The sequence below is a fragment of the Cupriavidus lacunae genome (genome assembly GCF_003353055.1).
Taxonomy (GTDB): domain Bacteria; phylum Pseudomonadota; class Gammaproteobacteria; order Burkholderiales; family Burkholderiaceae; genus Cupriavidus; species Cupriavidus lacunae.
This window is the reverse complement of sequence record NZ_QKWJ01000017.1, coordinates 57,672-114,411: the sequence shown is the minus strand read 5'-3', so window position 1 is coordinate 114,411 and position 56,740 is coordinate 57,672. Positions and strand designations below refer to the sequence as shown.

Below are 56,740 nucleotides of genomic sequence, written 5' to 3'. Positions count from 1 at the left end.
GCAGGAAGGCGTCCGCCACGATGGCGAGCAGGCTGACCAGGACCGCGCCCACGGCCAGCTTGCTCATGTTGCTCTGGCTGATCGCCTGCAGGATCAGCACCCCAAGGCCACCCGCGCCGATGATGGCGGCAATGGTGGCAACCCCGATATTCATCACCACGGCGGTACGCACCCCGCCAAGGATCACCGGCACCGCCAGCGGCAGGTCCACCAACCGCATGCGTTGCCAGGTGGTCATGCCGATGCCGCGCCCCGCTTCCTGGATGCCGGGATCGACATTGGCCAGCGCGGTGTAGGTGTTGCGCATGATCGGCAGCAGCGAGTACAGGAACACCGCCGTCACCGCGGGCACGTAGCCCAGCGCATGGTCGAAGCGCGCGAACACCGGGATCATCAGCCCGAACAGCGCGATCGACGGCAGCGTCAGCACGATCGTCGCCAGCGCCAGCAGCGGCGTGGCCAGCGCGCGGAAGCGCGTGATCACGATGCCCAGCGGCACCCCGATCAGGATCGCCAGCCCCACCGCCGAGCCCACCAGCGCCAGGTGCTGGCCGGTCATCTTCAGCAGCGTGGGCCAGCTGTGTTGCAGGTATGAGAACAAGTCCATGCAGCCCTCCTCAGATCAGTCCGTGGCCGCGCAGGAAATCCTCCGCCACCTTGTCCACCGGCTGCTGGCCGATGTCCACCTTGTAGTTCATCTCGGTCATGCTCTCGTTGTCGAGCGTGGCCGCGAGTGCGTTGAGCAGCTGCGCGAGTTCCGGATGCTGGTCCAGCGCCGCCTTGCGCACCACCGGCACCGCGTTGTACGGAGGGAAGAAGTGCTGGTCGTCTTCCAGCAGCACCAGGTCGAAGCCCTTGACGCGGCCGTCGGTCGCGTAGACCAGGCCCAGTTCCACCTGGTTGTTCTTCAGCGCCGTGTAGACCAGGCCCGGATCGAGCTGGATCACGTCGCGGCGCGTGAATGGCAGCTTGTACAGCGCCTTGAGCGGCTCCAGGCCATCCGGGCGCGCCGCGAATTCCATGTCGACGGCGAACGGGTGGCCGACGTCGGGGCCGGCTTTGCGCATCTGCTCGGCAAAGGCCGACAGCGTGGTCGCGCCGCTAGCCGCCGCGCGCTCCCTGGGCATGGCCAGCGCGTAGGTGTTGTTGATGCCCGAGGCATCCAGCCACACCAGCCCGCGCGCGCCGTCCATCTGCCTGACGCGCTCGTAGCTCTCTTTGGCGCCGAGTTTCTCCTCGACCTTGTTGAACACGATCAGCGCGGTGCCGGTGTAGTCCCACACCACGTCGAGCTGGTTGCTCTCCATCGCCTGGCGCATCAGCGTGCTGCCCAGGCCGGCGGTGAGCTCGGTGGTGAAGCCCTTGGCGCGCAGGTACTTCGAAGTCATCGACGACAGCAGCAGCTGCTCGGTGAAATTCTTGCCGCCCACGCGGATCGGCGTGTCCTCGGCATGTGCGTCAGGTGCAGTGGCCAGCGCCAGGCCCGCCGCAAAGGCGGTGACGGCCGCCACCACGATGGCGACGCGCCGGGCGCGGCGGCGGATGAATTGCATCGGGTCTTTCATATTGGCCCCCAGGGTCAGCGCGCCAGGCCGCGGCGGCGCAGGTACAGCTGGCCGGCGGCGGCAAAAAGCGCGTCCAGTGCCAGCGCCAGTAGTGCCGTGGCGGCAGCGCCCAGTAGCAGCAGCGGCTGGTTGTTCAGGTAGATGCCCGGGAAAATCAGCTCGCCCAGGCTGTTGGCGCCGATCAGGAACGACAGCGGCACCGTGCCCACATTGATCACCAGCGCGATGCGGATGCCGGCCAGCATCACCGGCAGCGCGTTGGGCAGTTCCACGCGCACCAGGCGCTGCACCGGCGTCATGCCGATGCCGCGCGCCGCTTCCAGCAGCGTGGGCGAGACATTGCGCAGGCCTTCATAGGTGTTGCGCACGATTGGCAGCAGCGAGGCCAGCCACAGCGCCAGGATGGCCGGCCGCTCGCCGATGCCGAGCACCGCCAGGGCCAGCGCCAGCACCGCCAGCGACGGCACGGTATTGCCCACGTTGAAGACCTGCATCAGGCGGTCGGCCCAGCGGCGCATGCACGGGCGGCTCAGCGCGATGCCGGCGGGAATGCCAGTGGCCAGCGCCAGCGCCATGGACAGCACCACCAGGCGCAGGTGGTCGGCCATGTCGTAGAGCAAACGCTCCTGGTACTGGCGAATCACATCGACGCCGATCCACGCCACCAGTGCGGCCAGCGCGGCAAGCGTCAGTCCTGCCCAGGCGAAGGCCCGTGCCGATTGCTTTGACATACTCTCCCCTTTTCCAAACCGAAAAGCGCGCAGCACGCCACTTTCCGACGATGGAAAACAATATGGGCTGGTACGTGCGGAGATGGAGACGCCACCAGGCCCGATTCAGATTGCATTGCCGCCATGACCGGCACGATTGCCGGCGGACGGTCTGTGGATTCCTCCACCGTGGGCGGGAAATCCGATTGACGGGATGCCGGGTTGGACGGCAGTCCCTGAAGCGGCGCAACCGGCAGCGCAAGCATGGTTGCGATCGGTTGGCCAGTGGCAGCGCAAGTATTGAAGTTTTCCGACGCGCCGCCGGTCTATCGGCCGTTGACTGACAAGGGCTGGCGAGGTTTTTCCCACGCCACATCTCGCATCAACGGATGGCAAAGAGAGCGCTATTATAGCGATCTTCATCGATCTTGTCATCTTCGCCATTTCTGGCGCCGATCTTGCGTGAATTCGGGGACATCTGACGGCATGTTCCCCAGGCACGAATCGCCATCCGAAACCAGCCGCGATCGTTCCGAAATCGCCATCATCAATACACAACTCGGTACGCCAGCGGAACAATCTGTTGCCCTGGGACCCTCTACTCTTTCCGCGCCAAACCACTAAATTGACGAGGTAGCTGAAACGACGGGAACCGCCCCGGCCATCGCCGCGCCGGACCCGCCTCACAGGAGAAAGACATGGACACCCGTACCACCCTCGCCACCGTTCCCGCCGCCGCCACTGAGACCGTGCAGCGGTCGCGCACCGTGGACCGCGTCGTGCGGGGCATCGCCACCTCGGACGGCGCCGGCGTCAAGCTGACCCGCGTGCTGACGCAGAGCCTGCAGCGCCGGCTGGACCCGTTCCTGATGCTCGATGCCTTCGGCACCGACAGCAAGGACGACTACATCGGCGGCTTCCCCGATCACCCGCACCGCGGCTTCGAGACCATCACCTACATGCTGGCCGGGCGCATGCGCCATCGCGACAGCGCCGGCAACGAGGGCCTGCTGCAGAACGGCGGCGCGCAGTGGATGGTGGCGGGCGCCGGCGTGATCCACTCGGAAATGCCCGAGCAGGAAGACGGCCGCATGGAAGGTTTCCAACTGTGGCTGAACCTGCCGGCCGCGGACAAGATGACCGCGCCGTGGTACCGCGACCTGCCTGCCGCCGAGATCCCGACGGTGGCGCTTGAAAACGGCGGCGCGGTGCGCGTGCTGGCGGGCGCCACGCACGGCGTAGCCGGCACGATCACGCGCCCGGTGACCGAGCCGGTCTACCTGGACGTGCACCTGCCGGCCGGCCAGACCTTTGCGCAGGCGCTGCCGGCCGGGCACAACGCGTTCATCTACGTGTACCGGGGCGAAGTCTCGGTCGGGAGCGGCGGCGACCGCGCCGTGGTCGAGGCCCAGCGCATGGGCGTGCTGGACAACGCCGGCCAGTCTGACGGCGTCATCGTCAAGGCCGAGGCCGACGCGCGCTTCCTGCTGATCGCCGGCCAGCCGCTGAACGAGCCGATCGCGCAGTACGGCCCGTTCGTGATGAACACGCAGGATCAGATCTACCAGACGCTGGCGGACTTCCGCGAGGGGCGCTTTGCCACCAGCGCCGCGGCCACCGGCGCCTGACCCCTGGCCGCTCGCTGCCGCAGTGCCAGTACCAGCCGCTGGCTCCATAAGGAGCCGGCGGCTTTTTTTTTCGTGCTGTGGTCGGCACGCGACTTGCAACCACCCCCAGACCGTTGCAGGGACTGGAAAGTCGCCGGATTCGGCCCGTCCGGCCCCCTGTCACTTATATAATTCATCACAAATATCGGGCATCACCAGACCATGATGAATGCTGCAATGCGTCGCGGCGATGCTGCGCCACGCACTGCCGCGCATCTGACTCATCCCACGTTGCTGCCACCACAACAACCCGAGCCGCCTCAGTGACATCACAACTCCCCCCCAGGCTGGCGCTGGCCCATATCAGCAAGCGCTACCCGGGCGTCGTCGCCAATGACGACGTCAGCCTCAGCGTCGCACCCGGCGAGATCCATGCCGTGCTGGGTGAAAACGGCGCAGGCAAGTCCACCCTGATGAAGATTATCTTTGGCGCGGTCCGTCCGGATGCCGGCGAGATGCACTTCAACGGGGCGCCGGTAACCATCAACAGCCCGCACGATGCCCGCAACCTGGGCATCGCCATGGTGTTCCAGCATTTCTCGCTGTTCGACACGCTGACCGTGACCGAGAACATCGCACTCGGCCTGCCCGCCGCACAGCAAGGCAACATGAAGCAGCTGGCCGAACGCATCCGCTCCACCGCCGAACGCTACGGCCTGCCGCTGGAGCCCAACCGTCATGTGCATACGCTCTCGGTCGGCGAGCGCCAGCGCGTGGAGATCGTGCGCGCGCTGCTGGCCGATCCGCAACTGCTGATCCTGGACGAGCCCACCTCGGTGCTGACACCGCAGGCGGTAGAAACACTCTTCGTCACGCTGCGCCAGCTGGCCGCCGAAGGCACCAGCATCCTCTACATCAGCCACAAGCTCGACGAGATCCGCGCGCTGTGCCATCACGCCACCGTGATGCGCATGGGCAAGGTCACCGGCGTGTGCGATCCGCGCCAGGAAACCGCGGCGTCGCTGTCGCGGCTGATGATCGGCGGCGAACCGCCGCGCGAAACACGCGTGGCAGCGGAACGCGGCCCGGTGCGGCTCAGCGTGCAGGACCTGTCGCTGCCGCGCGCGCATGCGTTCGCCACCGAGCTGAGCCGGATCTCGCTGGATGTCCACGCCGGCGAGATCGTCGGCATTGCCGGCGTATCCGGCAACGGGCAGCAGGAAATGCTGGCCGCGCTCTCGGGCGAGGACACGCGCGCGGACCATATGTCCGTGCAGCTGGGCGGCAAACCGGTCGGCCGCGCCGATGCGCGCCAGCGCCGCCGCGCGGGCCTGGCCTTCGTGCCGGAAGAACGCCTGGGCCGCGGCGCGGTGCCTGGCATGAGCCTGGCCACCAACGTTCTGTTATCGCATCAGACGCCGCCCTATGTGCGGCAAGGCATGATCTCGCCCAAGGCCGCCACCGGCCTGGCCGCGGCGGTGATCAACCGTTTCCGCGTCAAGGCCAGCGGGCCGGACGCGCTGGCGCGCAGCCTGTCGGGCGGCAACCTGCAGAAATTCATTGTCGGCCGCGAGATCGAGAGCGGCCCGAAGGTACTGATCGTGGCACAACCGACCTGGGGCGTGGACGTGGGCGCCGCGGCGCAGATCCACAACGAGATCCTGGCGCTGAAGGCCACCGGCTGCGCCATCCTGGTGGTGTCGGAAGAGCTCGACGAGCTGTTCGCGATCTGCGACCGGCTGCACGTGATCGCCAAGGGCCGGCTGTCGCCCTCGGTGCCGACCGAGACCGCCACGCGCGAGCAGGTCGGCCTGTGGATGAGCGGACTATGGGAAGGCGGACCTGCCCAGGCGCATGCCGGCGCGGAGGTGGCAAGCCATGGCTGAGTTGCGACACCTGCTGCCCCGCTCCCCCCTCTCCCTGGCGCCGCGCGGCCTGCCCTCGCGCGCCATGGCCTATGCCTCGCCGGTGATCGCGCTGGCGCTGACGCTCTTGTTCGGCGCGCTGCTGTTCCTGGTGCTCGGCAAGGACCCCGTGGCCGCGCTCAAGGTCTTCCTGGCCGATCCGCTGCGCGACAAGCGCGCCATTGGCGAGGTGCTGCTCAAGACCGTGCCGCTGGCGCTGTGCGCGCTCGGCCTGTCGGTTTGCTATCGCGCCAACGTGTGGAACATTGGCGCCGACGGACAGCTGATTGCCGGCGGCATCTTCGCGGGCGCCACTGTGCTGGTTTTCGATGTGCCGGGCCAGGCCGTGAACGGCACCGTGGTGCTGGTGCTGGCCTCGCTGGCCGGCATGATCGGCGGCATGCTGTGGGCCTCGCTCACGGCGGTGCTCAAGGACAGGTTCAACGCCAACGAGATCCTGGTCTCGCTGATGCTCACCTATATCGCGCAGCAGCTGCTGCTGTGGGTGGTCAACGGGCCGCTGAAGGATCCCAACGGCATGAACTTCCCGCAATCGAAGGTATTCTCGTCCGAGTACCTGCTGCCCAACCTGATGTCGGGCTCGCGCCTGCATGCCGGCTTTGTGGTGATGCTGGTGCTGGTGGCGGTGATGACCGTGTTCGTGTTCCGCAGCTTTGCCGGCTACCGCCTGCAGGTCGGCGGCACCGCGCCGGCGGCGGCGCGCTACGCCGGCTTCTCGGCGCGCAGCGCGCTGTGGAACGCGCTGCTGATCTCGGGCGCCACCGCGGGCCTGGCGGGCGCGTTCGAAGTCACCGGCCCGATCGGCCAGCTGCTGCCGTCGATCTCGCCGGGCTATGGCTTCACCGCCATCATCGTCGCCTTCGTGGGGCGCCTGCATCCGGTCGGCACCGTCTTCGGCGGCATCATGATGTCGCTGTTCTATATCGGCGGCGAGATGGCGCAGTCGCGGCTGGGCCTGCCGTCAGCCATTGGCTGGGTGTTCCAGGGCATGCTGCTGTTTTTCCTGCTGGCCTGCGACACCCTGATCGAAAACCGCCTGCGCTGGCGTGCCACGGCAGCCTGAGCGGAGCAAAAGAACAATATGGAACAACTTGCTCCCCTCATTGCCACTGCCATCAATGCCGGCACGCCGCTGCTGCTGGCCGCGCTGGGCCTGCTGATCAACGAGCGCTCCGGCGTGCTCAACCTGGGCGCCGAAGGCATGATGCTGGTCGCCGCGGTGGCCGGCTTCATGGTCGGCTACCAGACCCAGTCGCCGCTGCTCGGCTTTGCCGCCGGCGCGCTCGCCGGCATGCTGATGGCCACGCTGTTCTCGTGGCTGGCGCTGGTGCTGGCCACCAACCAGGTCGCCACCGGCCTGGCGCTGTCGATCTTCGGCACCGGCCTGTCGGCCTTCATGGGCCAGCGCTTTGTCGGCTTTGCCATGCCGGCGCAGGCCAAGGCCGTGCCCGGCCTGGCCGACCTGCCCTTCGTCGGCCCGGCCTTCTTCCAGCATCACTGGATGGTGTATTTCAGCCTGCTGCTGTGCTTTGCCATCATGTGGTTCCTGTTCCGCACGCGCGCGGGGCTGACGCTGCGCGCGATTGGTGAATCGCCGGAGTCGGCGCACGCGCTGGGCTACCCGGTGCGCACCATCCGCTTTGCCGCGCTGCTGTTCGGCGGCGCTTGCTGCGGGCTGGCGGGCGCCTACCTGTCGCTGGTGTACACGCCGATGTGGGTCGAGAACCTGGTCGCCGGGCGCGGCTGGATTGCGCTGGCGCTGACCACCTTTGCCACCTGGCGTCCGGGCCGCGTGCTGGTGGGCGCGTGGCTGTTCGGCGGCGTGACCATCCTGCAGTTCTACCTGCAGGGCATTGGCGTATCGGTGCCGTCGCAGTTCCTGTCGATGCTGCCTTACGCGGCCACCATCGTGGTGCTGGCGCTGATCTCGCGCAACCCGGCCTGGATTCGCCTGAACATGCCGGCATCGCTGGGCAAGCCGTTCCGCCCGGGCAATGCCTGATCGTTTTTCTGACGGAAATCCCTGAGCTACCAACAATTCACACAAGGAGAAATCATGATCGTCACGCGCAGGAAGACCCTGGCGGCACTCGCCGCCACCGCCGTGCTGGCCCTGGCCGGCTGCGGCAAGAAGGAAGCCGAGAAGCCTGCCGAGACGGCGGCCCCGGCCGCCGCGCCCGCTGCCGAGCAGAAGGCCGAACCGCTCAAGGTCGCCTTCGTCTACATCGGGCCGGTGGGCGACGCCGGCTGGACCTACGCGCACGATGCCGGCCGCAAGGCCGTGGAAGCGAAGTTCGGCGACAAGGTCAAGACCACCTTCGTCGAGAACGTGCCCGAATCCGCCGCCGATGCCGAGCGCGTGTTCCGCGACCTGGCCAGCCAGGGCAACAAGCTGATCTTCGGCACCACCTTCGGCTACATGGAGTCGATGCTCAAGGTCGCCAAGGAATTCCCGGACGTGAAGTTCGAGCACGCCACCGGCTTCAAGACCGCCGAGAACCTGGCCCAGTACGACGTGCGCACCTATGAAGGCGCGTACCTGGCTGGCGTGGTGGCGGGCAAGATGAGCAAGACCGGCAAGATGGGCGTGGTGGCATCGGTGCCCATTCCCGAGGTGATCCGCAATATCGACTCGTTCACGCTGGGCGCGCGCAGCGTCAACCCCAAGGCCACCGTGAAGGTGGTGTGGGTCAACAAGTGGTTCGATCCGGGCAAGGAGCGTGAAGCCGCCACCACCCTGATCGGCCAGGGCGTGGACATGCTGATGCAGAACACCGACTCCGCCGCCGTGGTGCAGACCGCGCAGGAGAAGGGTGTGTACGCCTTCGGCTGGGACAGCAATATGAGCAAGTTCGGCGAGAAGGCCCACCTGGCCGCCTCGGAAATCTCGTGGGGCGTCTACTACAACAAGGTGGTCGAAGACGTGCTGAACAAGCAGTGGAAGAACAACACCACGTGGTGGGGCCTGAAGGAAGGCATGATCGACCTGAAGGACTTCAACCCCGTCGTGCCTGAAGACGCGAAGAAGCTGGTCGAAGAGCGCCGCAAGGGCGTGATCGACGGCACCGCGCCGATCTGGAAGGGTCCGATCAAGGACAACACCGGCAAGGAACAGCTCGCCAAGGACCAGGTTGCCGACGATGGCTTCCTGCATGGCATCAAGTTCTACGTCGAAGGCGTGGAAGGGAAGATCCCGGGCTGATCGCCACGCAGCCAGCCGCGCGCCATGGCCGGTGCGCGGCGCCCGTCCCCGCCACGCGCGGGGGCGGAATCGCCACAATCCCCCGCCCTGCCGCCCGTTCCGGGCACCCTCCCCGCACCGCATCCACCTTGCGGAACTTGAAGCCGCCGATAACTGCCCAACCTATCTGTGCATGCGCCAGTCACCGGCGCCCGCAATGTGAAGGAGGCCTCTCATGTGGAAGCGATTTTCGGCCCTGTTGACGCTGGTGCGCCGCGACGGCGGCCTGTTCTGGTACGCCCTGCGCCATCCGGATGCGCCGCCGTGGCTGAAGCCGGCCGCCCTCGGGCTGCTGCTCTATGCGATTTCGCCGATCGACCTGATTCCCGACTTCATCGCCGGCCTTGGCATCGTGGATGACGTCGTCCTGATTCCGCTGGTCGTGCACCTGATCCTCAAGCGCCTGCCGCCCCATATCCTGCGCCAGGCCGAAGCGCGGGCCACGGCCACCACGGTCAGGCCGCACTGATCCCGCCGGTTAGAAAACACAAAGCCCCCGTGGCAGCCACGCTGCCCCGGGGGCTTTGCATTGCAGCGCAGCGCTAGCCGCGTCAGTCCGGCAGCAGGACGGTCGAGCCGGTGGTCTTGCGCGACTCCAGGTCGCGGTGCGCCTGCGCCACCTCCGACAGCGCATAGCGCTGGCGGATGTCGATCTTCACCTTGCCGGTGGCCACGGCGTCGAACAGGTCGGCCACCATCGGCTCCAGCAGTTCGCGGTGCACCACGTAGGTCATCAGCGTCGGCCGCGTCAGGCGCAGCGACCCCTTGCTGCCCAGCACCGACAGATCGAACGGCGGCACCGGGCCCGAAGCATTGCCGAAGCTGACCATGGTGCCGCGCGGCGCCAGGCAGTCGAGCGAGCCCTCGAAAGTGTCCTTGCCGATCGAGTCATAGACCGCCGCCACACCCTTGCCGTTGGTGATTTCCTTGACGCGGTCAAGGAACGACTCACGCGTGTAGACGATGGTGTGGGCGCAGCCGTTGGCGCGCGCCAGCTCGGCCTTCTCGTCGCTGCCGACAGTGCCGATCACAGTCACGCCCAGCGCCTTGAGCCACTGGCTGGCAATCAGGCCAACGCCGCCCGCGGCCGCATGCAGCAGCACCGTGTCGCCCGGCTGCGCCTTGTAGCTGTCGCGGATCAGGTACTGCGCGGTCAGGCCCTGCAGCATCATCGCCGCAGCGGTGTCGAACGGGATCGCGTCGGGCAGGCGCACCACGATATCGGCCGGCATCACCCGCACCTGCGCATAGGCGCCGTTGGGGCGGCCGGCGTAGGCGACGCGGTCCCCCACGGCGACGTGGCGCACGCCCTCGCCCACCGCTTCGACCACGCCCGCGCCTTCCATGCCCAGCCCGCCCGGCAGCGGCTGCTTGTACAGCCCGGTGCGGAAATAGACATCGATGTAGTTCAGGCCCACCGCCTCATGGCGCACGCGCACTTCGCCGGGGCCGGGATCACCCACTTCGACATCGACCCACTGCATGACTTCGGGACCGCCGGTCTGCTCGATCCGGATGGCTTTGCTCATTTGTGTCGCTCCTCGTTATGGTGCTGCATCGATGGGAATTCAGTTGCCGGCGTCAGCCTCGCGTGTCAGCCCGGCAATCAACAGCTCGGCGGTGGCCACGTTGGTGGCGCACGGCACGTTGTGCACGTCACAGGCGCGCACCAGCGCGTTGATATCGGGTTCGTGCGGCTGCGGCGTCATCGGGTCGCGCAGGAACACCACGGCGCGCACCTCGCCTACGGCCAGCTGCGCGCCGATCTGCAGGTCGCCGCCCCACGGCCCCGACAGCATCCGCGTCACCTCCAGCCCGACCTCGTCGATCAGGCGCCCGCCGGTGGTGCCGGTGGCCAGCAGCTCGCACTGCGAAAGGAAGGCGCGGTGGCGCGTGGCGAAGGCGACGATATCGTCCTTCTTGTGGTCGTGGGCGATCAGCGCGATGCGGGGGCGAGTCATCAGGGGTTCCTTGTTGCGGGGTCGGTGAACGTCAGGAAACAAGAGCAGGCAGCAGGATCAGAAGGTGCCCGGATAGGCGCCGCCGTCGAGCAGGATGTTCTGCCCGGTGATGTAGCCGGCATGGCGGCTGCACAGGAAGGCGCAGGTGGCGCCGAACTCGGCCGGCTCGCCGAAACGGCGCGACGGGTTCGCCGCGGCGCGGCGCTGGGCCACCTCATCCACGGTCAGGCCGGCCTTCTTGGCGCCGCCTTCCATGGTCTTGAGCAGGCGGTCGGTGTTGAACGGGCCCGGCAGCAGGTTGTTGACGGTCACGCCGTGCTGCGCCACTTCGCGCGCCACGCCCGCGACAAAGCCGGTCAGGCCCGAGCGCGCGCCATTGGACAGGCCCAGCACGTCGATCGGCGCCTTGACCGCGCCGCTGGTGATATTGATGATGCGGCCCCACTTGCGCGCGATCATGCCGTCGACGGTGGCCTTGATCAGCTCGATCGGGGTCAGCATATTGGCGTCCAGCGCGGCCAGCCAGTCGCTGCGCTCCCAGTCGCGGAAGTTGCCCGGCGGCGGGCCGCCGGCGTTGTTGACCAGGATGTCGAGGTCGCCCAGCTTGGCCACGGCGTCGAGCGCCGCCTTGCGGCCTTCCGGCGTGGTGATGTCGGTCGCCACCGCGATCACGCGGCGGCCATGGCGCGCGCGCAGGCCGGCGGCGGCCTTCTCCAGCGCCTCGGCGCCGCGCGCCACGATCACTACGTCAACGCCCTCGGCCGCCAGCGCGTCGGCGCAGGCAAAGCCCAGGCCCTTGCTGGCGCCGCATACCAGCGCATGCTTGCCGCGCAGTCCCAGATCCATGTCCTTCTCCTTTGTCTGTTGTCTTTGGCGGGCCGCGTCCGTTGTCTTTCGCAGGGCCGGCCCGGAATCACGTTTTTCTTGCCGACAGCAAATACATGCCGCCCATCACCAGCGCACTGCCGGCCAGCTGCACGCCGCTGATGGGCTCGCCCAGCAGCCAGAAGCCCAGCAACAGCGTCGACACCGGGCCGACCATGCCGGCCTGCGACGCCATCGGCGCGCCGATGCGCGACACCGCCACCATCGTCATCGACACCGGCAGCACGGTGCAAAACACCGCATTGATGAGTGACAACCACATCACCGGCGCCGGCTGCGCCAGTTCCGCCACCGGCCGGCCCAGCGCCAGGTACTGGATCACGCAGCAGGCGGTCGAGACGCACATCGCATACGCCACCAGCCGCAGCGAGCCGATGCGCCGCACCAGCTCGCCGCTCAGGATCAGGTAGATACCATAAGTCATGGCACTGGCCAGCACCAGCGCGCCGCCCAGCCACACCTGGCTGCCGCTGACATCCAGGTCGTGCGCGAACACCAGCACGATGCCAGCATAGGCCAGCAGCAGCGACACCCACTGGCGTTTGGCGATGGGCCGGCGGAACACCAGCGCGGTGGTCAGCAGCACGAACGACGGCGTCAGGAACAGGATCAGCCGCTCCAGCCCGGCGGTGATGTATTGCAGGCCGATGAAATCGAGGAAGCTGGACAGGTAGTAGCCGATAAAGCCGAGAAACACCACGCGGCCGCGGTCCGCCCACGACAGCGGCGCCAGCCGGCGCGACTGCCACCAGCCAATCGCCATGAACAGCGGCACCGCGAACAGCATGCGCAGCGTGATCACCATCACGGCATCGACGTTGTAGCGGTACATCAGCTTGGCGACGATCGCCTTGGCGGAGAACAGCATCGCGCCGACGGCGGCGATGACAAGCCCCGAGCGCTGCGGCGACGGCAGCGCGGCAGGTACGGCGAGAGACTTCTGGGAGGCAGGCACGGGGAATACAGGGGAAAGCGGGCGGGCACGGCGGCCCCGCGAAACGACCCGACGATTGTATTCGAAAAGACGCAAGGGCATCGGCCGTCGCCCCGGCGGCCCAAGGCCACCTTACAGCCACCTCCAGCCACCTTCCTCGGTATACTCTGAGTCACCTTACCCACTGCACCAGGTTCGTGCCCCAGCCCTCCGACACGCCTTCCGGCAAGACCGCCGCCGACTACGATTTCACCGAGCAGGTGGGCCACCTGCTGCGGCGCGCCTACCAGCGCCACGTGGCGATCTTCCAGCAGACCATCCCGGATTCGCAGCTGACCGCGGCGCAGTTCGTGGTGCTGTGCGCGGTCAGGGACCGCCAGCCTTGTTCGATGAACGAGGTGGTGCGTGCCACCGCGATCGACCAGGCCACGGTGCGGGGCATTATCGACCGGCTGAAGTCGCGCAAGCTGATTGCGGTGTCGCACGATCCCAATGACCGGCGCAAGGTGGTGGTGACGGTCACGCCCGACGGGCTGGCCTTGATCGATGAGACCGTGCCGTTCGCGAAGGATATCTCGGAGCAGACCTTCGGCAGCCTGAACCCGGCCGAGCGCGTGGCAGTGACTTATCTGCTGCGCAAGATGAGTGAGATTGACGAGGGGAATGGGGGGTAGTGCGCGCGGAAACGACTAGCGCCCCTGGACGCTCGCGGTTTTGTTCTCCGACTCACATTAAATCGCAGAAACACATGCTGCGACCCGTTCTCGGGCGCGGCGAACTTGATACCATCGCTCCGTGCGCGACGCCTGGCGGATAGGGAGCCAGGAAGGCTTATCGGGTTCCTGGCTCACCATTCATACTACGTGCGTCTCTTGGCTTGTGGCCGGAGTTCGCTCAGGCAATTTCGCCTCCCCCGACTTGCCGTTCACCACCACAATATGGGTCGCAGTCCTTCGGCCGGGCTACTGCAAGCAACTCCGGGGATGCTTCGACCACCCGCTCAGTGCCCACCGATACGTGGTTACTACCATCAGTAAACGGGTCGCGCGGCCCCGTAGGGACAGCGTAGGCTGCACCAGCGCAAAGTGCAGCACCTGCCACGGTGAGCAGTAAGGCCTTCTTCAGCATGTTCCACCTCCTCTTCAGGTGGTTGTTCTTCCCCGGCTTGAAACGGACTATAGGATGGCTCGTCCGGCTTTTGCAGTCGAGAAAACTTATACATTTCTCATAACGCTCATGACTGGCGGAAATAAGCGCTATCTCAAATATATAAATTGATGCAGGGGCACCTTTGCGTGCCAGTGTTTGCAGCCTTGACTTTGGCCGCCCCTCACCCCAACCCTGCCCCGCAAGCGGGAGAGGGAGCACACTGTCAGCCCTTCATCGCCTTCATCGTCGCCAGCACCGTCTCAGGCACGAATGGCGGCCGGCGCAGCCGCACCCCCAACGCATCGAACAAGGCATTGGCAATCGCCGGCGCGCCCGGCAGCGAAGCCGATTCGCCCGCGCCCAGCGGCGGCTCGGACTGGCGCGGCATCAGCACCACTTCTATCGGCGGGATTTCCGGGAAGGTCAGCAGCGGATAGCTGCCCCATTCGCGGCTGGCGACACCGTCGGCATCGAAGCGCACCTGCTCTTTCAGCACGCGGCTGAGCGTCTGCACCACGTTGCCGTGGATCTGGTGGCGCACGCCGTCGGGATTGACCATCATGCCGGTGTCCTGCCCCACCACCACCTTTTCGATGGCGATGCGGCCAGTGGCGGCGTCCACCGCCAGGTCCACCACCCATGCGGCCCAGGCCGCGCCGAAGCCCGGGAAGCGGCTGTGGATATAGCGGGCGTAGGCCACGCCCCGGCCGCGCAGCCGGCCGTCGGCATCCGCCGTGCCGCGCGATCCGGCCACGCCCCACTGCCAGCCGGCCGCTTCGGCCACGGCACGCAGCAGCGCCGCGGCACGCTCATCCGGCAAATGCCGCAGCCGGAAATCCACGGGATCGGCACCCGCCTGTGCCGCCAGCTCATCGATCACGCACTCATGCGCGAACGCATTGGGCAACGCCGATACGCCACGCAGCCACGAAGCGCGCACGATTGCGGGCGTGTCGTCGCATCCAATGCGGCGCGCGCCATAGGCGTACGGCGGCACGGCGGTGCGGTCTCCCATCTCCAGCGTGCGCGGCGCATTGGGCACGGCACCGGTCAGCACCAGCGCCAGCGTGGGCGCATCGTTGGAGGGATAGCGGCTGGTGAAGTCGTAGCCAAGCAGCGCGCCGTCCGGCCCCAGCGTGGCACTGACGTCCATCAACTGGGCCGCGCCTTTGGGCTCCCACAGGTGCTCCTGCTCGCGCGAAAGCTGCACGCGCACGGGCTGCCCGACGGTTCGCGACAGCAGTGCCGCATCGGCGCACACATCGTCGGCGCAGTTGCGCCCGTAGCAGCCGGCGGCTTCCATGCGCACGATCTCGATGCGGTCCTCGCCGAGCCCGCACAGTTTTGCCAGGTCGATGCGCAGCACATGCGGGTTCTGCGTGCCGGACCAGACCGTCAGGCCGTCGTCATGCCAGTCGACCACGGCGCATGACGGGCCGATGGAGCCGTGCATCTGGTACGGCCAGACGAAGCGCCGTTGCAAGACCGTGCCGGCGCCGTTTGCCGGCAGCTCGCCTTCGGCCAGCAGTTCGCGCCGCTTGGCCGGGTTGGCGCGCAGCGCAGGCTCGGGATCGTCCAGCGCGGGCAGCGGCGGCACCGGCTTCCAGCGCACGCGCAGCCGGCGCGCGGCCAGCACCGCGTACTCCTCGCGCTCGGCCACCACGCCGACAAAGTCGCCCTGCACCACCACATCGACCAGTCCCGGCACGTCCCGCACGGAGTCGCGGTCGACTTCCAGCAGGCTGTTGCCGACAAAGTCGCCGCTGTCGCGCCCCGCATACGGCGGGCGCACCACGCGGCCGTGCAGCATGCCGGGCACGCGCACGTCGTGGACAAAGGTCAGCGCGCCACGCGCCTTGTCGGGGATATCGACACGGCCCGCCGCGCGGCCGACGATGCGGTAGGACTCGACCGGCTTGGTCGCTATGTCGTCGGCCAGTGGCAGCTCCACGTGCTCGCCGACAATCAGCGCGCCATAGCCGATGCCGGCCTGCGTGCCGGGAACGCGAAAGACACCGTCCTCTGCCTCCAGCCCGCCGGCCTCGACGCCCAGTTGCTGCGCGGCACGGGCCTGCAGCCACGCACGCGCCTGGGCGGCGGCGCGGCGCAATGGCAGCGCCGAGATCTGGATCGATGCGCTGGCGATAGTGGGACCCTGGTTAGGCGTCGCCTCTGTATGGCCCAGCACCATGCGCACGTGCCCGAGCGGCACATCGAGTTCTTCGGCCACGATCTGCGCCAGCGCCGTGCGGATGCCCGTGCCCAGGTCGACGTGCCCATTGAAGGCCAGCACCTCGCCGGTGTCGCGCACGGCGACGAAGATATCGGGCAGCGCCGGCACGTAGTCGGACGCCGCGCCGGGCTGGCCGGGCGCCGGCCGCGCCGCCGCCTGCGGGGCGCGCGTCACCAGCAGCACGCCGGTGGCCTGCAGCAGCGCCAGCCGCAGCGTGCGCGGCGTGGCGGCGTCGGCCTGTGCCGCGGGTTGCAGGTTGGTTGCCGTCATCGTTCTTACATCTCCCTTCACCGGCTGCGGCCCGGGGCGCCGTTATACTGCAAGCCAACAGTGGAACAGCCCAAGCATCGACCATGACGATCAAGACCGCGCCCAAGCCTGCGCTGAAGCCAACCGCGAAGCGGGCGGCTGCCGGGACCCGGGCCAGGCAAGCCCAGGACAGCCGCGACCGCATCCTGAAGGCTGCGATCAAGGTCTTCGCCCAGCGCGGCTACGACGGCGGCCGCGTCGAGCGCATCTCGTCGCTGGCCAAGACCTATGACCGGATGATCTATTACTACTTCGGCAGCAAGGAAAAGCTGTTTGTCGAAGTGCTCGAGACCATCTACCTGCAGCTCAATGAAGCCGAGCAGAAGCTGGAACATGAGCTCGACGCCGCCGACCCCGTGCGCGCGCTGTCGCAGCTGATCGACTTCGTCTGGCAGTACTACCTGGACCATCCGGAGTTCGTCGCCATCCTGACCAGCGAGAACATGAGCCAGGGCAAGCACGCGAAGAAGTCGGAGCGACTGCGCGAGATCTCCAGCTACGCGCTGTCGGTGCTCGACGGCATCCTCGCGCGCGGCAAGGCCGCGGGACTGTTCCGGCCAGATGCGGGTGCGCGCGACGTCTATATCGTGATCGCTTCGCTTGGCTACTTCTACAACTCCAACCATCATACGCTCAGCGCCTTCCTGGGCGAACCCATGATGAGCCCGCCCGCGGTGGCGCACTGGCGCGATGTGATGCAGCAGACGGTGCTGCGCGCGGTGGCCGTGCCCGGCGCGGTGCCGGATGCGGACGTGGCGCCGCCGGCCGCGCCGCGCAAGGCGGCACGCGGCCGGCGCGCGGCGGCAGGCTGACGCCAGGCCCGGCCGCATCGCCAGGCCTCAGGCTGCGGCGCGCACGCCGGCAACCTGCGCCAGCGCCTCGTCACGCGTCAGCACCGTCGCGTACTTTTGCGCCATGTCGAACAGGTTGGCGTCGTGCGGACCGAGCGCGCGGTCGCCCACGCAATCCGACACCACCAGCGGGCGGAAGCCCAGCGACATCGCGTCGACCACGCTGGCGCGCACGCAGCCGCTGGTGACGCAACCGGCCACCAGCAGCGTCTGCACGCCACGCTGCGTCAGCCACGCCGCCAGCGAAGTGCCGAAGAACGCCGACGGCACCGTCTTGCGCACCACCAGCTCGCCCGGCGCGGGCGCCAGTTCCGGCACGATCTGGCTGTTGTGGCCGTCTTCCTTCAGCGTCAGCATGCCCGGCACCTTCAGCGTGAAGATGTTGTGGTCGCTGTCGTCATCGGCAAACACGATGCGGCTGTGCGCCACCGGCCAGCCCTGCTCGCGCGCGGCGCGCAGCAGCGGCTGCGTATTGCGGATCGCCTCGGGGATATTGCCGCCGCCGAACACCGCCGGATCGGCAAAGCCGTTGACGAAGTCGATGATCAGCAGGCCGTACGGCGCACGCAGCTCCATGGCTGCGCCGAAGCCCTGGCGCTGGTAAGTCTGCACGGCGTCATCCATGGCGCGCGTCCTTGTAGAGAGAAGCGGCCGGCGCGTGGTGGCCGTCCATCACCTTGCCGCGCGCGACCACGGGCTCGCCGTCCAGGCTGACGGTGCAGTGGCGCACCGGGATATCGATATGGCAGGCGGTGGTGCGGCTGCCGCCCGCTTCGTTGTTGGGGCCGAGCGAGCACAGGAAGTTGCCCTCGTAGGCGCGCGCGTCCATGCCGATGGTGGCCTCGCGGTCGTACATCGCCAGCGCCGACCAGCTGGCGCGCGGCTGCAGGCCCCAGCCGATATGCGACATGGCATAGGCCTCGGGGTCATTGAACGACGCCATGTAGTCGGCCAGCAGCTCGGCATCGAGGCCGCCTTCGATGCGGCGCACGTAGCCGGCCTCGACCGTGATCCGGATCGGCGCCTGGATATAGGACTTCATCGGCAGCAGGATGTCGCCGCGGTCCAGCACGATGGTGCCGTTGGTGCCGCCCTCGTCCGGCCAGGTCAGCACGAAGCCGCTCGGCCAGTGGTCCCAGCGGCCGGGCTCGTCGACAAAGCCGTACTCGCTGATCGCCGGGAACTCGCCCAGGCGGCAGCGCAGGTCCATGCCAGCGTCGGACACGATATGCATCTCGCGCGCCTTGCCCAGCCGCGCGGTCGCGTCCTTGACGCGGGCACGGTCGGCCTCGGTCGGCACCAGTCGTGCCAGCACTTCGGGCGGCTCCACTGCCAGCAGAATCCTGGTGCCTTGCGCCAGGATCTCGTGCTGCTCGGGCGAGAACAGCAGCGTCATCAGGTCAAGCACCAGGTCGCTCGCCTTGAGCGCGGCAATGGCGGCCGGGTTGCCGGTCAGCGGCGTCGTCCCGAGATAGGCCAGCGCGTCGCGGCTCAGCGCCTTCTCGCCATTGACCGGCGGCAGGTCGAGCCGGTTGACGATGGCGCCCATCGATGCCGCCGCCACCATCGCGGTGCGCAAGGTCTGCGGGTGCGTGGCGGCGCCGGTCAGCACGGTGACGGTCTGCCCCGGCTCAAGCTTGGACAGCGTCAGCACCTGCTTCCACGCCGCGGTCAGGTCGTAATCGCTTACGGGCATGTTCGCTCCTTGATCAATTCAGCGCTGCACCCAGGAAGTCGCCGAAGGCGCGATAGAAGCCGGCCTCGTCGTCCCACGGGATCATGTGGCCGGCGTTGGCGACATGTGCAAGCAGCAATGCGGGCAGCAGCTTGCGCATCTCTTGCACGTCTTCCTCCCGGATCACGTCGCCACGGCCCGCGGTCATCAGCAGGGTCGGCACGGCGACATGCGGCAGGTCGGCGTGGATATCGTCCTCATGGAAGCCATTGAAGCTGGCCAGGATCGCGCGCTCGTCGCAGGTATGCAGCCATTGCGCGCGCAGGCGCAGCTGGTCCTCGGTCCAGGTCGGGCAGAAGCGGCGCATGCCTTCCACGTCGATGCCCTGCTGCGCCAGCCGGATCGAATCGATGTACCACGGCAGCTGCGACGGATACGGGCGGCGGCCCGGGCCCGACACGGGCGGATCGACCAGCACCAAGCGCGTCAGGCCGGCAGGCTGGCTGCGCGCGGCGCGGATGCCGATGCGCGCGCCCATCGAATGGCCGACGATGGCATAGCGCTGCAGCCCTAGGGCCTGCGCAAACGCAACCACGTCGGCGGCCTGCGCATCGAGGCTGTAGTCCAGTTCCGCGCCGGCCTGCGACAGGCCGCGGCCGCGCACGTCGAGCACATAGGTATCGAACTGCCGGCCGAACTGCTCGCCGACAAAGCCCCAGGTCACCGCCGGGCTGGTGATGCCCGGCACGATGATGACGGCATCGCGCTGCGCACGCGCGCCGCCCTGCCCGCCATAGCGCAGGTAGTGCTGGCGGATGCCGTTGGCGTGGACGTTGGCGCCGTAGAGGAAGGTGCTGTCTGCCATGGCCGCCCCCTTCAGTAAGCGCCCGACAGCAGCGCGCCGGCGCCCGGCACCACCGGCTCCAGCCCGAGCCGCTTGAGCAGAGCGTAGGTGGTGGCGACGGCGGCGGTGACCACCGGCTTGCCGGTCATCGCCTCGACCTTGGCCACGGCCGGCAGCGACGGCATCTGCACGCACGCCGACAGCACGATGACATCGGCATCGGCCGTATTCATCTGCGCGACGATCTCCGGCAGGCGTGCCGGGTCGTGGCGGCCGACTTCGAGGTTGTCGGGGATCTCCAGCGCGCGGTAGTCGACCACCTCATAGCCCTCGTTGCGGATGTAGTCGACCACCAGCTCGGTCAGCGGCTTCATATAGGGCGCCACCACGGCGATGCGCTTCGCGCCCATCACCTTGAGTGCATCGACCAGCGCGCCGGCGCTGGTGATCACCGGCGCATCACCGCCGTTCTCGGCGGTGTGCGCCTGCAGGCGCTGCTCGGACACGCGGTGGTAGCCGTGGCCCATCGCCATGATGGCCACCAGGCAGGCATAGCCAAGCACGTCGACGCGGGCGTCGCTCAGTTCCACCGCGCAGCGGTCGGATTCGGCGTCCATGGCCGCCAGCTCTTCCTTGACCACCTTCTTCATCCGCATCCGGCTTGAGTGGAAGGTGAAGCGTTCCGGGCGCACCAGCTGGCGCGCGGCCAGCATCGCCGGGATCTCAGTTTCCATGGTGGTGTTGGAGCTCGGCACGATCTGGCCGATTCGGAAAACTTTCTGCACTGTCGACTCCGTATCTGTTTGTCTGTCTACCCGCCTGCCTCGGCCTGGCGGCCCTGCATGCTGCGATTGATTGTAGTGTACACACTTTATCTAGGCAAACAGAATCTCCGCGCCACGCGATTCACTCGTTCAGTGCATACTGAATTAATCAATCCCTGTTTTAGCGCATAATTTCACTGCTATAGCGCGATGTGCGAGCGTCATCACGTAATCACTAGGGTTTTCCATAGGTTCGTCATTTTCTTCTTTTACTTTAGCAATTTGAGTGTGTACACTCGTTTTGAACGGTCGGCCGAGTAGCCGCCCCAGCCCCCATCGACCTTGTGTCATTGCCAGGAGAAATAACGTGCAAGGCAAACCGCGAATCGCAGTTGTCGGCGCCGGACTCGGAGGGACGGCCGCGGCCGCCCTGCTGCAGCGTGCCGGCTTCCAAGTCAGGCTGTATGAGCAGGCACCGGCGTTCTCGCGCCTGGGTGCGGGTATCCACGTTGGCCCCAACGTGATGAAGATCATGCGGCGCATCGGCATCGAGGACGCGCTCAACGACATGGGCTGCCACCCCGACTACTGGTACAGCCGCGACGGCCTGACCGGCGAGGTGATCGCGCAGATCCCGCTGGGCGACTACGCGGAGCGCCACTACGGCGCCAGCTACCTCACCGTGCACCGCGGCGACTTCCACAAGCTGCTGACCGACGCCGTGGCGCCCGACACGCTGTTCTTCAACAAGAAGCTGGAAAGCGTCACCGACCAGGGCGACGTGGTGCAGCTGCGCTTCACCGACGGCACGGCCGAAGAGGCCGATATCGTGATCGGCGCGGACGGCGTCAACTCGCGCATCCGCGAGACGCTGCTGGGCGCCGAGCCGCCCAAGTACACGGGCTATGTGGCGCACCGCGCGGTGTTCCCGATCTCGCGCGTCAAGGGCTTCACGCACGAGCGCTGCACCAAGTGGTGGACCGACGACCGCCACATGATGGTCTACTTCGATACCAGCAAGCTCGACGAGATCTACTACGTCACCGGCGTGCCCGAGCCCGACTGGGACATGAGCAAGAGCTGGGTGCCGAGCAGCATCGAGGAAATGCGCGCCGCGTTCGACGGCTGGCACGAGGGCGTGCAGTCGCTGATCGAAGGCACCGTGGAAGTGACCAAGTGGCCGCTGCTGGAGCGCGACCCGCTGCCGCTGTGGAGCCGGGGCCGCCTGGTGCTGCTGGGCGATGCCTGCCACCCGATGAAGCCGCACATGGCACAAGGCGCCGCGATGGCGATCGAGGACGCCGCCATGCTGACGCGCTGCTTCACCGAAACCGGCGCGCAGGACTTCGCCTCGGCATTCGCGCTGTATGAGGCGAACCGCAACGAGCGCGCCAGCAAGGTCCAGCTGGTCTCGCACAACAACACCTGGCTGCGCAGCAACGAGAACCCCGACTGGTGTTTCGGCTACGATGTCTTCAACGTGCCGCTGGTGTCGGCCGGGAGCGCGCCGCTGTCCGCAGCGGCCTGATCGCCTTACCGAACCTGCCCGCCGCAGCCCCTCATCGAAGGGGCGCGGCGCCGCGATGCGTGATGTTCAAACCGCCCCCAGCCCCCGATGAACACGCCCCGCCCACTGACATTGCAAGTCAACCACGCCGAGCACACGCTGTGCGTGGCCCCTGACACGCCGCTGCTCTACATCCTGCGCAACGACCTGTGCTGCAATGGCCCAAAGTATGGCTGCGGCCTGGGGCAATGCGGCGCCTGCACGGTGCTGGTGGACGGCATGCCGGCACGCGCGTGCGTGCTGCCGGTCAGGGCCGCGGTCGGGCACGCCGTCACCACGCTCGAAGGGTTGGGCACCGCGACTCAGCCTGACCCGGTACAGCAAGCATTTATCGACGAGCAGGCCGCGCAATGCGGCTATTGCCTGAACGGCATGATCATGACCGCCAAGGCGCTGCTCGCGCAGAACCCCGATCCCGACGAGGCTCAGATCCGCGAGGCGCTGCGCTTCAACCTGTGCCGCTGCGGCACCCACGTGGAAATCGTGCGCGCGGTGCAGCGTGCCGCGGTGCTGCAACGGCAGGCCGCCGAGGGGGCGGCATCGTGAACGAAGGCATCGTCCCACAGGCCGCACCTGCCACCGCTGTCGCAGCAAGCATGCCGCCGTCCGCCGCCGATTGCCTGGTGGCCCAGGCCCTGACGCCCCCCGGCCTGCGCTGGATCGACGGCCAGCCGCTGGCGGCACGCCTGCTGGGCGCCGACCGGGCGGCCGCGCTGGCGCTGCCGGGCATCCGCGCAGCCCTCATCCGCAACAACTTTGCCGGCGTGGCGGCGGATTCGGCCGCGCACGCCGCCAGCGCAAGCCGCGCACTGCAGGCACGCTGGTCTGCCCCGCCCCGCGCGGACGACGCGCCGGTAACCCGCCACGCGCTGGCTCAGCGCGGCAACGCCAATGAGGTGCTGGCCAGCGCCGACGCGCGTCACAGGCAGCACTACCAATGGCCACTGGCCGGCACCCGTGGCGAGGCCTATTGCACTGCCGTCGCGGACTGGCGTGACGGCAAGCTGACTGTTTGGCTGCCGAGCACGCGCCCTGGCGCGCTGCGCGCCGAGCTTGCCGCGCTGCTGGATATCGCACCGCAACAGGTCGTGCTGGTCTGCTGGCAGGCGCCCGACGACAGCGCGGACCCCACGCTGCTCGCGCCGCATGCCGCCGCCGATGCGGCGCTGATGGCCCATGCCACCGGACTGCCCGTGATGCGTCAGCTGTGCGCTGCCGACGTGGGCCTTGCCGATGTCACGATCGATGTACGCGTCGATACCGCGCTGGCTGGCACTGCCGTCGAAGCCTACGCCGCGACGCTGGCGGGCTCGGCTGCCCCGGCCGTGCCGCTGGCGCTGTGGCTGACGCATACGGCATCGCCGGTGGCGGACAGCATTGATGCCGGCCACGCAGGCGATGCCGCCATGCCGCCCTATCGCATCCCGCATATCGACATCGCTGCGATGGGCAATGCCGCTGCGTTCAACGCTGCACCGCTGGCGACCGCCCGGGCGCAGGTGTTCGCGCGGGAATCTCACCTCGACGAGCTTGCCGCAGCCTCCGGCTCCGACCCGATCACGCTGCGGCTGGCGCATCTCGACAATGCACGCGGCACAGCACTGGTGCGGCAGGTGGCCGAGCGCGCCGGCTGGACGCCGACCGCGCCGCGCAGCACCGCTACCGCCGGCAACGTCCAGCGCGGCCGCGGCTTTGCCTATGCCCACACCGTCGACCACCACGCCGGCCAGAGCTGGTCGGCATGGGTGGCCGAGGTCGAGGTCGACGGCACCACCGGCGAGCTGGCGGTCACGCGCGTGACCGTGGGGCATGACAGTGAATCGCTGCCACGCCAGCAAGCCGCCGCACCAGCCGCGCGCTCGCTGGAGCAGGCTGTCGCCGATGCCGCCCTGCAGTTCACGTCGGCCACGCCGGCCTTCGACACCTGGCCGTCCCAGGCACCGCCCGCCAGCCAGACGCTGCCCGTTGTGGCGGGCAGCGCCCTGCCAGAGATCCGCCTGGCCGGCACGCTGGCCACCCATGACACGCTGGCAGCGGGGCCGACCGACACCCTGCCCGCCGCCGCTGCCGTGGCCAATGCGATCTACGACGCTACCGGCGTGCGCCTGCGCACGCCGCCCTTCAGCGCCGAACGCATCCGCCTGGCGCTGGACCAGGCGAAGCCCGGCAACCAGCGCAAGAAGCGCGGCTGGATCGCCGCGGCCGCAGCTGCCGCGGCAGGCGTGTGCGCCACGCTCCTGCCCTGGCGCGCACCGATCGCGCCGGTGGCGCCGCCCGAGGCCGGCTTCTATTCCGCCGCCACGCTCGAACGCGGCCGGCTGGTGGCCGCCGCGGGAGACTGCGCGGTGTGCCATACCGCGCCAGACGGAGTGAAGAACGCCGGCGGCCTGGCGCTGGAGACACCCTTCGGCACGGTCTATAGCACCAACATCACGCCCGACGTGCAGACCGGCATCGGCAACTGGTCCTTCGCCGCATTCGAGCGCGCCATGCGCGAGGGCATCCACCGCGACGGGCGGCACCTGTATCCGGCGTTCCCGTACACCGCATTCGCGAAGATCAGCGATGGCGACATGCAGGCGCTGTATGGTTACCTGATGTCGGCAGAGCCGGTGAAATCCGAAGTCCCGCAGACGCAGCTCGCGTTCCCCTTCAGCATGCGCCCGCTGCTGGCCGGCTGGAACCTGCTGTTCCATCGCAACGAGCGCTTCACGCCAGACCCGTCGCGCTCCGCGCAATGGAATCGCGGCGCGTATCTGGCCGAAGGGCTGGGCCACTGCAGCGCCTGCCATTCGCCGCGCAACGCGCTCGGTGGCGAGCAAGGCGGCCACCAGTACCTGACCGGCGGCAGCGCCGAAGGCTGGGAGGCGCCGGCGCTGACCGCGCTGTCGCATGCACCGGTGCCCTGGACCGAAGCAGCATTGTTCACCTACCTGCGCGGCGGCTATGCGCCGCACCATGGCGCCGCGGCCGGGCCGATGGCACCGGTGGTCGAAGAGCTGGCGCAACTGCCTGAAGCCGACGTACGCGCGATCGCGCACTACGTCGCCTCGTTCGGCACGCCACCGCACGCACCGACAGTACTGGCCGCACAGGCAGCGCAGATCGAGCAACGCAGCGCACAAGCCGCGCGCACGCTGGGCGGCCCCGGCGAACGCCTGTACCAGAGCGCATGCGCGGTCTGCCACCAGTCCGACCAGGGCATCGCCCAGTTCGGCGTCAAGCCTTCGCTCGCGCTCAATACGAACCTGCACAGCAAGCTGCCGGACAACGTGATCCAGGTATTGCTGCAAGGCATGCCGGCACCGCCCAACAGCGAACTGGGCGCGATGCCGGCCTATGCCGACACGCTCGACGACCAGCAGATCGCGCAGCTGGCGCAATACCTGCGCGCGCGCTTTGCACCCGACAAACCCGCATGGCAGGACCTGGAGAAGACCGTCGCGCGTCTGCGCGCGATGCCTGCCCACTAGGATCAACCGCCGGGGCCGGCTCGCCGCGCCCCGGCACCCGCGCTGACCGCATCTCCGCCGTGCCTGGCAAGGCGCTTCGCCACCGGGCAGGGAGACGTGCACCCCCACGCCGGCGCGATGCGCGCCACGCGCGGGAAAACCCCAAGGAGGGAAACCGCAATTCGGCCTTGCCCGCCAGTTTCATGTAGCTTACGCTGAACGATCATGTAGTACGCACTACATGAGTGCCGCGTGGCTCGCAGCGGTGCCTCCCCGCACAAGGACGGCGCGCCGCAAGCGGCGGACGAGACAACAAAACTAAAAGATTGGCCCTTTACATCACCGGAAGCGCTGGCCCGGGGCTTGCATAGTCCACCGCTAGGCCAACCGGGAGGCCGGGCCTGGACCAACCAAGGGTAGACAACAAGGAGTGACTATGTCGTATCAGAACCAAGCAGGTGTCGCGAGCGTGCTACCGGGTTAGTTCCAGCCTCGCCCATTGGAGTAGTCACCACGTTTCGTCGCAAATCGGTGCGATGGCCTCGGTGTGCGGCATCGCGCATTAGTCAGTACCGTCTGGCCCTGCTTCGATAAACGTGTGCTTCCAAGTTCAAGAACCAGCCTATAAAGACAGGTAGACAAAATGTCGTCATCAATTTCATCCATGGCAACAACGACCATCCCGGAATCAACCGTGAGCTCGGCCGCACAGCCAAGCGCGAGGGGAGCGTCGTCTCAAACCATCACGATCGAGCAAGGCATCCGTGCGGCCGGAGTCGGTCGCTTCCAGTATCGGCTCTTTGTCATTTTCGGCCTGGTGTGGCTGGCTGACGCGATGCAGGTTCTGTCGATCGGCTTCACCGCGCCGTCGATTGCGTCGACATTTGGCATCCCCGTGCCGACGGCCTTGCAGACCGGGACCATGTTCTTTGTCGGCATGCTGATCGGCGCTTTCGTGTTCGGCCGGCTTGCAGACCGGATCGGCCGCCGGCCGGTGCTGATGATCGCGGTGGTCATCGACGCCATCTGTGGTGTCGCTTCCGCCTTCGCACCGGACTTCCAGTGGCTGCTGTTGCTACGCTTCCTGACCGGCATCGGCGTCGGCGGCACCTTGCCCGTCGACTACACCATGATGGCCGAGTTTCTGCCGTCCGACCGGCGCGGCCGCTGGCTGGTCCTGCTGGAGTCGTTCTGGGCCGTCGGCACGATCCTGCTCGCCATTCTTGCGCTGATCGCCGTGTCGCGAGGCGATGGTGCCTGGCGGCTGATCTTCCTCGTCACGGGCATCCCCGCCCTGGTCGGCGTGGTCTTCCGGTTCTTTGTTCCCGAGTCTCCGCTCTACCTGAATAAATCGGGACGCTCGGCCGAGGCGCGCGCGGTGCTTCAGCGTGTCGCCGCCGCCAATCGCGTTTCCGTGGAAATTGGCAACCTGGAGCCGCAGCCGATGGAACGCAAGTCGGTCTTTGCGCTGTTCGCGGCCGGATGCCGGCGCCGCACCATCTGCCTGCTTGCCGCCTGGGCGCTGATCTCGATCGCCTACTACGGCGTCTTCGTTTATCTGCCGGTGAAGCTGGCTGGCCAGGGCTTTGGCTTCATGCGTGGCCAGGTCTTCCTGATCGTGCTGGCGCTGGTCCAGCTTCCCGGCTTTGCGCTCGCCGCGCACGGCGTCGAGCGCTGGGGCCGCAAGCCGACCCTGATCGGCTTCCTGCTGCTCAGCGCGGCAGGCTGCATGCTCTATAGCCTGGGGCAGTCCCCTGCGCTCGTGGTCGGCTCGACCCTGCTGATGAGCTTCTCGCTCCTCGGTACCTGGGGCGCGCTCTACGCCTTCACGCCCGAGGTGTATCCGACGGATCTGCGGGCCAGCGGCATGGGCACTGCCGGTGCGATGGCACGCTTTGGCGGCCTCTTCGCGCCTTCCATCATTGCGCCGATCATGGCCAGCCAGTTCACCCTTGCCCTTGCGCTGCTTTCGTCATTTCTTGCCGTGGCGGCGGTCGCCATCTTCATGGTGGATATCGAGTCGAAGGACCGCGCGCTGGACTAGAGCAAAGCGCCATCGAGTCCATCGGCGGTCCCGCAGTCGGGGGCGCCCGCCGGTGGCGCTGGCCTGGCGGGTCTCGCAATGCTCCACAGGCAGGGCGGCCGGCTTCCATTACAATCCGGCTGCAACGGCGCGGCGCGCTGGTCCACCCGATCCAGCCGCCCGCTTCACCCGCTTGCCCCGCTTGTCCCGATACCCCGCCGAGCTCTCGCCGCCAGCCATGAAACAAGATCCGCGCTTTCCCAACCTGTTCATCCTCGACCACCCGCTGATCCAGCACAAGCTCTCGCACATGCGCGACAAGGAAACGTCGACGCGCACCTTCCGCGAGCTGCTGCGCGAGATCACATTGCTGATGGGCTACGAGATCACCCGCAACCTGCCGCTGACCACGCGCCGCATCGAAACGCCGCTGGTGGAACTGGACGCGCCGGTGATCGCCGGCAAGAAGCTGACCATCGTGCCGGTCCTGCGTGCCGGCGTCGGCATGAGCGATGGCCTGGTCGAACTGATTCCATCGGCGCGCATCGGCCATATCGGCGTCTACCGCGACGAGCAGCATCGTCCGGTGGAGTACCTGGTACGCCTGCCCGACGTGGAAGACCGCAGCTTTATCCTGTGCGACCCGATGGTCGCCACGGGCTATTCGGCCGCGCATGCCGTGGATGTGCTCAAGCGGCGCGGCGTGAAGGACGAAGCCATCACCTTCGTTGCGCTGGTCGCGGCACCCGAGGGCGTGGAGGTGTTCCAGAAGGCGCATCCGAACGTGCAACTGTTCGTGGCCTCGCTCGACAGCCATCTCGACGATCACGCCTACATCGTGCCTGGCCTGGGCGACGCGGGCGACCGCCTGTTCGGCACCAAGAACTGAGCGGCGCAACGCCGCTGAGCCTGCCGGTGCGGCCTTCGTAAGGCCGCCCGTTTCTTCCAGTCCTCTTACTTCTTCTTACCCAGCAAGCTGCCCAGCACGCCACGGATCAGCTCGCGTCCCACCTGCGACGCCACTGTGCGCGCGGCCGACTTGGCCATCGATTCCAGGATCGAATCGCCGCGGCCGGTCTTGCCGGTGCCCTTGGTCAGGGTGCCGAAGATCTCGCCGGCCGTCCCCAGCCAGCCGCTGTCCTGCTCACCCGCGGGCTGCCCCGCCGCCGCGCCGCCAGCGCCCTTGCCGTTGCCATTGCCGGCCGCCACCACGTTGCCACGCAGCTTTTCATAGGCGGATTCGCGGTCAATGGTCTTTTCATAGGTGCCCGCCACCAGCGAGCTGGCGATCAGCTGCTTGCGTTCTTCCTCCGTCGCCGGGCCGATGCGGCTGCCCGGCGCCAGCACCCAGGCGCGCTCGGTCACGCAGGGCGTGCCCTTGGCGTCCAGGAACGACACCAGCGCCTCGCCCACGCCCAGTTCGCCGATGGCGGTTTCCAGGTCCAGCCCGGGGTTGGCGCGCATGGTGGTGGCCGCCACCTTGACCGCCTTCTGGTCGCGCGGGGTAAAGGCGCGCAGCGCATGCTGCACGCGGTTGCCCAGCTGGCCCAGCACGGTGTCGGGGATATCGATCGGGTTCTGCGTGACGAAGTACACGCCCACGCCCTTGGAGCGCACCAGCCGCACCACCTGCTCGATCTTGTCGAGCAGCGCCTTGGGCGCATCGTTGAACAGCAGGTGGGCCTCGTCGAAGAAGAACACCAGCTTGGGCTTGTCCAGGTCGCCGGCCTCGGGCAGCTTCTCGAACAGCTCGGACAGCATCCACAGCAGGAAGGTGGCGTACAGCCGCGGCGCGTTCATCAGCTTGTCGGCGGCCAGGATATTGACCACGCCCTGACCCTTCTCGGTCTGGATGAAATCGTCCAGGTTCAGCATCGGCTCGCCGAAGAAAACGTCCCCGCCCTGGGATTCCAGTGCGACCAGCCCGCGCTGGATCGCGCCGATCGACGCGGCCGAGATATTGCCGTATTCGGTGGTGAACTGCCCGGCGTTTTCCCCCACGTATTGCAGCATCGCGCGGAGGTCCTTGGCGTCGAGCAGCAAGAGGCCGTTGGCGTCGGCAATGCGGAACACCAGGTTCAGCACACCCTGCTGGGTGTCGTTCAGCTCCAGCATGCGCGACAGCAGCAGCGGGCCCATATGCGAGACCGTGGCGCGCACCGGGTGACCCTTCTCGCCAAACACGTCCCACAGCGTGGTCGGGCACGCGCCCCATGCCGGTTCGGGCAGGTTCAGTTCGGCCAGGCGCTGCCTGAGCTTGTCGGACGGCTGGCCGGCCTGGGAAATGCCGGTCAGGTCACCTTTGACGTCCGCCATGAAGACCGGCACGCCCAGGCGCGAGAAGCCCTGCGCCAGGGTCTGCAGCGTGACCGTCTTGCCGGTACCGGTGGCGCCGGTGATCAGACCGTGCCGGTTGCCCATCTGCGGCAGCAGCACCAGTTCATGTTCGGCGTTCTTGGCGATGAGAATGGGGTCGGCCATGATATTCCTGGGTTCCGTAAGCGTCTGGCGGGATCTGGTGGATCCGGGCGGCGCGGGCAGTCCCGCGTGATAAAATCCTGGGCTGATTATAGCCAGCCGCCAGGCATATCCGTCACCTGGCGCGCGCCGTCCGAGGGCTTTGCCGCCCCGGCCACGGCGCGCATGGCGACCCCGCACAACATCACCGCAGATCACCGCATTCCGCTTCGGAGAGAATCATGGCCGGTCACTCGAAATGGGCCAATATCAAACACAAGAAGGCCGCCGCTGACGCCAAGCGCGGCAAGATCTGGACCCGCCTGATCAAGGAAATCACCGTGGCCGCCAAGCTTGGCGGCGGCGATGTCGACTCCAACCCGCGCCTGCGCCTGTCGATCGACAAGGCCATGGACGCCAACATGCCCAAGGACAACATCCAGCGCGCGATCCAGCGCGGCGTGGGCGGCATGGAAGGCGCCAACTACGAAGAAATCCGCTACGAGGGCTACGGCCTGGCCGGCGCGGCGATCATCGTCGACTGCCTGACCGACAACCGCACCCGCACCGTGGCAGAAGTGCGCCATGCGTTTTCCAAGCACGGCGGCAACATGGGCAACGAGGGTTCGGTGGCGTTCATGTTCACCCACTGCGGCCAGTTCCTGTTTGCCCCCGGCACGCCGGAAGACAAGCTGATGGAAGCCGCACTGGAAGCCGGCGCCGACGATGTCGTCACCAACGACGACGGCTCGATCGAAGTCACCTGCCCGCCCAACGATTTCTCGGCGGTCAAGGCCGCGCTGGAAGCCGCCGGCTTCAAGGCCGAAGTGGCCGACGTGGTGATGAAGCCGCAGAACGAAGTCAGCTTCAGCGGCGACGATGCGATCAAGATGCAGAAACTGCTCGACGCCCTGGAAAACCTGGACGACGTGCAGGAAGTCTTCACCAACGCAGCGATCGAAGACTAAAACAGAGTAACAAGCCCCCTCGGCGGCAGCCCGGCTCCATAGATCCAAGCTGCCGCCTTTTTGCATGCGTTTCTTTTCTGGCAGTGGATCATGAAAGTATTGGTTGTCGGCTCGGGTGGACGTGAACACGCGTTGGCCTGGAAATTGGCCCAGTCCCCCAAGGTGCAGGTGGTGTATGTCGCGCCGGGCAACGGCGGGACCGCGCTCGACAAGCGCCTGCAGAATGTTCCGCTGACCGATCCCGAGGTCATCGCCGCCTTTGCCGAGCGCGAGGGCGTGGCCTTCACCGTGGTCGGCCCCGAGGCTCCGCTGGCCGCCGGCATCGTCGATATCTTCCGCGCCAAGGGCCTGCGCATCTTCGGGCCCACCCAGGCCGCCGCGCAGCTGGAATCGTCCAAGGACTTCGCCAAGGCGTTCATGCAGCGCCACGGCATCCCGACCGCCGCCTACCAGACCTTCTCCGACGCCACCCAGGCCCATGCCTATATCGACGCCCAGGGCGCGCCGATCGTGATCAAGGCCGACGGCCTGGCCGCGGGCAAGGGCGTGGTGGTGGCGATGTCGCTGGAAGAAGCGCACACCGCGGTCGACATGATGCTGGCCGACAACAAGCTGGGCGACGCCGGCGCGCGCGTGGTGATCGAAGAGTTCCTGGACGGCGAGGAAGCCAGCTTTATCGTGCTGGTCGACGGCAAGAACGTGCTGGCGCTGGCCACCAGCCAGGACCACAAGCGCCTGCTGGACGCCGACGCCGGCCCCAACACCGGCGGCATGGGCGCGTATTCGCCGGCGCCGGTGGTCACGCCCGCGCTGCATGCGCGCGCGCTGCGCGAGATCATCCTGCCGACCGTGCGCGGCATGGAGAAAGACGGCATCCCTTACACCGGCTTCCTGTATGCCGGCCTGATGATCGACAAGGACGGCAACCTCAAGACGCTGGAATTCAACTGCCGCATGGGCGATCCTGAAACCCAGCCGATCCTGGCGCGCCTGAAGACCGACCTGGTCGATGTGATGGAGCACGCCGTCAACGGCAAGCTCGACAGCATCGAGCTGGACTGGGACCGTCGCACCGCGCTGGGCGTGGTGATGGCCGCCTACGGCTACCCCGACAGCCCGCGCAAGGGCGATGCCATCACCGGCATCCCGGCCGAGACCGACGACAGCGTGACCTTCCATGCCGGCACTACGCTCAAGGACGGCACCCTGCTGACCTCGGGCGGGCGCGTACTGTGCGTGGTGGGCATGGCCGACACCGTCAAGGCCGCGCAGCGCGCCGCCTATGCCGCGGTCGAGCAGATCCGTTACGATGGCATGCAGTACCGGACCGACATCGGCTACCGCGCCATCAAGCGCTGATCCTGTCCGGGAAATGCCCCGCCCGGCCGGCATGGCCTACCCGCCTTGCCGGCTAGCTTTGGACCTGCGCGACCCGCCCGCCGCCCCAGCCGGTACAATCGTGACAACGCTGTGACGCACCCGGCAGCCGGCAAGGTTGCCGGGCCGCCCCCAGCCCGGTCCATCCGCTTTCCGCCAACCATGATCGATTCCCAGGCAGTCCGTGCCTATCTGCTCGGTCTGCAAGACCGCATCACCGATGCCATCGGTGCCATCGACGGCCAGCCGTTCCTGACCGACGCCTGGGAGAAACCGCCCACCGAACGCCTGCGCGGCAGCGGCCGCACCCGCATCCTGGAAGGCGGCGCGGTGATGGAGCGCGCCGGCGTGGGCTTCTCGCACGTCAGCGGCGACACCCTGCCGCCATCGGCAACGGCCAACCGGCCGGAGCTGGCCGGGCGCAGCTTCGAGGCCATGGGCGTGTCGCTGGTGTTCCACCCGCGCAATCCCTACGTGCCCACGGTCCATATGAACGTGCGCTGCTTCCTGGCGGTCAAGCCCGGGGCCGAGCCGGTCTGGTGGTTCGGCGGCGGCATGGACCTGACGCCCTACTACGGCGACGCCGGCGACTGCAGCCACTTCCACCGCACCTGCCAACAGGCGCTGGCGCCCTATGGCGACGACCTGTACCCGCGCTTCAAGCAGTGGTGCGACGAGTATTTCTTCCTGCGCCACCGCAACGAAGCGCGCGGCGTGGGCGGGATCTTCTTCGACGATTTCTCGGCGCTGGGCTTCGAGCGCAGCTTTGCCATGATGCAAGCGGTCGGCGACGCCTTCCTGGAGGCCTACCTGCCGATCCTGCAGGCGCGCAAGGACACGCCCTACGGCGAACGCGAGCGGGCCTTCCAGGCCTATCGGCGCGGGCGCTACGTCGAGTTCAACCTCGTGTTCGACCGCGGCACGCTGTTCGGCCTGCAGTCGGGCGGACGCGCCGAATCCATCCTGATGTCGATGCCGCCGCAGGTGACCTGGCGCTATGACTGGCAACCGGAACCGGGCAGCCCCGAAGCGGCGCTGTACACCGATTTCCTGCCGGCGCGCGACTGGGCCTGACGGCAGACCTATGGCCAATCCTGCGCAACACAGCAAGCCCGCCGCCGACGCGGGCGAACCGCCACAAGCTCAAGCCGTTCGCCCCTATCGCCTGGGTATCCTCGGCGGCACTTTCGATCCGCCCCATGTCGGCCACCTGGCGCTGGCGCGGCTCTGCATCGAACACCTCGGGCTGGACGAGCTGGTGTGGATTCCCACCGGCCAGTCGTGGCAGAAAGGCGACGACGTGACGCCCGCCCTCGACCGCCTGGCCATGACCGAACTGGCTGCCGCGGCGCTCGGCGACAGCGGCGCCAAGGTCCGCGTGAGCCGCATGGAAGTGGACCGCGCCGGCCCCAGCTACACCATCGACACCGTGCGCCAGTTGCGCGCCGAATACGGCCCCGAGGCCTCGCTGTGCTGGCTGATGGGGGCCGACCAGCTGCTGCGCCTGCACACCTGGCACGGCTGGCAGGAACTGTTCGAACATGTGCACTTGTGCACTGCTACACGGCCGCGCTTTGCGCTGGCGACGCTGGAGGGTCCGGTGCTGGCAGCACTGGCCGAGCGCCAGGCTGACACGCACCTGATACAATGCACGCCCTCCGGCCGGATGTGGATCGACCAGACGCTCGCCGTCGACCTCTCTTCCACCCATCTGCGCCAGCGGCTGGCAGCCGGGCAGCCGGCAGATGACCAACTGCCGCCCGGCGTGGCACACTACATCGCCAGCCACGGGCTGTACCGCAACGCCCCGGCCAGGGCATGACCGGGGCTGACCCATCCCGGCGCCCACCCCCAACCGATCTCAGCTGAACAAGAAGACACCATGGATATTCGTAAACTGCAACGCGCCATCGTCGACGGCCTCGAGGATGTCAAAGCGCAGGACATCAAGGTGTACGACACCAGCCACCTGACCGAGCTGTTCGACCGGGTGGTGATTGCCAGCGGAACATCCAACCGCCAGACCAAGGCGCTGGCAGCGTCGGTGCGGGATACGGTGAAGGAAGCCGGCGGCCATATCGTGGCGGTCGAGGGCCTGGAAACCGGCGAATGGGTGCTGGTCGACTGCGGCGATGCCGTGGTCCACATCCTGCAGCCGCAACTGCGCCTGTACTACAACCTGGAAGAGATCTGGGGCGACAAGCCGGTGCGCATGAAGCTCGCCACCGGCGCCCGCGGCCTGGCCAAGGCCAGCGAGCCGATGGAAGAGGACGAGGACGAAGCCCCGGTGCGCACCGTGCGCCGCGCCAGCAACCTGCGCCCCGCGCTGGCTCGCCTGCCCGAAGGCATGAAAGAGCCGTCGCCGCCGATGGGCCACGAGGACACCGACGCGGACGCCATCGCCACCATCCGCAAGCCGGCCCGCAAGACCGCAACCAAGACGGCCGCCACCAAGACCGCAGGCACCCGCGCCGCCGCGCCGCGCAAGACCGCCGCCGGCACCACCGCGCGCAAGACTGCGACCAAGACTGCAACCAAGACCGCGGCCAAGAAGGCCCCGAGCAAGACCGCCGCAGCCAAGAAGGCCCCGAGCAAGCGCACCACCCGCTCGGCCTGATCCCCGGCGCGCGGCCGCCCGGGCGGCCGCGCAGCAAGACAGCCCCAAATGCAACTGGTGATCGTGGCCGTCGGCCACAAGATGCCCGGCTGGATCGAAACCGGCTTCAGCGAGTACGCCAAGCGCATGCCGCCCGAGCTGCGCATCGAACTGCGCGAGGTCAAGCCCGAAGCCCGCTCGTCCAGCAACAACGCCGCCACCGTGATGCAGCGCGAAGCCGCGCGCATCGAGGCGGTGCTGGGCTCGCTGTCGAAGCAGTGCCGCATCGTGGCGCTCGATGAACGCGGCCGCGACTTCACCACCGTGCAACTGGCCGCGCAGCTGACCGACTGGCAGCGCGAGGGCGGCGACGTGGCCTTCCTGATCGGCGGGGCCGACGGGCTCGACCCGGCCCTGAAAGCCCGCGCCAGCACCCTGATCCGTCTGTCCAGCCTGACCCTGCCCCACGGCATGGTGCGCGTGCTGCTGGCCGAGCAGCTGTACCGCGCCTGGTCCGTCACGCAGAACCACCCCTATCATCGGGCCTGATCCCGGCTGTCGCCGGAAGGCCCCTCCGCCGCGATGCCCGACACCCTGCACCACTACCTTTACCTCGCCTCCCAGAGCCCGCGCCGCCGCGAACTGCTGACCCAGCTCGGCGTGCGCTACGAACTGCTGCTGGCCGATGACGACGAGGACGCAGAAGCGCTTGAGGCCGTCCAGCCCGACGAAACCCCCGACGATTACGTCCAGCGCGTCTGCGCACTGAAGGCCGAAGCCGCGCTGCGCCGCCGCGAACGCCGCGCGCTGCCCGATGCGCCGGTGCTGACCTCGGACACCACGGTCTGCCTCGGCGGCCGCATCCTGGGCAAACCCGCCGACGGCGCCGATGCCGCGGCCATGCTAGGCGCGCTCTCGGGCAGCACCCACCGCGTCCTGACCGCCGTGACCATCGTATCGGCCACGGGCCTGCGGCATGCGCTGTCGATCTCCGAAGTCACTTTCCGCCCCATGCAGCCTGCCGAGATCGAGCGCTACGTCGCCAGCGGCGAGCCGCTCGGCAAGGCCGGCGCCTATGGCATCCAGGGCCGTGCGGCCGAGTTCGTGGAACGGATCGCGGGCAGCTATTCAGGTATCATGGGCTTGCCCTTGTTTGAGACGGCGGCGTTACTTCGCCAGGCTCATCTGCAGTTCTGAGCCTCGGCCTCCGTGCCCAGACAAGACCCGGCCCCGCGCCGGGCCACCCTATACAGCCGGGCCACCGGCGACGCGTTTCACCCGCTATGACTGAAGACATCATCGTCAACATCACGCCCCAAGAGACCCGCGTCGCCATCGTGCAGCAGGCGGCCGTCCAGGAACTGCATGTCGAACGCACGCTCACGCGCGGGCTGGTCGGCAATATCTACCTGGGCAAGGTGGTGCGCGTGCTGCCCGGCATGCAATCGGCCTTTATCGACATCGGCCTGGAGCGCGCCGCCTTCCTGCACGTGGCCGACATCTGGCATCCGCGCGACGCCGACCGCAACAATTCCACCCCGCAACTGGCCATCGAGAAGACCCTGTTCGAAGGCCAGGCGCTGATGGTGCAGGTGATCAAGGATCCGATCGGCACCAAGGGGGCACGGCTGTCGACCCAGGTGAGCATCGCCGGGCGCACTCTGGTGTACCTGCCGCAGGATCCGCATATCGGCATCTCGCAGCGCATCGAAGGCGAAGTGGACCGCGAGGCGCTGCGCAGCCGCGTGCAGGGCCTGGTGCCCGCCGACGAGCGCGGCGGCTTTATCGTGCGCACCATCGCCGAGGAAGCGAGCGACGAGGAGCTCGGCAACGATATCGCCTACCTGCGCAAGATCTGGGGTGCGATCCGCCAGAACGCCACCACCCTGCCCGCGCCCAGCCTGCTCTACCAGGACCTGAACCTGGCCCAGCGCGTGCTGCGCGACTTCATCAACGACGCCACCGGCGTGATCCAGATCGACTCGCGCGAGAACTACCAGATGCTGCTGGAGTTCGCCAAGGAATACACGCCGGCGGTGCTGCCGCGGCTGTCGCACTACACCGGCGAGCGCCCGATCTTCGACTTGTTCAATATCGACGCCGAGATCGAGAAGGCGCTGTCGCGCCGGGTGGACCTGAAGTCGGGCGGCTACCTGATGATCGACCAGACCGAGGCGATGACGACCATCGACGTCAACACCGGCGGCTACGTGGGCGCGCGCAACTTCGACGACACCATCTTCAAGACCAACCTGGAGGCAGCGCACACCATCGCGCGGCAACTGCGCCTGCGCAACCTCGGCGGCATCATCATCATCGACTTCATCGATATGGAGAACGTCGAGCACCGCGACGCGGTACTGTCGGAACTCAAGCGCGCGCTGTCGCGCGACCGCACCCGCATCACCGTCAACAGCTTCTCGCAACTGGGCCTGGTCGAGATGACGCGCAAGCGCACGCGCGAGTCGCTGGCGCATGTACTGTGCGAACAATGCCCGGTCTGCCAGGGCAAGGGCCAGGTCAAGACGCCGCGCACGGTGTGCTACGACATCCTGCGCGAGATCATGCGCGAATCGCGCCAGTTCAACCCGCGCGAGTTCCGCATCCTGGCCTCGCAGGAAGTGATCGACCTGTTCCTGGAAGAAGAAAGCCAGCATCTGGCGATGCTTGGCGACTTTATCGGCAAGCCGATTTCGCTGCAGGTGGAATCGACGTTCCACCAGGAGCAATACGACATCATCCTGATGTGAACGATGTCACCGCGCCTGCCGGCGCCCGCATGCCGTCCCCATGGACTCGGGGATGGCCCTAGTCCTATTCCAGTGGCGATCCGCTATAACTAAGCTAAGGTAGTCAGCGGCATCCACGCGGATGCCGCGCCCGGCTTGTCGCCAGGTGCGGCGCGGCCGGTCGGCAAGCAAGGAGTCCGGCATGAACGCCACGAGCCATGGGGCCTGTCTGCTGGCCCTCCTGTTGTCGGTGGCGTGCGCGCCCTTGCCGATCGCCAGGCGCGCCGGACCGCCGCCCCAGGCGCAGGGCGAAGCGGTCGCCGCCGCGCCTAAAGAGCGTGCCACCCCGATCGCCAGCAAGACCATCAATCTTTCCGCCGCCTGCAAGCGCACCGAGGAAGACGGCTTCCGTGAAGACGCGCTGATGGACGTCAGGGCCAACGAGGTGCGCGCACTGAAATGGAAGCTGTGGGTATCGCGGCGCGGCAGTTGCGAGTTCAACCTGGCCGACTTCCGCCAGGTCCGCGAGACCCCGCACATCGAACTGCAGGCCATCGATGGCAGCCAGTGCAAGCTGCTGGTGTGGCAGGACCCGCGCCGCGTGACGCTGGCGCATAACCGCTGCGAGAAGCACTGCACGCCCGGCATCTACGAGCAGGCCTGGCCGGTGCTGTTCGATCCCAAGAGCGGGGCCTGCGCCGAGGTGCGCTGAGCTCTGCGCCCCTGCCGGCCCCTGCTGCGTTACTTCGCTTTGGGCACCCGGCCCATCAGGTAGAACTCGTCGTTCGGACGCATGCTGATGGTATTGGCCATCCGGTTCGACAGGCCGAAGAACGCCGTGATCGCGGCAATGTCCCAGGCATCCTCCTCGGAGAACCCGTGCTCGCGCAGCGCGGCAAGATCGGCTTCGCCCACTTCATGCGACGCCTTGCAGACCTTCATCGCAAAATCGAGCATCGCGCGCTGGCGCGGCGGGATATCCGCCTTCAGGTAGTTCACCGCGACCTGGTCCGCCACCAGCGGCTTCTTCTCGTAGATGCGCAGGATCGCGCCATGCGCCACCACGCAGTACAGGCACTGGTTGGCGCCGGAAGTGGCCACCACGATCATTTCGCGCTCACCCTTGGTGAGGCCGCCATCCTTGAGCATCAGCGCGTCGTGATAGGCGAAGAACGCGCGGAATTCATCGGGGCGGTGCGCCAGCGCCAGGAAGACGTTAGGGACGAAGCCGGCTTTTTCCTGGACTTCCAGAATGCGGGCGCGGATATCGTCGGGCAGGTCGGCCAGCGCGGGGATGGGGTAGCGGCTGATGGGGAATGCCGTGTCTGACATGGTGGTCTCCGGTTGGATTGCGGGTCGGGCCCTGGTCTTCTTATCGTTCTGACCATTCCGATATTACCGGATCGCCGCCGGCTCGAACCGTGCGATGCCACCTATGCGCCGCAGCATGGCTCACGGCGGCTGGAGCAGGCGAGACTGTCGCCGCGCCGCCCTGAATGAAAATGGGCCGGCGTATCACGCCGGCCCATCGCCGAAACATGCCCCGTACTGTCTTACTCGTGGGTGGCGAACTGGATCCTGTGCAGGCCCGCATAAAGGCCGTTGGCGGCCAGCAGTTCCGCATGCGTGCCCAGCTCGGCCAGGCGGCCGTGATCCAGCACCGCGATGCGGTCGGCGTTCTCGATCGTCGAGAGACGGTGCGCGATCACCAGCGTGGTCCGGCCCTTCATCAACGCTTCCAGCGCCGCCTGCACCTGGCGCTCCGATTCCGAGTCAAGTGCCGAAGTCGCCTCGTCCAGGATCAGGATCGGCGCATCCTTGTACAGCGCACGGGCAATCGCCAGCCGCTGGCGCTGGCCGCCGGACAGCTTCATGCCGTTGTCGCCGATATTGGTCTGGACGCCATCGGGCAGGCCCTTCACCGTCTCCGTCAGATAGGCCGCGGCCAGCGCACGCTCGACGCGGGCCATGTCGATCTCCCGTTCGGAATGCGCTCCGTAGGCAACGTTGGCCGCCACGGTGTCGTTGAACAGCACCACGTCCTGGCTGACAAAGGCGATCTGGTTGCGCAGGTCCTTCAGCGACAGGTCGGCAAGCGAGGTGCCGTCGAGCAGGATACGGCCCTGCGTCGGGTCGAAAAAGCGCGGCACCAGGTTGACCAGGGTGGTCTTGCCGCTACCCGAGGGGCCCACCAGCGCCACCACTTCGCCAGGGCTGACGCGCAGGTCAATCCCTTCCAGCGCGGCGCGCGGCGCGTCGCCATAGCGGAAGCCGACACGCTCGAAGGCCAGTTCACCGCGGGCCCGGCCCAGCGCCTTGCCGCCGCCCTGCGGCTCGACCGGCTCGTCGATCAGCCGGAAGATCATCTCGGCCGCGGTGATCCCGCGCGTGAGCGGCTGGTTGATATCGGTCAGGTGCTTGAGGGGCGAGATCAGCAGCAGCATTGCCATGACGAAGCCGGTGAATCCGCCCACCGTGGTCTGGTTGGCCTGTGCCTGCACCATCGCGATGGTGATGATCACCGACAGCGCCAGCGCGGCGAGGAAGGCCGTGACCGGCTGGTTCAGCCCGCCGGCGACCGCCATGCGCATCGAGTAGCCCTTCAGCCGCTCCGCCATGGTGCGGAAGCGGCCCAGCTCATAGGTCTCGCCACCGTGCAGCTTGACCACCTTGTAGCCGCCCACGGCCTCTTCCACGACATAGGCGGCGTTGTTGGTAAAGGTCTGGTGCTCGCGGTTGAGCTGGCGCAGCCGGCGGTTGATCTTCGACATCAGGTAGCCGATCACCGGCAGGATCACCGCAACGATCAGGGTCAGCCGCCAGTTCGTATAGAACAGGTAGACCAGCAACGCGACCACTGTCAGCGAATCGCGCACCAGCGTGATAAAGACGCTGGTGAGGATCTGCAGCACCTGGTTGACCTCGAAGATCACCGCGTTGATCAGCGAGGCCGCCGTGTTGCGGTGAAAGAACGATGCCGGCGCCTGCAGCAGGCGCTCGAACATCTGCAAGCGCATTTTCAGCAGCACGCGGTTCGAGATCAGGTTCAGCATGTAGCCGGACGTAAACTGCGCCACGCCACGGATCAGCGCCACCCCGGTCAGGATGGCGGGAACATGCCACAGCGTGCCGGCGTAGTTGCTGCCAAACCCCTTGTCGAGTATGTCGTTGACGACCTTGGGAATCACCCCCTCGCTGGCCGCCACGACCGCCATGGCAATGATCGCGCCGATGAAGATGCGCAGTTCGGGGCGCAGGTAAGACCAGAGCCGGCTGGCCATGCTGGACGGTATGGCGGAACCCGGCGAAATGGGCGGTTTGGATGTGGTCACTGAGTGTCTTATGTCTGGGGGCGGCTTCCCGGCCCGGCGCTAGCCTGGCCGCATCTGCCAGGCTAGCTGGAGGAGAGGTCCGAGGATCTGGCACAGGAGGGTGGCGCAAGACGGTACCGGGTCCGGTGCCGCCCGCCGCGCCCTGCAAGCGTCCCGGCCATCAGCATTACCGGAAGTTCACAATATCGGGCCATGCCTCGAAAGCGTGTCCTGGTGCGAACAGGCGATTATAGTGGATTGGGCCTGATTGCCGGGCCCGGCTGCCACGCACGCCGCCCGGCAGGCCGCCCGAGGCAGCCATCGGCGTGGTTCAGTCGTAGACCGTGCTGACGCTGTCCGGCGACAGTGCCTGCCGCAGCGCGGTCAGCGCTTCGTCGGATGGCACCACCTGCCAGTCCTGGCCCAGCATGGCCTCGCAGCAGGCCGCCCTGGCCTCGTAGCGGATCCGCACCGGCAGCCCTTGCACACCGCTGGCCCGGGCCAGGTGCGGCATCAGCAACTCGCGCAGCATCCCGGTCGACGAATTGCCGTTCATCGACAGCCGCACCGCGCTGGCAAACCTGACGCGGGCCGCCACCAGGTCCATCACCGACTCGGCCGTAAACCTGACCCCGCCCGTGAACGTATCGTGGCGCGCGTTGCCCGTGGCAATCAGCAGCTCGTCCTCGCGGAACATCTGCCGGTTGGCGTCGAAGAGCTCGTTGAACACGGTCATCTCGACCAGCCCGGTGCCGTCGTCCAGGGTCACGATCAGCATCTTGCCGCGCTGGGTCATCTGCGTGCGGATGCCGCTGATCACGCCGGCGATGGTCTTGCCGCGCACGTCGCGGCCGAAACCGCCGCCGTTGCCCTGCACTTCCTTTTCCAGCGCGGCCAGCGTGCCCTTGTTGAAGCGGCGGACCTCGTCGCGGTAGGCGTCGAACAGGTGGCCGGAGAAGTAGTAGCCGAGCGCCTGCTTCTCGTCCTGCAGCGTGCGCTTGGGGCTCCAGCGCGGCTCGTCGAGCAGCTCGGGGCGGTGCGCCTCGCCGGCATCGCCCATCAGGTCGAACAGCGACACCTGGTTGGCGGATTCGGCCTTCTGCTCGGCGGCCTCCATGGCAATCGGCACCGATGCCAGCAGTTGGGCGCGATTGTCGTTCAGGCTGTCGAAGGCGCCGGCGCGGATCAGGGCTTCGATGGTGCGGCGGTTGACCTGGCGGCGGTCGACGCGCTCGCAGAAATCGAACAGGTCGGCAAACGGGCGCTCTTCGCGCGCGCGCAGGATGTCTTCGATGGCGCCCTGGCCGCTGCCCTTGATACCGCCCAGGCCATAGCGAATGGTCTTGGGGTCGGTCGGCGCGAAGCGATATTCGCTGGCGTTCACATCCGGCGGCAGCACCGCGATCTTGTTGACCTTGCAGTCCTCGTAGAGGATCTTCACCTTGTCGGTGTCGTCCATGGCCAGCGACATGTTGGCTGCCATGAATTCGGCCGGGTGATGGGCCTTGAGCCAGGCGGTGTAGTACGCCAGCAGTGCGTAGGCGGCCGCGTGCGACTTGTTGAAGCCGTAGCCCGCGAACTTCTCCATCAGGTCGAAGATGTCGTCGGCCTGCTGCGCGGAAAGGCCGTTCTTGTCGGCGCCTTCGCGGAACATGACGCGGTGCTGCGCCATTTCCTCGGGCTTCTTCTTGCCCATGGCGCGGCGCAGCAGGTCGGCGCCGCCAAGCGAGTAGCCGCCGATGATCTGCGCCATCTGCATCACCTGCTCCTGGTAGACCATGATGCCGTAGGTCTCTTTCAGGACGGGTTCGACGCGCGGATCCGGGTACTCCACTTTCTCGCGGCCGTGCTTGCGCGCGCAGAAGCTGGGAATCAGGTCCATCGGGCCGGGACGGTAGAGCGCAACCAGCGCGATGATGTCCTCGAAGCGGTCAGGCTTGGCGTCCTTGAGCATGCCCTGCATGCCGCGGCTTTCCAGCTGGAACACGGCGACCGTGTTGGCGGTCTTCAGGATATCGAACGCGGGGCTGTCGTCGAGCGGGATATGGCTGCAGTTCCAGTCGGCCTTGCTCGGGTCCAGGCGGCGGATATAGCGCTCGGCCCAGTCCAGGATGGTCAGTGTGGTCAGGCCCAGAAAGTCGAACTTCACCAGGCCGGCGGCCTCGACGTCGTCCTTGTCGTACTGGCTGACCACGCCGCTCATGCCGTCGTTCTGCGCGCCCTGCGTGTACAGCGGGCAGAAGTCGGTCAGCCGGCCGGGCGCGATCAGCACGCCGCCGGCGTGCATGCCGACGTTACGGGTCATGCCTTCCACGCGCTGCGCCAGCTCCAGCAGCTGGCGCACCTCTTCCTCGTTGCTCTCGCGCTCGGTCAGCAGCGGCTCTTCCTTCTTGGCCTCTTCGATGGTGACCAGCTTGCCCGGCTTGAACGGAATCAGCTTGGCGATGCCGTCGACAAAGCCATAGCCCAGGTCAAGCACGCGGCCCACGTCGCGCACCGCGGCCTTGGCCGCCATGGTGCCGAAAGTGGCGATCTGCGACACCGCGTCCTTGCCATACTTCTCCTTCACGTACGTGATTACGCGATCGCGGCCGTGCTGGCAGAAGTCGATGTCGAAGTCGGGCATCGAGACCCGTTCCGGGTTCAGGAAACGCTCGAACAGCAGCGCGTACTTGAGCGGATCCAGGTCGGTAATGCCCAGCGCGTAGGCCACCAGCGAACCGGCACCCGAGCCCCGGCCCGGTCCGACCGGCACGCCGTTGTTCTTGGCCCAGTTGATAAAGTCCGCCACGATCAGGAAGTAGCCGGGGAAGCCCATCTTGATGATGGTGTCGGTCTCGAACTCCAGCCGTCCGTAATATTCCGGGCGTTTGGCCTCGCGCACCGCCTCGTCGGGGAACAGCACCGCCAGGCGCTTTTCCAGGCCGTCCTTGGCCATGTAGACGAGATAGTCGTCCAGCGACATGCCGTCGGGCGTCGGGAACAGCGGCAGGCGCGGCTTGCCCAGTTCCAGCGTCAGGTTGCAGCGGCGTGCGATCTCGACCGCGTTCTCCAGCGCCGAGGGGACATCCGCGAACAGCGCGCACATCTCGTCCTGGGTCTTGAAGTACTGGTCGGTGGTAAAGCGCCGGGTGCGGCGCGGATTGGCCAGCAGCTCGCCCTCGGCGATGCACACGCGGGCTTCGTGCGCGGTGTAGTCCTCCGGCGTCATGAACTGCACCGGATGCGTGGCAACCACCGGCAGCTGCAATTCCGCCGCCAGCTGCACGGCCTGCTGCACGTAGGCATCGGTGCCGGCCAGGCCGGCGCGCTGCAGTTCGATGTAGAAGCGCTGCGGGAATACCGCCGCCCAGTGCTGCGCAGCGCGGCGCGCGCCTTCGGCGTTGCCGTTGGCCAGCGCCATGCCGATGTCGCCGCCCATTGCGCCCGACAGCGCGATCAGGCCGGTCGCCAGCGGCAGGTCGTCCTCGCCCGGCTCCAGGAACCAGGCCGGATCGATCTCGGCGCGGCCGCGGTGCTGGTTGCCCAGCCACGCGCGCGACAGCAGCATGCACAGGTTCAGGTAGCCGCGGCGGTCCTGCACCAGCAGCAGCAGGCGCGCGGGCTTGTCGCGGTCCTCGGCGTTGGTGAGCCAGACGTCGGCGCCAACCACCGGCTTCACGCCCTTGCCGCGCGCCTCCTTGTAGTAACGGATCAGCCCGAAGGCGTTGGCGAGGTCCGTCAGGGCGAGCGCGCCCATGCCATCGGCGGCAGCGGCCTTGACGGCATCATCGAGGCGGACGATGCCGTCCACGATGGAGTATTCGGAATGCAGGCGGAGGTGTACGAAGCGGGGTGCGGACATGGCCGACATTGTACCGGCTCAGCCCGCGGGCATGCCCCCGATATTGCGTGCAGGCCGCGGCGCAAAGCTGATCAGGGTGCTTGGGAATGCGCCGCAGGAGCAGTGCGCGCGCGCTATAATTTCGCCTTTCGTGCGACACGCACTAACGTGTCCGGGCAGCTCCAACGTAAGGAGCATCGACCTTTGTTGAGACAAGGAGAAGGCTTCGGCCCGAACCGTCCAATCTCAACCATTTCTTGCTTAGACGAGCCCGGCCGAACAGCTAGGGGGAGTCCGATGTGTTGTGAGGAAGCCAGAATATCGGCCCCTTACAGCTTGCAGAAGTATTTCGCCTCAGTCGGAAATCGGAACTGGGTGTTCGGAACCACGGCAGTGAACAAGGCAGGTGAAGGCTACTGGATGGAGTTGTATTCGATTTCGGATACGCTCATCCGGAGGCACAAGAAGGTGCGGGCGGACTACCATCCCTTCGACCCGGCGCAAGAAATGTGTGGCGAAAAATTGCGGCAGGAGCGCATGGCAGATCGCATGTCGTACCGAAAGCAATGGGCAAAGCTGTACGTTTCTCAGCGCGGCTTGTGTGTGGTGTGCCAAGGCGAGCTTACCGACGAGACTGGATGGGATGACCATCACATCGAACCCCGGATTCTTGGGGGCTCAGATGCTCTAGGAAATCGCGTATTGTTGCACCCCGATTGCCATGTCCAAGTTCATCACTACGGTAAAAGTGCTGTGAAACCGGTGTTTGAATAAGTTCAAGCACTTTGTAAAGGCTTGAGCCGTATGCGGGGGAAACTCGCACGTACGGTTCTTAGGGGGGAGAGGTCCAGGAATGGATTTCTCCTACCCTCCCAATCAGGCAGTTATCGCAAGCCGTCGGCGCCCCTCCGGACGCCGCCGTGCAGGCGCAGTCTCCCATGCAGATCGTCAATATTTCCGCTTACAAATTCGTCTCGCTGGACGACATCGAGACCCTGCGCCCGGCCATGCGCGAGCGCTGCGAAGCGGCCGGCCTGAAGGGCACGATCCTGCTCGCGCCGGAAGGCATCAACATGTTCCTGGCCGGGCCGCGCGCGGCCATCGACGGCTTCATGGCGTGGCTGCATGCCGATGCGCGCTTTGCCGATATCGCGCCCAAGGAAAGCCTGTCGGAGCACCAGCCCTTCAAGCGCATGCTGGTGCGTGCCAAGAAGGAAATCATCACCATGAAGATGCCGCTGATCCGCCCCGAGGAAGGCCGTGCGCCGTCAGTGCGGCCGGCCGACCTGAAGCGCTGGCTGGACCAGGGGCACGACGACGAAGGCCGTCCGGTGGTGATGCTCGATACGCGCAATGATTTCGAGGTGGCGGTCGGCACGTTCGACGGCGCAGTCGAGTACGACATCGCCAAGTTCAGCGAATTTCCCGACGCGGTCGCGGCCCACAGGGCGGAACTGGAAGGCAAGACCGTGGTGTCGTTCTGCACCGGCGGCATCCGCTGCGAAAAGGCGGCGATCCATATGCAGGAAGTCGGCATCGAGCGCGTGTACCAGCTCGAGGGCGGCATCCTCAAGTACTTCGAAGAGGTCGGCGGCAGCCACTATCGCGGCGACTGCTTTGTCTTCGATTACCGCACCGCGCTGAACCCCAACCTGGAGCCCGCCGGCCCCAAGCAGTGCTTTGCCTGCCGCGCCGTGGTCACGCCCGAAGAGCAGCAAAGCCCGCACTACGTGGTCGGCAAGAGCTGCCCCCACTGCATTGGCGGCAAGGACCAGGCGGCTGCCTGAGAACCCGTTTCAGAATGAACGCGGCGGTTCAGGCCGCCAGCAGGTGGTACAGATTGCGCAGCATGCCCGCGGTGGCGCCCCAGATAAAGCGCTGGCCGCCGTTCTCGCGCGGATACGGCATGGCATAGAACACCCGTTCACCGTCGACCCAGCGGAACAGGCGCCGCTCATGGTGGGACGGGTCCATCAGGAAGGCCAGCGGCACTTCAAAGACATCGGCGACTTCCGAGGCATCCGGGCGCAGCGTGAAGCCATCACGCACCAGCCCCACCACCGGGCTCACATGGAAGCCGGTGCCGGTGATGTAGTCCGGCAGCGCCCCCAGCACTTCGACATAGTCGCGCGCCAGCCCCACCTCTTCTTCGGTCTCGCGCAGCGCCGTGTCGATGCGGTTGGCATCCCAGGACTCCTGCCGCCCGCCCGGGAAGCTGATCTGCCCGGCATGCGCGCTCAGGTTGGCATTGCGCTGCGTCAGCAGCACCGTCAGGCCCTCGCGCCGCTCTACCAGCGGCACCAGCACGGCGGCGTCGCGCAGCCCGCGGCTGCGGTCGTAGACGCGCGATTCATCGGTCAGCTCAGGCGCCCAGGCCGGCGGCACCTCGAAGCGGTGCCGGATAAAGTCGACCTGCAGGCGCGGCGCGCTCAGCGCGCCATTGCGCAGGTCGGTGTCGATGACAGGAAGGGATTCGGGGTCGAAAGCAGGACGCATAACATCGCAAGTATGACAGAAGCGCGCAATCTGGCGCCGCAGCAAAAGCGCGGGCCGCTTTCACCGCCCCCGCCGATTCCGCCGCGCCAAAGCAAAAAGGGCACCCTGGGGTGCCCTTCCTGAGGAAACGCTGGCCGGGCTGCCCCGGCCGGCATGTCCAGCTTACTGCGCAGCCTTGGCAGCGACAGCAGCCTTCGAAACCAGCTTTTCCTTGATACGTGCGGACTTGCCCGAACGCTGGCGCAGGTAGTACAGCTTCGCACGACGGACGTCGCCGCGACGCTTCACTTCGATGCCGGCGATCAGCGGCGAGTACAGCTGGAACGTACGTTCCACGCCTTCACCCGACGAGATCTTGCGCACGATGAAGGACGAGTTCAGGCCGCGGTTGCGCTTGGCAATCACGACGCCTTCGTAGGCCTGCACGCGCTTGCGGGTACCTTCCACCACGTTCACATTGACGATCACGGTGTCGCCAGGTGCGAATACGGGGATGGTCTTGTTCGCGGTCAGACGCGCGATCTCTTCCTTCTCGATCTGCTCGATGATGTTCATCGTTTTCTCCGTAACCATCGTGCCGGCGTTGTATGCCCCAGGCATTGCCCGGGCCCCGGCAGAGGATGGGGGTTTACCTGGCGGGAGTCTCCCCCCGCCCTTCCTTCGCCGCCCGTTCCGACAAGAATTTCTCGTCGGCGCGGGTCAGCAAACCTTGTTCGCGAGCCGCCTCGATCAGGTCGGGGCGCTTGCTCGCGGTATTGGCCAGCGCCTGCTGGCGCCGCCATTTCTCGATCTCGGCGTGATGCCCCCCGAGCAGGATGTCGGGGACCCGCACGCCTTCGTATTCTTCCGGCCGCGTGTAGTGCGGGCAATCCAGCAGGCCGTTGACAAAGCTGTCCTGCACGGCCGACTGCGCATCGCCCAGCACGCCAGGCAGATGCCGTACCACGGCGTCGATCAGCGCCATCGCCGGCAGTTCGCCGCCTGACAGCACAAAGTCGCCGAGGCTGATTTCCTCGTCCACGCGGCGGTCGATCAGCCGCTGGTCGATGGCTTCGTACCTGCCGCACAGCAACACCAGTCCCGGCCGTTCGGCCAGTTCCATGACCCTGGCATGCGACAGCGTCTTGCCCTGCGGCGACATCAGCACCACATGCGGCCTGGGCACGCCGGCTTGCGCCTGCGCCGCCGCCGCGGCATCGATCGCGTCGTCCAGCGGCTTGGCCAGCATGACCATGCCAGGGCCGCCGCCGTAAGGACGATCATCGATGGTGCGGTAGTTGTCGACCGTGAAATCACGCGGATTCCAGGTGCGCAACGCGTACCGCTGCTGCTTGGCCGCCCGGCTGGTAATGCCCCAGTCGGTCAGCGCGCGAAACATCTCGGGAAACAGCGTGATCACATCGAACTGCATCCGCTCTCTCCCAATCCCAATCCCGCGCCAGCACGGACGCAGGCTCAGTAGTCGAGCCCCCAGTCCACCACGATGCGCCTGGCCTCGGTATCCACCGAGCGCAGGAATGCATCGACAAACGGGATCAGCCGTTCGCCGGCCGTGCCGTCAGGCTGCGCAAAGGCAACCTGAAGGATCTGGTGGGCACCGTTGTCGATCAGCCCGGACACCTCGCCCAGCAACTCGCCTTGCTCGTTGCTGACGGTGCAGCCGATCAGGTCGACCCAGTAGAACTCATCTTCTTCCGGCGCCGGAAAATCCGCACGCCGGATCCACACGCGACGACCCCTGAGCGCTTCCGCAAGATTGCGCTCGGCCACGCCGGAGGCTTGCGCCACGACGGTGCCGCTGTGCTCGCGCGACTGCGCGATCTTCACGCAGACGGGCTGGGCACGCGACGCGTCGGCCACCACCAGCCCCGCCTGCGGCGGTGCCAGCAGCCACCAGCGGCGGGCATGCAGCAGGGCCGAAGCATCATCGGCATGTGGCTGGACCTTGATCCAGCCACGAATGCCGTAGGCAGCGCTGATGTAGCCGACCTCCACCAGGTCTTCCGGCAGGGGATCGGCATACAGGAGCGCCGCGGGCAGCCTGAACGCTTTTTGCGGCTCGCCCTGGGGCGGAACCAGCGGTCGGTTCAGTGGCCGGCTGTGGGGCTGGACAGCGCCCTGCTTGCGATCAGTCACGTGTGCGCGTGTGGCAATGCGTGTGCCAATACAAACGCGCCCCGCCGGCTACGGCAGGGCGCGCTGCGGGCGACAATCAGGCAGCAGCCTTGGCTGCGCCTTGCTTGACCAGGCGGGCAACGGTCGGCGACAGCTGGGCGCCAACGCCTTGCCAGTAGGCCAGACGGTCTTGCGACAGGCGCAGGCCTTCTTCACCTTCGGTAGCCAGCGGGTTGTAGAAACCAACGCGCTCAATGAAACGACCATCGCGACGATTGCGCGAGTCGGTGGCGACGATGTTGAAGAACGGGCGCTTCTTGCTGCCGCCGCGAGCCAGACGGATAACGACCATGGAATGATTCCTCAGAAAACGGGGTGTTCGAGGACGTTCGAACACGAAACGCAAGAGTATAGCCCAATTCCCGAGGCCAAACAAACACTTAGGCGATTGACGCGTGACTGCGGCGCAGGCATCGTGGCAAAAACCGCGACAGGAGGCCAGACATGCGCCCGGCTCTGCACTTCATGGTTAGCACCGTACGGCGTACGGTGCTGCTCGGCATTGTACTGCTGGCGGGCGCCCGGCCCGCGCTGGCCACCCTGCCGCTGGACCAGGTCCGGCTGCCACCCGGTTTCCGCATCGACGTGCTGACCGAGGACGTGCCCGGCGCGCGCGCCATGGCGATGTCGCCGTCAGGCACTCTTTTTGTCGGTTCGCGCAGCGAGGGCAAGGTCTATGCGGTAACCGATGCGCTGGGGTCCCGGCCGCGCGTGCGCATCGTTGCCACGGGGCTGCGCCTGCCGGTCGGCGTGGCTTGGCGCGATGGCAGCCTGTACGCGTCATCGGTATCGAAGATCGTGCGCATCGACAACGTCGAGGCCAATCTCGACAAGCCGCGGGCGCCCACGGTGGTGAGCGACCGCTTCCCGACGGATGCGCACCACGGCTGGAAGTTCATCGCCTTCGGCCCCGACGGCTATCTCTACGTGCCGGTCGGCGCGCCGTGCAACATCTGCGAGCCCGACGAGAACCGCTACGCCAACATCATGAAGATGAAGCCCGACGGCAGCGACCTGCAAGTGGTGGCGCGCGGCGTGCGCAATTCCGTCGGCTTCGACTGGCACCCCGCCACGCACGAACTGTGGTTCACCGACAACGGCCGCGACCGCATGGGCGACGACGTGCCCGACGACGAGCTGAACCGCGCCACCGCGCCCGGCCAGCATTTCGGCTACCCCTACTGCCATGCCGGCACCGTGCCCGATCCCGAATACGGCAGCAAGCGCTCCTGTTCCGAATTCGTGCCGCCGGTCGCCCGCCTGGGCGCGCATGTGGCGGCCCTGGGCATGCGCTTCTACACCGGCACGCAATTCCCGGCCGCCTATCGCAACAACATCTTTATTGCCGAGCACGGCAGCTGGGACCGCAGCGAGCCGTCCGGCTACCGCGTGGTCCGCGTGACCCTGGACGAGGCCGGCAAGGCGGTGCGCCAGGAGGTGTTCGCACAGGGCTGGCTGCGCGGCGGCAAGGCATGGGGGCGGCCGGTCGATGTCCTGGTGGCGCCGGACGGTTCCCTGCTCGTCAGCGACGACCTGGCCGGAGCTGTCTACCGCATCCGCTACCAGCCCTGAATCCCGCTGCAAGCCCCGCCTGGCGCGGCTTTGTGCAACCGAAACAATCCGTTACACCGGTAACGGGATTGGCATAGGCGCCCTGATTGCCCATGCGTACCATGAACCCATCTTCCAACAGCAACACAGCGCGACAGGACCCTGGGAATCCGCATGTTCACCCGCTCTCTCCTGCGCGACCTGGTGGCTGGCATCCTGGTGGCCTCGGGCCTGGTCGGCGCGGTGGCCGCCAGCCATGCCCAGGTCGCGTTCTGGCAACACGTCCGGCCCGACGGCCGGCCCGCGCGAATGCAGCCTCGCGACGGCTGGCAGATGGCCAGCGTGCGCGCCGAGAGCCGCGAACACGTGCAGGCGCAGATCGACCGCATGGAGGCACGCGCCCGTGCCGACGACCGCCTCAGCGGCCGCCGCGCCGCGCTGCCCGGCGGCCGTGACGACGGCCGCGCCCGTGGCCAGGAACGCGACAACGGCAACGAAGCCCGCAACGAGCCCCGCCCGAGCCAGATCGGTCCCGGCTGGCAGGCGCGCGGCCGCGACAACGGTCGCTGACGGCGACTGACCGCCGCCTGCGCGCTTGCCAAGGCACGCCTTGCTGGCTTGCGGAACTCCGCCCCCGCCCTGCCTGTCTCTATTTAAGTGTGTGCCCCGCTTTCCGGGTCCCACGCACAGGCTGCCGCCCGGCGCTGTCCGGGGCTCACAGCGTGCCGTCCCGTGCAGACGGCAATCGAACTGACCTGCCTCTGCCCGACACCTCCTGCCGGACCCGATCCAGACGGCCCGGGCGCAGCCTCCAGAAAGACAATAATTCTGTGAGGTCTGTCATGTCACCCCTTCTGAGCGACCTGGCCGAACACGCAGGCCAGTTATCGCTGTCCATCGTGTTCATGGGCATCCTGACCCTGGTGCTCTACGGCGAGACCCATATCAGCGAGCATGCGGCGGTATTTGTCCGGAGCCTGCTGTCCGGCTGGCATTAGCGCCGCCCTGCGCGCCTTCTGAAGCACATCCAATCTTTGCCCTGACTGCCGGCGTACAATGTGGGCCGGCCGGTACCCGTGTGCCGCCGCTCCTGTGCCGGCGTGCTGCCGGCCCGCAACCGCCTGATATTCGACCATGCCCGCAGCCACGCCAGCCCGTCACGCCTCCACGCTTGCCCCGCAGCCCGCCCGCGGCAAATCCAAGCTGCTGACCGTGGCGCTGGCGTTCCTGTTCGGCAGCCTGGGCGCGCACCGCTTCTACCTGGGCGGCCTGCGCGACCCGTACGGCTGGGCACACCTGCTGGCACTGCTGGCTGGCGCCATCGGCGTGGCTTCGATGGCGACCGGCGCAGGCGCACCGGCGCTGAACTGGACCTTCGCCGTCGCCGGCGGCGCGTCCGTCATCAGCGCCTTCCTGGCGGCCATCGTCTACGGGCTGCGCCCGGACGACAAATGGGACGCGCGCTTCAACCCGCACGGCAAACCCACGCGTTCCGGCTGGCCGGTGGTGATCCTGGTGATCCTGTCGCTGCTGATCGGCACGGGCCTGCTGATGGCCGGGCTGGCCATCAGCTTCCAGACCTTCTTCGAATCGCAGGTCGAGGCCGCGCGCGCACTGTCGCAGTAGCCGCGGCGGCGGCCGGCACCTGGTGCCCGCGCGGGACACGCGCCTTCGTGACGTGCCTTGCCAGCCGCTTCGGCGGCCCGGCTTACCGGGGCCGTCCAGATATTCAGGGCGCACTGTGCGTTTGCGCACTGTCAGGCCGGCCAAAAAACGGCAGTTCCCCTTTCCGCCAATTCGCCCATACTGGTAGAGCCGTCCGATCCCGGCGGTGCCACGCGCGGCGGGACCACATCCTGGCGCAAAGGAGCAAGTATCGACATGCCAACCTATGAGGAAGGACGCCTGGCGGCGATCGCCGTCAGGCTGGCGCTGTCCTCCGGACTGCCGCCATCGAGCGCGAAGGCTGCGCTGGAACTTGCCAGCAGCATGATCGGTGACCAGCAGGCCACTGAAGCCGCTCTGAAGACTCAGAAAAGCGAACCCTGCGGATCGTCCTTGCCGCTGGGGCCCCTGGCTGGCGCGCGGAAGCGCGACGTATCCAGCTCGAAACGGTTGTAGCGGAAGCCGAGCCGTTCGGCGGCCTTGTAGAAACGCTGGCGCAGCAGGTCCGCCCACACACCCGTCCCGCGCATGCGCGTGGCAAAGCTGGCATCGTAGGCTTTGCCATCGCGCATATCACGCACGCGGTTCATGACCCGTTCCGCGCGGTCGGGAAAATGCGCCAGCAGCCATTCCTCGAACAGCGGCCGCACCTCCCAGGGCAGCCGCAGCACAATGTAGTTCGCATAGACGGCGCCCGCCTCGCGCGCCGCCTCCAGCACACGTTCCAGGTCGGGCTCGGTGATGAACGGGATCACCGGGGCGATGCTCACGCCCACCGGGATGCCCGCGTCGGCCAGCGTGCGGATGGTGCGCAGCCGGCGCGACGGCGTGGCCGCGCGCGGCTCCAGCGTGCGCGCGATGCCGGCGTCCAGCGTGGTGATGGTGACCGCCGCCACCGCCAGCCGCTTCGCCGCCATCGGCGCCAGCAGGTCGATATCGCGCTCGATCAGTGATGACTTGGTGATCAGCGCAACCGGGTGGTCGCACGCTTTCAGCACCTCCAGCAGGCCGCGCGTGATGCGTTGCTCGCGCTCGATCGGCTGGTAGGCGTCGGTGTTGACGCCCAGCGCAATGGTCTCGCAGCGGTACGACGGCCGTGCCAGCGCCTCGCGCAGCCGGTCGGCGGCGTTGGTCTTGGCATACAACTGCGTTTCGAAGTCCAGCCCCGGCGACAGGTCCAGGTAGGCGTGCGTCGGCCGGGCGAAGCAGTAGATGCAGCCGTGCTCGCAGCCGCGGTAGGGGTTGAGCGAGACATCGAACGGGATATCCGGCGACGCATTGCGTGTCAGGACCGAACGGGCACGCTCGATATGGACTTCCGTGCGAAGTGGCGGCAGCGGGACTTCGTCCGGCGATGGTGCAGCCTCGACGGTATGGGGCGCCTCTTCCGGCGCACTGCCCCAGCCATCGTCGAACACTTCACGCTGGTCGCGCTCGAAGCGCCCCTGCAGGTTGCTGACGGCGCCCCGGCCCTTGCGTGCCACCGGCAGCCGCATGCCTGCCTGCGGCGCTTGCGCGTCCGGGTCGGCATCGCGCGGCGTCGGGCGGCTGCTGGCGGGATCGGGTTTCTGCGGGGGGCGCGCCATGCTGGCCTTGGTCACACTGCCTGGCTTTTCTCCTCGACGGAAATCGCCAGCGTCTCCTTGATCTCTTCCATCACTACATAGCTCTTCGACTGCGCCGCGCCGGGCAGCTGCAGCAGGATATCGCCCAACAGCCGGCGGTATTCGCCGATCTCGCGGATGCGCGCCTTGATCAGGTAGTCGAAGTCGCCCGAGACCAGGTGGCATTCCAGCACTTCCGGGATGCGCAGCACCTCGCGCCGGAACTGCTCGAACATATTGCCCGACTTGTTGCCCAGCGAGATCTCCACGAACACCAGCAGGGCGCTGCCCAGCAGCGCCGGGTTCAGCCGGGCGTAGTAGCCCATGATGACACCATCGCGCTCCAGGCGCTTGACGCGCTCGATGCAGGGCGTGATGGTCAGCCCGACCGCCTCGGCCAGGTCCTTCATCGACATCCTGCCGTCGCTCTGCAACGCGGTCAGGATCTTGCGGTCGAGCCGGTCGAGGGTGCGCAGGGGCTGGCGACTCGTTCTCATGAGTTTTTCCTGTTTTCCTGAGAAATTCGGTAACTATGACTGGATTGCATTCAATAGTATAGAGACAAATCCTTAATCTACTTGTCATCGCAGTTGGAGCCCCCGAACATGCGCGTTCTCGTACTTGGCAGTGGCGTTATTGGCGTCACCAGTGCGTGGTATCTGGCCAAGGCCGGTCACGAAGTGACTGTCGTCGACCGCGAGGCTGGTCCTGCGCTCGGCACCAGCTTTGCCAACGCAGGGCAGATCTCGCCCGGCTACGCGTCGCCGTGGGCCGCGCCCGGCGTCCCGCTCAAGGCGATCAAGTGGATGTTCCAGGAACACGCGCCACTGAGCATCCGCCCGGACGGCACGCTGTTCCAGCTGCAATGGATGTGGCAGATGCTGCTGAACTGCAGCGCCGCGCGCTACGCCGTCAACAAGGAGCGCATGGTGCGGCTGGCCGAGTACAGCCGCGACTGCATCCGCGCGCTGCGCGCGGATACCGGCATCGCTTATGAAGGCCGCCAGCAAGGCACGCTGCAGGTGTTCCGCACCGACGAGCAGCTGCAGGGCGCGGCCAAGGACATCGCCGTGCTCGAAGAAGCCGGGGTGCCCTACCAGTTGCTTTCGCGCGAGGAACTCGCCGCGAGCGAACCGGCACTGGCCGCCGTCCGCCACAAGCTGGCCGGCGGCCTGCGCCTCCCCAACGATGAAACCGGTGACTGCCAGCTGTTTACCCAGCACCTGGCAGGCCTGGCCGAAACGCTAGGGGTCAAGTTCCTGTACAACCGCTCGATCGACAGCCTGATGACCCAGGGCGATGCCGTTACCGGCGCCTTGGTCAATGGCGAGCCGATCGCCGCCGACCTGGTGGTGGTGGCGCTGGGCAGCTGGTCGACGCAACTGGTCAAGCCGTTCCTGCGCGGCATGTCCAACCTGCCGGTCTACCCGCTCAAGGGCTTCTCGATCACGGTGCCGCTGACCGATGCCTCGCGCAGCCCGGTGTCGACCGTGCTCGACGAGACCTACAAGGTCGCCATCACCCGCTTCGAGGACCGCATCCGCGTGGGTGGCATGGCGCAGATCGTCGGCTATGACCGCAGCCTCGATCCGGCCAAGCGCCGCACGCTCGAACACGTGGTGACCGACCTGTTCCCGGGCGCGGGCGATGTCAGCCAGGCCACCTTCTGGACCGGTCTGCGCCCGATGACCCCGGACGGCACGCCCATCGTCGGCCCGACCCAGGTGCGCGGCCTGTGGCTGAACACCGGCCACGGCACGCTCGGCTGGACCATGGCCTGCGGCTCGGGCAAGCTGCTGTCGGACCTGGTGTCGGGCAAGTCGCCCGCGATCCGCGCCGACGACCTGTCGGTAGGCCGCTACCTCAAGCCCGCGCGCCAGCACCTGGCACCGCGCCCGGCTGCCGCCTGACGGCAGCACAGACCCCGCCAGCAAAAAGGGCGACCCCGCGCAGGGTCGCCCTTTCTACGTCTGCGCGCCGCGCGTGCCGGTCAGAACTGCTCGGCGCTCAGCGCATTGACCGGCGCCCCGCCGCTGACGACGGCATCGCGCAGTCCCGATGCCTGCGACAGGATATGCTCGGCAAAGAAATGCGCGGTCGCGACCTTGGCGTCGTGGAAGGCAGGGTCCTCGGCGCGCTTCGCATCGGCGGCCAGCATCGCCCGACCCAGCTGCCAGCCCGAGAACACGATGCCGCACAGCTTCAGGTAAGGCACGCTGCCGGCAAAGACGGCGTTCGGGTCGGACTTGGCATTGGCCACCATGAACGCCACCACGGCCTCCAGCGCGGCGCG

At 67.1% G+C, this 56,740-nt stretch carries 53 protein-coding genes (2 of these 53 only partly in view); 29 read left to right on the top strand and 24 right to left on the bottom strand.

The window, feature by feature from the left end; all coding sequences use genetic code 11:
• The 3 genes in view from DN412_RS16085 to DN412_RS16075 are tightly spaced (at most 26 nt apart) and all read right to left on the bottom strand, a layout consistent with a single transcriptional unit that may run on beyond the window.
• Positions 1-607: the 5' portion of an ABC transporter permease gene (locus DN412_RS16085; protein WP_115212530.1), read on the bottom strand. It extends 44 nt beyond the left edge of the window; only the first 607 of its 651 coding nucleotides appear in the window; it begins with the start codon at positions 605-607; the stop codon falls past the left edge of the window.
• A 10-nt stretch (positions 608-617) separates the two neighbouring features.
• Positions 618-1,553, bottom strand: a complete 936-nt coding sequence (locus tag DN412_RS16080; protein ID WP_115212529.1) for a glycine betaine ABC transporter substrate-binding protein — start codon at positions 1,551-1,553, stop codon at positions 618-620.
• A 26-nt stretch (positions 1,554-1,579) separates the two neighbouring features.
• Positions 1,580-2,296, bottom strand: a complete 717-nt coding sequence (locus DN412_RS16075) for an ABC transporter permease (RefSeq protein WP_115212528.1) — start codon at positions 2,294-2,296, stop codon at positions 1,580-1,582.
• 677 nt (positions 2,297-2,973) lie between these two features.
• Between DN412_RS16075 and DN412_RS16070 the strand changes: the two genes are divergently transcribed.
• The 6 genes from DN412_RS16070 (at position 2,974) to DN412_RS16045 (ending at position 9,517) form a co-directional block, all read left to right on the top strand.
• Positions 2,974-3,903, top strand: a complete 930-nt coding sequence (locus DN412_RS16070; RefSeq protein ID WP_115212527.1) for a pirin family protein — start codon at positions 2,974-2,976, stop codon at positions 3,901-3,903.
• A gap of 302 nt (positions 3,904-4,205) precedes the next feature.
• The gene (locus DN412_RS16065; RefSeq protein ID WP_115212526.1) at positions 4,206-5,768 is read left to right on the top strand and encodes an ABC transporter ATP-binding protein; all 1,563 of its coding nucleotides are present in this window, start codon (positions 4,206-4,208) and stop codon (positions 5,766-5,768) included.
• Positions 5,761-6,870 carry an ABC transporter permease gene (locus tag DN412_RS16060; protein ID WP_115212525.1) on the top strand — a complete coding sequence of 370 codons (1,110 nt, stop codon included), beginning with the start codon at positions 5,761-5,763 and terminating at the stop codon, positions 6,868-6,870. Before DN412_RS16065 ends, DN412_RS16060 begins: the two co-directional genes overlap by 8 nt.
• 18 nt (positions 6,871-6,888) lie before the next feature.
• Entirely contained in the window at positions 6,889-7,809 is a 921-nt protein-coding gene (locus DN412_RS16055) for an ABC transporter permease (protein WP_115212524.1), read from the top strand.
• Positions 7,810-7,863: 54 nt separating this feature from the next.
• Positions 7,864-9,009, top strand: a complete 1,146-nt coding sequence (locus DN412_RS16050) for a BMP family ABC transporter substrate-binding protein (protein ID WP_115212523.1) — start codon at positions 7,864-7,866, stop codon at positions 9,007-9,009.
• A 214-nt stretch (positions 9,010-9,223) separates the two neighbouring features.
• Complete coding sequence (locus DN412_RS16045) at positions 9,224-9,517, top strand: YkvA family protein (RefSeq protein ID WP_115212522.1); 294 nt, start codon at positions 9,224-9,226, stop codon at positions 9,515-9,517.
• A gap of 82 nt (positions 9,518-9,599) precedes the next feature.
• Here the strand turns inward: DN412_RS16045 and DN412_RS16040 are convergent, their stop codons facing one another.
• From DN412_RS16040 to DN412_RS16025, 4 genes are all read right to left on the bottom strand, one after another.
• Positions 9,600-10,577: a quinone oxidoreductase family protein gene (locus DN412_RS16040; RefSeq protein WP_115212521.1), complete on the bottom strand. Its 978-nt coding sequence runs from the start codon at positions 10,575-10,577 to the stop codon at positions 9,600-9,602.
• 39 nt (positions 10,578-10,616) lie between these two features.
• Positions 10,617-11,009 (bottom strand): methylglyoxal synthase, encoded by a 393-nt coding sequence (locus tag DN412_RS16035; protein ID WP_115212520.1) that lies wholly within the window; start codon positions 11,007-11,009, stop codon positions 10,617-10,619.
• Positions 11,010-11,066: 57 nt separating this feature from the next.
• Entirely contained in the window at positions 11,067-11,855 is a 789-nt protein-coding gene (locus tag DN412_RS16030; protein WP_115212519.1) for an SDR family oxidoreductase, read from the bottom strand.
• A gap of 67 nt (positions 11,856-11,922) precedes the next feature.
• Complete coding sequence (locus DN412_RS16025; protein WP_115212545.1) at positions 11,923-12,810, bottom strand: DMT family transporter; 888 nt, start codon at positions 12,808-12,810, stop codon at positions 11,923-11,925.
• Between the two features lie 215 nt (positions 12,811-13,025).
• Here DN412_RS16025 and DN412_RS16020 point away from each other — a divergent pair, with 215 nt between their 5' ends.
• Positions 13,026-13,502, top strand: coding sequence for a MarR family winged helix-turn-helix transcriptional regulator (locus DN412_RS16020; protein ID WP_115212518.1), 477 nt, complete (start codon positions 13,026-13,028; stop codon positions 13,500-13,502).
• 698 nt (positions 13,503-14,200) lie between these two features.
• Here DN412_RS16020 and DN412_RS16015 read toward each other — a convergent pair.
• Positions 14,201-16,480, bottom strand: a complete 2,280-nt coding sequence (locus DN412_RS16015; RefSeq protein ID WP_115212517.1) for a xanthine dehydrogenase family protein molybdopterin-binding subunit — start codon at positions 16,478-16,480, stop codon at positions 14,201-14,203.
• A gap of 83 nt (positions 16,481-16,563) precedes the next feature.
• On the opposite strand from DN412_RS16015, the gene DN412_RS16010 reads away from it, so the two are divergent.
• Positions 16,564-17,331 carry a TetR/AcrR family transcriptional regulator gene (locus DN412_RS16010; protein ID WP_115212516.1) on the top strand — a complete coding sequence of 256 codons (768 nt, stop codon included), beginning with the start codon at positions 16,564-16,566 and terminating at the stop codon, positions 17,329-17,331.
• Positions 17,332-17,358: 27 nt separating this feature from the next.
• Here the strand turns inward: DN412_RS16010 and DN412_RS16005 are convergent, their stop codons facing one another.
• From DN412_RS16005 to DN412_RS15990, 4 genes are read right to left on the bottom strand one after another with little or no spacing between them, the layout of a single operon-like run.
• Positions 17,359-17,994, bottom strand: a complete 636-nt coding sequence (locus DN412_RS16005) for an N-carbamoylsarcosine amidohydrolase (protein ID WP_115212515.1) — start codon at positions 17,992-17,994, stop codon at positions 17,359-17,361.
• The gene (locus tag DN412_RS16000) at positions 17,987-19,066 is read right to left on the bottom strand and encodes a 2,5-dihydroxypyridine 5,6-dioxygenase NicX family protein (RefSeq protein WP_115212514.1); all 1,080 of its coding nucleotides are present in this window, start codon (positions 19,064-19,066) and stop codon (positions 17,987-17,989) included. The genes DN412_RS16005 and DN412_RS16000 overlap by 8 nt, the downstream gene beginning before the upstream one ends.
• Before the next feature lie 13 nt (positions 19,067-19,079).
• Positions 19,080-19,910, bottom strand: a complete 831-nt coding sequence (locus DN412_RS15995) for an alpha/beta fold hydrolase (RefSeq protein ID WP_115212513.1) — start codon at positions 19,908-19,910, stop codon at positions 19,080-19,082.
• A gap of 11 nt (positions 19,911-19,921) precedes the next feature.
• Positions 19,922-20,674 (bottom strand): maleate cis-trans isomerase family protein, encoded by a 753-nt coding sequence (locus tag DN412_RS15990; protein ID WP_010812897.1) that lies wholly within the window; start codon positions 20,672-20,674, stop codon positions 19,922-19,924.
• 346 nt (positions 20,675-21,020) lie between these two features.
• Here DN412_RS15990 and DN412_RS15985 point away from each other — a divergent pair, with 346 nt between their 5' ends.
• The 5 genes from DN412_RS15985 (at position 21,021) to upp (ending at position 28,584) form a co-directional block, all read left to right on the top strand.
• Entirely contained in the window at positions 21,021-22,181 is a 1,161-nt protein-coding gene (locus DN412_RS15985; protein ID WP_115212512.1) for an FAD-dependent monooxygenase, read from the top strand.
• A gap of 87 nt (positions 22,182-22,268) precedes the next feature.
• Positions 22,269-22,766, top strand: a complete 498-nt coding sequence (locus tag DN412_RS15980) for a (2Fe-2S)-binding protein (protein WP_115212511.1) — start codon at positions 22,269-22,271, stop codon at positions 22,764-22,766.
• Between the two features lie 50 nt (positions 22,767-22,816).
• A complete protein-coding gene (locus tag DN412_RS15975) occupies positions 22,817-25,693 on the top strand; it encodes a c-type cytochrome (protein WP_115212510.1) in 2,877 nt (958 codons plus the stop codon).
• 622 nt (positions 25,694-26,315) lie between these two features.
• On the top strand, positions 26,316-27,716 hold the full coding sequence (locus DN412_RS15970) for an MFS transporter (protein ID WP_244222672.1): 1,401 nt from the start codon (positions 26,316-26,318) through the stop codon (positions 27,714-27,716).
• Positions 27,717-27,933: 217 nt separating this feature from the next.
• Positions 27,934-28,584: a uracil phosphoribosyltransferase gene (upp, locus tag DN412_RS15965; protein ID WP_078195614.1), complete on the top strand. Its 651-nt coding sequence runs from the start codon at positions 27,934-27,936 to the stop codon at positions 28,582-28,584.
• Positions 28,585-28,649: 65 nt separating this feature from the next.
• Here upp and DN412_RS15960 read toward each other — a convergent pair whose 3' ends face one another.
• Positions 28,650-30,176 carry a helicase HerA-like C-terminal domain-containing protein gene (locus DN412_RS15960; RefSeq protein ID WP_115212509.1) on the bottom strand — a complete coding sequence of 509 codons (1,527 nt, stop codon included), beginning with the start codon at positions 30,174-30,176 and terminating at the stop codon, positions 28,650-28,652.
• Positions 30,177-30,394: 218 nt separating this feature from the next.
• Here DN412_RS15960 and DN412_RS15955 point away from each other — a divergent pair, with 218 nt between their 5' ends.
• From DN412_RS15955 to DN412_RS15915, 9 genes are all read left to right on the top strand, one after another.
• The gene (locus DN412_RS15955) at positions 30,395-31,120 is read left to right on the top strand and encodes a YebC/PmpR family DNA-binding transcriptional regulator (protein ID WP_115212508.1); all 726 of its coding nucleotides are present in this window, start codon (positions 30,395-30,397) and stop codon (positions 31,118-31,120) included.
• Positions 31,121-31,210: 90 nt separating this feature from the next.
• Positions 31,211-32,479: a phosphoribosylamine--glycine ligase gene (purD, locus tag DN412_RS15950; RefSeq protein WP_115212507.1), complete on the top strand. Its 1,269-nt coding sequence runs from the start codon at positions 31,211-31,213 to the stop codon at positions 32,477-32,479.
• Between the two features lie 180 nt (positions 32,480-32,659).
• Positions 32,660-33,571, top strand: a complete 912-nt coding sequence (gene hemF / locus DN412_RS15945; RefSeq protein WP_115212506.1) for an oxygen-dependent coproporphyrinogen oxidase — start codon at positions 32,660-32,662, stop codon at positions 33,569-33,571.
• 10 nt (positions 33,572-33,581) lie between these two features.
• Positions 33,582-34,319 carry a nicotinate-nucleotide adenylyltransferase gene (locus tag DN412_RS15940; RefSeq protein ID WP_115212505.1) on the top strand — a complete coding sequence of 246 codons (738 nt, stop codon included), beginning with the start codon at positions 33,582-33,584 and terminating at the stop codon, positions 34,317-34,319.
• A gap of 60 nt (positions 34,320-34,379) precedes the next feature.
• Complete coding sequence (rsfS, locus tag DN412_RS15935) at positions 34,380-35,114, top strand: ribosome silencing factor (protein ID WP_115212504.1); 735 nt, start codon at positions 34,380-34,382, stop codon at positions 35,112-35,114.
• A 48-nt stretch (positions 35,115-35,162) separates the two neighbouring features.
• Positions 35,163-35,642 carry a 23S rRNA (pseudouridine(1915)-N(3))-methyltransferase RlmH gene (rlmH, locus tag DN412_RS15930; protein WP_035822259.1) on the top strand — a complete coding sequence of 160 codons (480 nt, stop codon included), beginning with the start codon at positions 35,163-35,165 and terminating at the stop codon, positions 35,640-35,642.
• 33 nt (positions 35,643-35,675) lie between these two features.
• The gene (locus DN412_RS15925; protein ID WP_115212503.1) at positions 35,676-36,290 is read left to right on the top strand and encodes a Maf family protein; all 615 of its coding nucleotides are present in this window, start codon (positions 35,676-35,678) and stop codon (positions 36,288-36,290) included.
• A gap of 86 nt (positions 36,291-36,376) precedes the next feature.
• Positions 36,377-37,843, top strand: a complete 1,467-nt coding sequence (rng, locus tag DN412_RS15920; RefSeq protein WP_078195606.1) for a ribonuclease G — start codon at positions 36,377-36,379, stop codon at positions 37,841-37,843.
• A gap of 181 nt (positions 37,844-38,024) precedes the next feature.
• Complete coding sequence (locus tag DN412_RS15915) at positions 38,025-38,534, top strand: hypothetical protein (RefSeq protein ID WP_115212502.1); 510 nt, start codon at positions 38,025-38,027, stop codon at positions 38,532-38,534.
• Between the two features lie 29 nt (positions 38,535-38,563).
• Here the strand turns inward: DN412_RS15915 and DN412_RS15910 are convergent, their stop codons facing one another.
• The 3 genes from DN412_RS15910 to dnaE form a co-directional block, all read right to left on the bottom strand.
• On the bottom strand, positions 38,564-39,154 hold the full coding sequence (locus tag DN412_RS15910; RefSeq protein WP_115212501.1) for a peroxidase-related enzyme: 591 nt from the start codon (positions 39,152-39,154) through the stop codon (positions 38,564-38,566).
• Positions 39,155-39,375: 221 nt separating this feature from the next.
• The gene (gene msbA, locus DN412_RS15905) at positions 39,376-41,103 is read right to left on the bottom strand and encodes a lipid A export permease/ATP-binding protein MsbA (protein WP_208647611.1); all 1,728 of its coding nucleotides are present in this window, start codon (positions 41,101-41,103) and stop codon (positions 39,376-39,378) included.
• Between the two features lie 361 nt (positions 41,104-41,464).
• Positions 41,465-44,977: a DNA polymerase III subunit alpha gene (gene dnaE / locus DN412_RS15900; RefSeq protein ID WP_115212543.1), complete on the bottom strand. Its 3,513-nt coding sequence runs from the start codon at positions 44,975-44,977 to the stop codon at positions 41,465-41,467.
• 372 nt (positions 44,978-45,349) lie between these two features.
• On the opposite strand from dnaE, the gene DN412_RS44550 reads away from it, so the two are divergent.
• Positions 45,350-45,730: an HNH endonuclease signature motif containing protein gene (locus tag DN412_RS44550; protein ID WP_425267421.1), complete on the top strand. Its 381-nt coding sequence runs from the start codon at positions 45,350-45,352 to the stop codon at positions 45,728-45,730.
• A 164-nt stretch (positions 45,731-45,894) separates the two neighbouring features.
• Entirely contained in the window at positions 45,895-46,743 is an 849-nt protein-coding gene (locus DN412_RS15890) for a sulfurtransferase (RefSeq protein ID WP_115212499.1), read from the top strand.
• A gap of 28 nt (positions 46,744-46,771) precedes the next feature.
• Here the strand turns inward: DN412_RS15890 and DN412_RS15885 are convergent, their stop codons facing one another.
• The 5 genes from DN412_RS15885 to rpsP all read right to left on the bottom strand — a co-directional run bounded on the left by DN412_RS15885 (position 46,772) and on the right by rpsP (position 49,919).
• On the bottom strand, positions 46,772-47,452 hold the full coding sequence (locus DN412_RS15885) for a CoA pyrophosphatase (RefSeq protein ID WP_078195599.1): 681 nt from the start codon (positions 47,450-47,452) through the stop codon (positions 46,772-46,774).
• Between the two features lie 162 nt (positions 47,453-47,614).
• The gene (rplS, locus tag DN412_RS15880) at positions 47,615-48,007 is read right to left on the bottom strand and encodes a 50S ribosomal protein L19 (RefSeq protein ID WP_115212498.1); all 393 of its coding nucleotides are present in this window, start codon (positions 48,005-48,007) and stop codon (positions 47,615-47,617) included.
• Between the two features lie 73 nt (positions 48,008-48,080).
• Complete coding sequence (gene trmD / locus DN412_RS15875; protein ID WP_078195598.1) at positions 48,081-48,863, bottom strand: tRNA (guanosine(37)-N1)-methyltransferase TrmD; 783 nt, start codon at positions 48,861-48,863, stop codon at positions 48,081-48,083.
• Between the two features lie 44 nt (positions 48,864-48,907).
• Positions 48,908-49,588 (bottom strand): ribosome maturation factor RimM, encoded by a 681-nt coding sequence (rimM, locus tag DN412_RS15870; protein ID WP_115212497.1) that lies wholly within the window; start codon positions 49,586-49,588, stop codon positions 48,908-48,910.
• Between the two features lie 76 nt (positions 49,589-49,664).
• Positions 49,665-49,919 (bottom strand): 30S ribosomal protein S16, encoded by a 255-nt coding sequence (gene rpsP / locus DN412_RS15865; protein ID WP_078195596.1) that lies wholly within the window; start codon positions 49,917-49,919, stop codon positions 49,665-49,667.
• Between the two features lie 152 nt (positions 49,920-50,071).
• On the opposite strand from rpsP, the gene DN412_RS15860 reads away from it, so the two are divergent.
• The 4 genes from DN412_RS15860 to DN412_RS15850 all read left to right on the top strand — a co-directional run bounded on the left by DN412_RS15860 (position 50,072) and on the right by DN412_RS15850 (position 52,804).
• On the top strand, positions 50,072-51,199 hold the full coding sequence (locus DN412_RS15860; RefSeq protein ID WP_115212496.1) for a PQQ-dependent sugar dehydrogenase: 1,128 nt from the start codon (positions 50,072-50,074) through the stop codon (positions 51,197-51,199).
• Between the two features lie 153 nt (positions 51,200-51,352).
• Complete coding sequence (locus DN412_RS15855) at positions 51,353-51,748, top strand: hypothetical protein (protein WP_115212495.1); 396 nt, start codon at positions 51,353-51,355, stop codon at positions 51,746-51,748.
• A gap of 272 nt (positions 51,749-52,020) precedes the next feature.
• On the top strand, positions 52,021-52,176 hold the full coding sequence (locus DN412_RS43790) for a hypothetical protein (protein ID WP_164704818.1): 156 nt from the start codon (positions 52,021-52,023) through the stop codon (positions 52,174-52,176).
• 136 nt (positions 52,177-52,312) lie between these two features.
• Positions 52,313-52,804, top strand: coding sequence for an NINE protein (locus DN412_RS15850; protein ID WP_078195593.1), 492 nt, complete (start codon positions 52,313-52,315; stop codon positions 52,802-52,804).
• A 404-nt stretch (positions 52,805-53,208) separates the two neighbouring features.
• Here the strand turns inward: DN412_RS15850 and DN412_RS15840 are convergent, their stop codons facing one another.
• Together DN412_RS15840 and DN412_RS15835 are read right to left on the bottom strand one after the other, a co-directional pair.
• Positions 53,209-54,429, bottom strand: a complete 1,221-nt coding sequence (locus tag DN412_RS15840; protein WP_115212541.1) for a PA0069 family radical SAM protein — start codon at positions 54,427-54,429, stop codon at positions 53,209-53,211.
• An 11-nt stretch (positions 54,430-54,440) separates the two neighbouring features.
• On the bottom strand, positions 54,441-54,944 hold the full coding sequence (locus tag DN412_RS15835) for an Lrp/AsnC ligand binding domain-containing protein (protein WP_115212493.1): 504 nt from the start codon (positions 54,942-54,944) through the stop codon (positions 54,441-54,443).
• A gap of 108 nt (positions 54,945-55,052) precedes the next feature.
• Here DN412_RS15835 and DN412_RS15830 point away from each other — a divergent pair, with 108 nt between their 5' ends.
• Positions 55,053-56,357 (top strand): D-amino acid dehydrogenase, encoded by a 1,305-nt coding sequence (locus DN412_RS15830; RefSeq protein ID WP_115212492.1) that lies wholly within the window; start codon positions 55,053-55,055, stop codon positions 56,355-56,357.
• 80 nt (positions 56,358-56,437) lie between these two features.
• Here the strand turns inward: DN412_RS15830 and DN412_RS15825 are convergent, their stop codons facing one another.
• Positions 56,438-56,740, bottom strand: partial view of an acyl-CoA dehydrogenase gene (locus DN412_RS15825; protein WP_115212491.1) — the final stretch only. 1,482 nt of this gene lie beyond the right edge of the window; only the last 303 of its 1,785 coding nucleotides appear in the window; its start codon lies off the right edge, out of view — the gene reads right to left on this strand; its stop codon occupies positions 56,438-56,440.

Bases quoted from the DNA above. Each gene is read 5' to 3' on its own strand.
- DN412_RS15915 (WP_115212502.1), top strand. From the start codon at position 38,025: ATGAACGCCACGAGCCATGGGGCCTGTCTGCTGGCCCTCCTGTTGTCG.
- rsfS (WP_115212504.1), top strand. From the start codon at position 34,380: ATGGATATTCGTAAACTGCAACGCGCCATCGTCGACGGCCTCGAGGAT.
- DN412_RS15940 (WP_115212505.1), top strand. From the start codon at position 33,582: ATGGCCAATCCTGCGCAACACAGCAAGCCCGCCGCCGACGCGGGCGAA.
- DN412_RS15830 (WP_115212492.1), top strand. From the start codon at position 55,053: ATGCGCGTTCTCGTACTTGGCAGTGGCGTTATTGGCGTCACCAGTGCG.
- DN412_RS16080 (WP_115212529.1), bottom strand. From the start codon at position 1,553: ATGCAATTCATCCGCCGCCGCGCCCGGCGCGTCGCCATCGTGGTGGCG.
- DN412_RS15925 (WP_115212503.1), top strand. From the start codon at position 35,676: ATGCCCGACACCCTGCACCACTACCTTTACCTCGCCTCCCAGAGCCCG.
- DN412_RS16075 (WP_115212528.1), bottom strand. From the start codon at position 2,296: ATGTCAAAGCAATCGGCACGGGCCTTCGCCTGGGCAGGACTGACGCTT.
- DN412_RS16040 (WP_115212521.1), bottom strand. From the start codon at position 10,577: ATGAGCAAAGCCATCCGGATCGAGCAGACCGGCGGTCCCGAAGTCATG.
- purD (WP_115212507.1), top strand. From the start codon at position 31,211: ATGAAAGTATTGGTTGTCGGCTCGGGTGGACGTGAACACGCGTTGGCC.
- DN412_RS16010 (WP_115212516.1), top strand. From the start codon at position 16,564: ATGACGATCAAGACCGCGCCCAAGCCTGCGCTGAAGCCAACCGCGAAG.
- DN412_RS15850 (WP_078195593.1), top strand. From the start codon at position 52,313: ATGCCCGCAGCCACGCCAGCCCGTCACGCCTCCACGCTTGCCCCGCAG.
- DN412_RS15980 (WP_115212511.1), top strand. From the start codon at position 22,269: ATGAACACGCCCCGCCCACTGACATTGCAAGTCAACCACGCCGAGCAC.
- rlmH (WP_035822259.1), top strand. From the start codon at position 35,163: ATGCAACTGGTGATCGTGGCCGTCGGCCACAAGATGCCCGGCTGGATC.
- DN412_RS16070 (WP_115212527.1), top strand. From the start codon at position 2,974: ATGGACACCCGTACCACCCTCGCCACCGTTCCCGCCGCCGCCACTGAG.
- DN412_RS15860 (WP_115212496.1), top strand. From the start codon at position 50,072: ATGCGCCCGGCTCTGCACTTCATGGTTAGCACCGTACGGCGTACGGTG.
- DN412_RS15890 (WP_115212499.1), top strand. From the start codon at position 45,895: ATGCAGATCGTCAATATTTCCGCTTACAAATTCGTCTCGCTGGACGAC.
- dnaE (WP_115212543.1), bottom strand. From the start codon at position 44,977: ATGTCCGCACCCCGCTTCGTACACCTCCGCCTGCATTCCGAATACTCC.
- DN412_RS16005 (WP_115212515.1), bottom strand. From the start codon at position 17,994: ATGGATGACGCCGTGCAGACTTACCAGCGCCAGGGCTTCGGCGCAGCC.
- DN412_RS16055 (WP_115212524.1), top strand. From the start codon at position 6,889: ATGGAACAACTTGCTCCCCTCATTGCCACTGCCATCAATGCCGGCACG.
- DN412_RS15910 (WP_115212501.1), bottom strand. From the start codon at position 39,154: ATGTCAGACACGGCATTCCCCATCAGCCGCTACCCCATCCCCGCGCTG.
- DN412_RS15995 (WP_115212513.1), bottom strand. From the start codon at position 19,910: ATGGCAGACAGCACCTTCCTCTACGGCGCCAACGTCCACGCCAACGGC.
- DN412_RS16035 (WP_115212520.1), bottom strand. From the start codon at position 11,009: ATGACTCGCCCCCGCATCGCGCTGATCGCCCACGACCACAAGAAGGAC.
- DN412_RS15970 (WP_244222672.1), top strand. From the start codon at position 26,316: ATGTCGTCATCAATTTCATCCATGGCAACAACGACCATCCCGGAATCA.
- DN412_RS16000 (WP_115212514.1), bottom strand. From the start codon at position 19,066: ATGCCCGTAAGCGATTACGACCTGACCGCGGCGTGGAAGCAGGTGCTG.
- DN412_RS15855 (WP_115212495.1), top strand. From the start codon at position 51,353: ATGTTCACCCGCTCTCTCCTGCGCGACCTGGTGGCTGGCATCCTGGTG.
- DN412_RS16015 (WP_115212517.1), bottom strand. From the start codon at position 16,480: ATGACGGCAACCAACCTGCAACCCGCGGCACAGGCCGACGCCGCCACG.
- msbA (WP_208647611.1), bottom strand. From the start codon at position 41,103: ATGGCCAGCCGGCTCTGGTCTTACCTGCGCCCCGAACTGCGCATCTTC.
- DN412_RS15960 (WP_115212509.1), bottom strand. From the start codon at position 30,176: ATGGCCGACCCCATTCTCATCGCCAAGAACGCCGAACATGAACTGGTG.
- DN412_RS15885 (WP_078195599.1), bottom strand. From the start codon at position 47,452: ATGCGTCCTGCTTTCGACCCCGAATCCCTTCCTGTCATCGACACCGAC.
- DN412_RS43790 (WP_164704818.1), top strand. From the start codon at position 52,021: ATGTCACCCCTTCTGAGCGACCTGGCCGAACACGCAGGCCAGTTATCG.
- DN412_RS16045 (WP_115212522.1), top strand. From the start codon at position 9,224: ATGTGGAAGCGATTTTCGGCCCTGTTGACGCTGGTGCGCCGCGACGGC.
- DN412_RS16050 (WP_115212523.1), top strand. From the start codon at position 7,864: ATGATCGTCACGCGCAGGAAGACCCTGGCGGCACTCGCCGCCACCGCC.
- rng (WP_078195606.1), top strand. From the start codon at position 36,377: ATGACTGAAGACATCATCGTCAACATCACGCCCCAAGAGACCCGCGTC.
- trmD (WP_078195598.1), bottom strand. From the start codon at position 48,863: ATGCAGTTCGATGTGATCACGCTGTTTCCCGAGATGTTTCGCGCGCTG.
- DN412_RS15975 (WP_115212510.1), top strand. From the start codon at position 22,817: ATGCCGCCGTCCGCCGCCGATTGCCTGGTGGCCCAGGCCCTGACGCCC.
- upp (WP_078195614.1), top strand. From the start codon at position 27,934: ATGAAACAAGATCCGCGCTTTCCCAACCTGTTCATCCTCGACCACCCG.
- DN412_RS15955 (WP_115212508.1), top strand. From the start codon at position 30,395: ATGGCCGGTCACTCGAAATGGGCCAATATCAAACACAAGAAGGCCGCC.
- DN412_RS15840 (WP_115212541.1), bottom strand. From the start codon at position 54,429: ATGGCGCGCCCCCCGCAGAAACCCGATCCCGCCAGCAGCCGCCCGACG.
- DN412_RS16030 (WP_115212519.1), bottom strand. From the start codon at position 11,855: ATGGATCTGGGACTGCGCGGCAAGCATGCGCTGGTATGCGGCGCCAGC.
- rplS (WP_115212498.1), bottom strand. From the start codon at position 48,007: ATGAACATCATCGAGCAGATCGAGAAGGAAGAGATCGCGCGTCTGACC.
- DN412_RS15835 (WP_115212493.1), bottom strand. From the start codon at position 54,944: ATGAGAACGAGTCGCCAGCCCCTGCGCACCCTCGACCGGCTCGACCGC.
- hemF (WP_115212506.1), top strand. From the start codon at position 32,660: ATGATCGATTCCCAGGCAGTCCGTGCCTATCTGCTCGGTCTGCAAGAC.
- rpsP (WP_078195596.1), bottom strand. From the start codon at position 49,919: ATGGTCGTTATCCGTCTGGCTCGCGGCGGCAGCAAGAAGCGCCCGTTC.
- DN412_RS16060 (WP_115212525.1), top strand. From the start codon at position 5,761: ATGGCTGAGTTGCGACACCTGCTGCCCCGCTCCCCCCTCTCCCTGGCG.